This is a genomic window from Nocardioides cavernae, from assembly GCF_016907475.1.
Classification (GTDB): Bacteria; Actinomycetota; Actinomycetes; order Propionibacteriales; family Nocardioidaceae; genus Nocardioides; species Nocardioides cavernae.
In genome coordinates this window covers 3,863,669-3,921,339 of record NZ_JAFBCA010000001.1, presented here as the reverse complement: position 1 = coordinate 3,921,339, position 57,671 = coordinate 3,863,669, and the positions used below count along the sequence as shown (strand labels likewise).

Sequence of the window (57,671 nt, the reverse complement as noted above, 5' to 3'; positions counted from 1 at the left end):
TCCTCTATGTGCTCGTCACGAAGTTCGTCGTCCCGATGTTCGAGAAGACGTTCGCCGAGCGCACGGCGGCCATCGAGGGTGGGCTCAGCGCGGCCGAGACCAAGCAGGCCGAGGCCGACGCCAAGCTCGCCGAGCTCGAGAAGCAGCTCGCCGACGCCCGGCACGAGGCCGCACGCATCCGTGAGGAAGCGCGCGAGCAGGGTGCCGCGATCATCGCCGAGATGCGGGAGCAGGCTCAGTCCGAGTCCACCCGGATCGTCGAGCACGGCAAGACGCAGATCGAGGCCGAGCGCCAGCAGGCGGTCACCTCGCTCCGCGCCGAGGTCGGCGCCCTCGCGACCGGCCTGGCCGGACGCATCGTCGGCGAGAGCCTCGACGACGAGGCTCGCCAGAGCCGCGTGGTCGACCGGTTCCTCGCCGAGCTCGAGGCGCAGAACGGCACCACCTCGGGGAGCGTCAACTGATGATGCGAGGAGCGTCTGCCGACGCCTACGCCGCAGCCGCCGAGGCCCTCCCGGGCTCCGGCGACCTCGGCAAGGTGGCTCAGGACCTGTTCGGAGTCTCGGACCTGGTCCGCTCCGAGCCGGGCCTGCGGCGCGTCGCCACGGACGCGTCGGTCCCCGGCGAGGCCAAGGCGGAGCTGCTCCGCGGCGTCCTCACGGGGAAGGTCTCGACCGAGGCCCTCGACGTGGTGAGCGTGGCGGTCTCCCAGCGCTGGAGCGCCGGGCGCGACCTGCCCGACGCCCTGGAGCAGCTGGGCGTCGTGGCAGCGGTTCGCTCGACCGGCAGCGACGTCGCCCGCCTCGAGGACGAGATCTTCGCGGTGGGTCGGCTCGTGCAGGCAAACCCGGAGCTGCGCGACGCGCTCTCCGACCCCGCTCGCAGCCGCGACGACAAGTCGAGCCTGATCAGCGGCCTGCTGGGCGACAAGGTCCTTCCCGCGACCATCGCGCTCGTGCAGCAGTCGCTCTCGGGCAGCCACCGGACGGTCACGGTGGCCCTCGCCAGCTACCAGAAGGTGGCCGCCGAGGTCCGTGGGCAGGGCGTGGCGACGGTGCGCGTCGCGCAGCCGCTCGCCCAGGCCGAGCGTGACCGGCTGGCCGCGGCCCTCGCACGCACCTATGGTCGCGAGGTGCACCTCAACGTCATCGTGGACCCCGACGTCATCGGTGGCATCCGTGTGGAGATCGGCGACGACGTCATCGACGGCACCGTCTCCACCCGCCTCGACGAGGCCGGGCGCAAGCTCGCCGGCTGACCCGTGACCGACATCCAAGAACTTTTCGAGCAGACCCAGAGAACAGGTGAGATGAAATGACGGAGCTGTCCATCCGTCCGGACGAGATCCGCGACGCTCTTCAGCGCTTCGTGTCGGACTACAAGCCCGAGTCGGCCAGCAAGGAAGAGGTCGGCACCGTGGCCGAGGCCGCGGACGGCATCGCCCGTGTCAGCGGCCTGCCCTCCGTGATGGCCAACGAGCTGCTCGAGTTCGAGGACGGCACGCTCGGCATCGCGCTGAACCTCGACACCCGCGAGGTCGGTGTCGTGGTCCTGGGTGACTTCGACAAGATCGAGGAGGGCCAGGTCGTGCGTCGCACGGGCGAGATCCTCTCGGTCCCCGTCGGCGACGGCTACCTCGGCCGCGTGGTCGACCCGCTCGGCACCGCGATCGACGGTCTGGGCGAGATCACCCCGCTCGAGAGCCGTCGCGCGCTGGAGCTGCAGGCTCCGGGCGTCATGGTGCGCAAGTCGGTGCACGAGCCCCTCGCGACCGGCATCAAGGCGATCGACGCCCTGACGCCCATCGGCCGCGGTCAGCGTCAGCTGATCATCGGTGACCGCTCGACCGGCAAGACCACGATCGCCATCGACACGATCATCAACCAGAAGGCCAACTGGGAGTCCGGTGACCCGGACAAGCAGGTGCGCTGCATCTACGTCGCGATCGGTCAGAAGGGCTCGACCATCGCCGCCGTGCGTGGCGCCCTCGAGGAGGCCGGCGCGCTCGAGTACACCACCATCGTGGCCTCGCCCGCGTCCGACTCCGCGGGCTTCAAGTACCTCGCCCCCTACACCGGCTCGGCCATCGGCCAGCACTGGATGTACGAGGGCAAGCACGTCCTGATCGTGTTCGACGACCTGACCAAGCAGGCCGAGGCCTACCGCGCCGTGTCGCTGCTGCTGCGTCGCCCGCCGGGCCGCGAGGCCTACCCCGGCGACGTCTTCTACCTGCACAGCCGGCTCCTCGAGCGGTGCGCGAAGCTGTCCGACGAGATGGGCAAGGGCTCGATGACCGGTCTGCCGATCATCGAGACCAAGGCCAACGACGTCTCGGCGTTCATCCCGACCAACGTCATCTCCATCACCGACGGCCAGATCTTCCTGCAGTCCGACCTGTTCGCGGCCAACCAGCGCCCGGCGATCGACGTGGGCGTCTCGGTCTCGCGCGTGGGTGGCTCGGCCATGACGAAGGCCATGAAGTCCGTCACCGGCTCGCTGAAGGTCGACCTGGCGCAGTTCCGCGCCATGGAGGCGTTCGCGATGTTCGCCTCCGACCTCGACGCGGCCTCGCGCCAGCAGCTCGACCGCGGCCAGCGCCTGATGGCGCTGCTCAAGCAGCCGCAGTACTCGCCGTACCCGGTCGAGGAGATGACGGTCTCGCTGTGGACGGGCACGTCGGGTCGCCTCGACAAGGTCCCGACCGACGACGTGCTGCGCTTCGAGAACGAGTTCCTCGACTACCTGCGTCGCAGCCACGAGGGCATCCTCGCCGGCATCCGCGAGAGCCTGAAGTTCGAGGACTCCACCGAGGACCAGCTCGCCTCGGCCTACGACTCCTTCCTCGACCAGTTCGAGACTTCCGACGGCCAGAGCATCAAGGCCGGTAAGGAAGAGCACGTCGCCCTCGAGGACGAGGACGTCGAGCAGGAGCAGATCGTCAAGCAGAAGCGGGGCTGACGCAATGGCTCTCTCCGTACGCGAGTACCGCGCGCGGATCAAGTCGACGGAGTCGATGAAGAAGATCACGCGTGCCATGGAGCTCATCGCCGCGTCCCGGATCATCAAGGCGCAGCAGCGGGCCCAGGCGGCAGCGCCCTACGCCCGCGAGCTGACCCGTGCCGTGTCGGCCGTGGCGACGTACTCCAACGTCGACCACGCGCTGACCCTCGAGCCGGAGGACCCGAAGAAGGCTGCGGTCCTCATCGTCACCTCCGACCGCGGGCTCGCCGGCGCCTACTCCTCCAGCGTCATCAAGGAGGCTGAGCGTCTCATCGAGAAGCTCAAGGGCGAGGGCAAGGACGTCGACGTCTACACCAGTGGTCGCAAGGGCGAGGCCTACTTCAAGTTCCGCCAGCGCGCGGTCGCGCAGGCGTGGACGGGCTTCTCCGACCAGCCGACCTACGACGTCGCGGCCGAGATCGGCGCCACGCTGATCGAGGCCTTCCTCGCCGACGCCGACGACAGCGACACCGACGTCCGGGCCGTCGACGAGGTCCACGTGGTCTACACGCGGTTCCGCTCGATGCTCAGCCAGGAGCCGACCGCCGTACGCCTGCTGCCGCTGGAGGTCGTCGAGGGCACCGAGGCGCCCGACAAGGCCGACCTGCTGCCGCTCTACGAGTTCGAGCCGTCCCCCTCGGAGGTGCTCGACTCGCTGCTGCCGCGCTACGTCCAGAGCCGGATCTTCTTCGCCCTGCTGCAGGCTGCTGCTTCCGAGCTCGCCGCCCGACAGAAGGCCATGAAGGCCGCGACGGACAACGCCGACGAGCTCATCAAGAAGTACAAGCGCATCGCCAACCAGGCCCGCCAGGCTGGCATTACCCAAGAGATCAGCGAGATCGTCGGTGGCGTCAACGCCCTTGCCGACGCACAAGCCGGGAGTGAGTGAACATGACTGCCACTGTTGAAGAGACGACCACCGAGAGCAAGGGCGGCGCCGTCGGCCGCATTGCCCGGGTCATCGGCCCCGTCGTGGACATCGAGTTCCCGACCGACTCGATGCCCCCCATCTACAACGCCCTCACCTGCGAGTTCGAGCTGAGCGGCGAGACCAAGTCGATCATCCTCGAGGTCGCCCAGCACATCGGTGACGGCATGGTCCGCGCCATCTCCATGAAGCCGACCGACGGCCTCGTGCGAGGCGGCCAGGTCACCGACACCGGCGAGTCGATCACCGTCCCCGTGGGCGACGCGACGCTCGGCAAGGTGTTCAACACCACCGGTGACGTGCTCAACCTCGAGGAGGGCGAGACCTTCGAGCCCGCCGAGCGGTGGGGCATCCACCGCAAGGCGCCCGCCTTCGACCAGCTGGAGTCCAAGACCCAGATGTTCGAGACCGGCATCAAGGTCATCGACCTGCTCACCCCCTACGTGCAGGGCGGCAAGATCGGCCTGTTCGGTGGTGCCGGCGTCGGCAAGACCGTGCTCATCCAGGAGATGATCGCGCGTGTCGCCAAGGACCACGGTGGTGTGTCGGTGTTCGCCGGTGTCGGTGAGCGCACCCGCGAGGGCAACGACCTCATCGTCGAGATGGAGGAGGCCGGCGTCCTCGGCCAGACCGCCCTCGTCTTCGGCCAGATGGACGAGCCGCCGGGCACGCGCCTGCGCGTCGCTCTGTCGGCCCTGACGATGGCGGAGTACTTCCGCGACGTGCAGAAGCAGGACGTGCTGCTCTTCATCGACAACATCTTCCGCTTCACCCAGGCCGGGTCCGAGGTCTCCACGCTGCTCGGTCGCATGCCGTCCGCCGTGGGCTACCAGCCCAACCTGGCCGACGAGATGGGTCAGCTGCAGGAGCGCATCACCTCGACGCGTGGCCACTCGATCACCTCGCTGCAGGCGATCTACGTCCCCGCCGACGACTACACCGACCCGGCGCCGGCCACGACGTTCGCGCACCTCGACGCGACCACCGAGCTCTCCCGTGAGATCGCCTCGCTCGGCATCTACCCGGCCGTGGACCCGCTGACCTCGACCTCGCGCATCCTGGACCCGCAGTACATCGGCGAGGACCACTACCGCTGCGCGGTGCGGGTCAAGCAGATCCTGCAGCGCAACAAGGAGCTCCAGGACATCATCGCGATCCTCGGTGTCGACGAGCTCTCCGAGGAGGACAAGATCATCGTCTCCCGGGCCCGCCGCATCCAGCGCTTCCTGTCGCAGAACACCTACGTCGCCAAGCAGTTCACCGGCATCGAGGGTTCGACCGTCCCGGTGGCCGACACCATCGAGGCGTTCAACAAGATCGCCGACGGCGAGTACGACCACGTGGCCGAGCAGGCCTTCTTCATGTGCGGCGGTCTGGACGACGTCGAGCAGAAGTGGGCCGAGATCCAGAAGAGCCTCTGATGGCCGAGTCCACCGACAAGGTCCTCCAGGTCGAGCTGGTCGCCGCCGACCGGCTCGTCTGGTCGGGACAGGCCACCATGGTCATCGCCCGCACCACCGAGGGCGACGTGGGCATCCTGCCCAACCACGCGCCGCTGCTGTCCTCGATCATCGAGGGCGTCGTGGACGTGCAGACCGCCGAGGGCGAGACCTGGATCGCGGCTGTCGACGCCGGCTTCCTGTCGGTGGCCGACAACCGCGTCTCGATCCTGGCCGAGCGGGCCGAGATGTCGCACGAGATCGACCTGGAGAAGGCGCGCGAGGAGCTCGAGCGCTGCAAGCAGGCCGGCGAGAACGACGACGAGGCGCAGGAGAAGCTGCGTCGCGCCGAAGCACGCATCCGCGCCGTGGAGCGGGCCTCCTGACGAGGCTCGAAACCCGACCGCTAGGGTGAGCGCACGAACCGTCAGGTTCGTGCGCTCACTGCGTTCGGAGGGTGTGGATGCCGGTCTGGGAATGGGCGCTCGACATCGTCGGGCTCTGCCTGCTCCTCGCCCTGCTCTACGGCATCGCACTCATCGTCCGGCGCCGCCTCCTCGCGCGTCACGGCGGCACGTTCGAGCTGAGCTACCGTGCGCGCACCGAGCACCCGGGGCGCGGCTGGCTGCTGGGCATCGGCCGCTACTCCGGCCAGTCGCTGGAATGGTTCCGGATCTTCTCGCTGTCGCCGCGTCCGAAGCGGGTGTGGGCCCGTGACCTTCTGGACTACGCCGGTCGCCGTGCGCCGGCGGGCGCGGAGGAGATGTCGCTCTACGACGGCCACGTCGTGGCGGCCTGCCACTACGACCACGAGCCGCTGGAGATCGCGATGAGCGAGGCCTCCCTCACCGGCTTCCAGTCCTGGCTGGAGTCCGGTCCGCCCGGCACCGACTGGAACCGCCGCTAGTCACACCGTCGGCGCCGTCCCCGTCGAGCCGCCCACCCGCATCCGGACCGGCAGCAGCACGTCCTCGGTGACCTCGCCGGCGATGCGCGAGAGCACGGCCCGCGCGGTCGCCCGTCCCTTCTCGGCCAGCGGCTGCACGACGGTCGTCAGCTCGACGTCGAGCCACGGCGTCGCGACCCCGTCGAACCCGGCGACGCTGACGTCGTGGGGGACTGCCATGCCGCGCCGTCGCGCCTCGAGCACCACCCCCGCGGCCTGGACGTCGCTCTGGCAGACCACGGCCGTCGCCTGGCCGCCCCGGTCCCACCACGCGCCGACCGCGAGCTGCGCAGCCTCGAGGTCGCTCGCGCACGGCCCGATCACCTCCGCGTCCGGGTAGACGTCCCGCAGCCCGGCCTCGCGCTCGCGCTGGGGGTGCGAGGGGTCGAGGGTGAGGGTCGCGACCCGGCGGTGTCCCAGGTCGTGGAGGTGCCGGGCGACCTCGGCAGCACCGCGACGGTGCTCGACGTCGACGTAGGTCGCCCCCGTCCACGCCGGGCCCTCGACGACGACCAGCGGCACGCCGCGGGCCACCAGGTCGTCGTACGGGCCCCAGGTCTCGCACCCGCAGATGTCGTAGATGACCGCGTCGAGGGGGAGTCCTGCGTGCTCGTCGCCGTCCGGCATCAGCAGCAGACCGAGCCCCGCAGCGTCGAGGACCTCCGAGACGGCATCGAGCATCGGCAGCGCTGCCGGGTCGCGGAAAGCGGTGCTGAGCCGACCCACGGCGACGCCCACCACGCCACTGCGACCGCGGCGCAGGTTGCGGGCCAGCGGGTTGGGGCCGGCGTAGCCCAGGGCGCCGGCAGCGGCCAGCACCCGGTCGCGCGTCTCCCCGGAGACCGGCTTGTTGCCCGAGAAGGCGAGCGAGGCGGTGGAGAGCGACACGCCCGCGGCGGCAGCCACGTCGGCCATGGTGGGGGTTCGGGTTGGACCGGACACGTCTCGGACGATAGCATCGAATCGATTCGATCGAAACGTTTCGCCGTGTACCCGAGGAGCAGCACCGTGCCCACCCTGACCGCCGCACGCAACGCCGTGGGGCTGACGTTCTTCCTCAACGGGCTGGTGTTCGCCAGCTGGGTCTCCCGCATCCCCGAGGTGCGCGCCAGCTTCGACCTCACCAACGGGCAGCTCGGCCTCGTGCTGCTCGCCATCGCGCTGGGATCGGTGCTGGCACTGCCGACGACCGGCGCCGCCATCAACGCCATGGGCACCGTGCGCATCGTCCGGATCGGTGCCGGCGCGGCGACCCTCGGGATGGTGGCCGCTGCGATCGGCCTGGGTGACGCGCTGCCGCTGACGGTCGCGGGACTCTTCGTCTACGGGCTCGGCATCGGCGTCTGGGACGTGGCGATGAACGTCGAGGGCGCCGAGGTCGAGCGCGGCCTGCGACGCACGATCATGCCGCGCTTCCACGCCGGCTTCAGCGGGGGCACGGTGGTCGGCGCCCTGCTCGGGGTGCTGCTGATCGAGCTCGGCGTGCCGGCCCTGGTCCACCTCGTGGGGATCGTCCTGATCGCCATCGTGCTGGTGTGGCGCACGTCCCCGTCGTTCCTGCCCGTGCCGGAGCGGCACGAGGAGAGCGCCACCTCGGCCGCGCGCGCCTGGCTCGAGCCGCGGACCCTCCTGATCGGCGTCATGGTGCTGGCGCTGGCGATGACCGAGGGCACGGCCAACGACTGGCTGGCCGTCGCGTTGGTCGACGGTCACGACGTCTCCCACGCCGTGGGCGTGGCCGGCTTCGCCGTCTTCGTGCTGGCGATGACCGCGGGCCGCTTCGCCGGGACCGGCCTGATCGACCGGTTCGGCCGCGTGGCCGTGCTGTGGGGCACGATGGCACTCGCCGGCGCCGGCGTCCTGCTGATCGTCCTCGCCGAGCAGCCGGCGCTCGTCGTGGTCGGCATCGTGCTCTGGGGGGTGGGCGCCTCGCTCGGCTTCCCGGTCGGCATGAGCGCCGCCGCCGACGACCCGGTCCGCGCCGCGTCGAGGGTCAGCGTCGTGTCGACCATCGGCTACGCGGCGTTCCTCGCCGGCCCGCCGCTCCTCGGCTTTGTCGGCGACGAGGTGGGCACGCTCAAGGCGCTGCTGGTCGTCGCCGTGCTCCTCATGCCCGCGGCGCTGGTCGTGCCGGCGGCCCGCGAGCAGCGCGGGGTCCGGTCCGGCCAGCCGGTCGGCTAGGGCGTGAGGGACACGCCCTGGGCCCGACCGGCCTGGCGTCGGCGCTTGTCGACGTACATCGCGGCGTCTGCCTCGGCCTCGGTCTGGGTGATGGTCCCCGCGCGCTCCAGCGTGGCGGCGCCGATGCCGGCCGACAGCCCCGCCGCGGCCAGCTCGGAGCGGATCCGGTCGGCGTAGACGGCCACCTGCGACGCCGTCGTCTGGGGGCACAGGACACCGAACTCGTCACCGCCGAGCCTCGCCACCAGGTCGGTCTGGCGGGAGGACCCGCGCACGACCCCGGCGGCCCGGCGGAGCATGGCGTCGCCGGCGGCGTGACCGTCCCGGTCGTTGACCTGCTTGAGGCCGTCGAGGTCGATCATCACGATGCTCGCGTGGTCGCCGAGGCGGTGGTGGCGCGTCTGCTCGGTCTGGCAGGCGCGCTGCCACGAGCGCCGGTTGCGCAGCCCTGTCAGCGGATCGGTCTCCGACTCCTGGAGCGTGAGCTCGAGGCGACGCGCCAGGGACACGGCGCGGCCGTCGAGGTTGCGGACGACGCTGAGCAGGTGGCCGAGCAGCTCCAGCTGCGGTCCGAGCTCGGTGAAGGAGTCGGGGCGCGCCTCGGGGTCGATGCCGCAGATCGTGCCGAACAGCGTCTCGTCGTGGTTGTAGACCGGGATGCCGACGTAGCTCGCGACCGACAGGGCGCGCGCCGCACGGTTGGATGCGTAGGCCGGGACCCGCGAGATGTCCGGGGCGACGCCCGGAGCCCCGTTGACCCACATCTCGTGACAGAGGGAGTCCTCCCAGGCGGGCCCGTCGCCTGCGCCCAGCCCGAAGTCGTTGTCGGGCGTGACCTCGAGGTAGACCTGCCGGCCGTCGATCACGCGCGACACGGTCCAGAACTCCATCGGCACCTGGGCCTGCAGGTAGTCGAGGACCAGCCGCGAGGCGTCCTCGAAGCTGGTCATCGTGGCGAGCGCGGGCGGTGGCGCAAGGGCAGTGCTCTGCGTGGGCACGTCTCTCCTCGAACGTGTCGGTGGAAGGTCCGGATCATTGTCGCCGCAACGCGGTGAGCGCGCAGGCGATGCCACGGAAAGGTCAGCGTTCGCCGCCCGGCACCCACAGGACGTCGCCGTTCTCGCGGTTGGCGTGGCGGGCGAGGATGAAGAGCAGGTCCGAGAGGCGGTTGAGGTAGGTGATCGCGAGGACGTTCATGGTGTCCTCGTGCTCGGCCCACGCTGCCCACCCGGCCCGCTCGGCACGGCGTACGACGGTGCGCGCGACGTGGAGGTGGGCGGCCGCGGTCGTCCCGCCGTTGAGGATGAACGACCGCAGCGTCGGCAGCGCCTCGTTGTAGTGGTCGCACCAGGCCTCGAGCCGGTCGACGTAGTCCTGCTCGATCCGCAGCGGCGGGTACGCCGGGTCCGCGACGACCGGGGTGCAGAAGTCGGCACCGACGTCGAACAGGTCGTTCTGCACGCGGGTGAGGACCGTGACGACGTCGTCCTCGAGACCGCCGTGGGCGAGGGCGACGCCGATGTGGGCGTTGCCCTCGTCGACGCAGGCGTACGCCTCGAGGCGCAGGTCGGTCTTCGAGGTCTCGCTCATGTCGCCGAGCCGGGTGCGGCCGGCATCGCCGGTGCGGGTGTAGATGCGCGTCAGGTTGACCATGGCTCGAGCCTAGTCGCGGGGACGCGCCGAAAAGGTGAGGCATCGACGCAACCGAACGGGGTACAACTACGTCAGGAACAGTGACAGCGGTCACGGTCGGGCGTCGGGGGACGTCGGTGAGGAGCACACCGGATGGACATCGTCTCGGACATCGTCGCGGACGGGCACGTGATCGTGCTGCACGGGGACTTCGACGTGCGCAGCACGTGGGAGGTCCGCAACGCCATCTACGAGTGCATCGACGTCCACGACGACGACGTCGTCATCGACATGACCGACGTCTCCACGATCGACGCGACCGCCCTGCGCCTGCTCGCGGTGGCCACCCGCCACGCGTGGCTCGCCGGCCACCACCTGACCGTCCGCAACCCCGGCCCGGCCGTGCGCCGGATGGCGCACCTGACCCGGCTCGCCCATGCCATCGAGGTCGAGCGGGTGGCCGCGACCGCCTGAGCGTCGCTGCAGGTCGCCGCGGCTGAGGCATCCGTCACACGTCCGACCCGGTGACTGGCGGGTAACCGGCGTCCTACCCTGTCGAGCATGACCGAGACTGGTGTGCCGGACCGCCCCGCCAAGGACCGGCCCTGGGTGATGCGCACCTACGCCGGCCACTCCACGGCCGAGGCGTCCAACGCGCTCTACCGCACCAACCTGGCCAAGGGCCAGACCGGCCTCAGCGTCGCCTTCGACCTGCCGACGCAGACCGGCTACGACCCGGACAGCCCGCTGAGTCGCGGCGAGGTCGGCAAGGTCGGCGTACCGGTCCCGCACCTGGGCGAGATGCGCAAGCTCTTCCACGACATCCCGCTGACCGGGATGAACACCTCGATGACCATCAACGCGACGGCCATGTGGCTGCTCGCGATGTACCAGGTCGTGGCGGAGGAGCAGAACCCCGACCTCTCGCCCCACGAGGTCGCCCACCAGCTCGCCGGCACGACCCAGAACGACATCATCAAGGAGTACCTCTCCCGCGGGACGTACGTCTTCGGGCCCGAGGCCTCCCTGCGGCTGATCGCCGACATGATCGCCTACACGGTCCACGAGATCCCCACGTGGAACCCGATCAACATCTGCAGCTACCACCTGCAGGAGGCCGGCGCGACGCCCGTGCAGGAGCTCGCGTACGCAATGTGCACCGCGATCGCCGTGCTCGACCAGGTGAAGGGGTCCGGCCAGGTCTCCGACGACGACTTCGAGAAGGTCGTCGGCCGGATCTCGTTCTTCGTCAACGCGGGCGTCCGGTTCGTCGAGGAGACCTGCAAGATGCGGGCCTTCGTGCAGCTGTGGGACGAGATCACCCGAGAGCGCTACGGCGTGCAGGACCCGAAGATGCGCCGCTTCCGCTACGGCGTGCAGGTCAACTCGCTCGGCCTCACCGAAGCCCAGCCGGAGAACAACGTCCAGCGCATCGTGCTGGAGATGCTCGGGGTGACGCTGTCCAAGGACGCCCGCGCCCGGGCCGTGCAGCTGCCCGCCTGGAACGAGGCGCTCGGCCTGCCGAGGCCGTGGGACCAGCAGTGGTCGCTGCGCTTCCAGCAGGTGCTCGCGTTCGAGTCCGACCTGCTCGAGTACGACGACATCTTCGCCGGCAGCCACGTGATCGAGGTCAAGGTGGCCGAGCTGGTCGAGGGTGCCAAGGCCGAGATCGACCGCGTGCAGGCGATGGGCGGGGCGATCGCCGCCGTGGAGTCCGGCTACATGAAGCAGAACCTCGTCTCGGCGCACGCCGCCCGCCGGGCTCGCATCGAGTCCGGCGACGAGGTCATCGTCGGCGTCAACAGGTTCGAGACCACCGAGCCGTCCCCGCTGACCGCCGACCTCGACTCGGCCATCCAGGCCGCCGACCCCGAGGCCGAGCGAGCCGCCCTGGCCAGCCTCGAGGCGTGGAAGGCCCAGCGCGACGAGACCGAGGTCGCCGCGGCGCTAGCGGCGCTCGCCGAGGCCGCCAAGACCGACGCCAACCTGATGAAGCCGACCCTCGTCGCGGCCCGGGCGGGTGCGACGACGGGGGAGTGGGCCGGCACGCTGCGCGAGGTGTTCGGCGAGTTCCGGGCTCCCACCGGCGTCAGCGGCGCCGTCGGTGTCGCCGAGGCCGGCGCCGAGCTGACCGCCGTCCGTGACCGGGTGCGGGCGACCGCCGATGAGCTGGGCGGCCGGCTGCGGGTGCTGGTCGGCAAGCCGGGGCTCGACGGTCACTCCAACGGCGCCGAGCAGGTCGCCGTGCGTGCGCGCGACGCGGGGTTCGAGGTGATCTACCAGGGGATCCGGCTCACGCCCGACCAGATCGTCGCGGCGGCCGTGGCCGAGGACGTGCACCTCGTCGGGCTCTCGATCCTCTCCGGCTCCCACATGGAGCTGGTGCCCGACGTGCTCGACGGGCTCGCGGCCGCGGGGCTCGGCGACCTCCCGGTCATCGTGGGCGGCATCATCCCGGCCTCCGACGCCCGGGCACTGATCGAGCGCGGGGTGGCGGCGGTCTACACCCCCAAGGACTTCGGCCTGACCGGGATCATGGGTGGCTTCGTGGACGTGATCCGCGCGGCCCACGGGTTGGACGACGATAGGTAAGGCTGCCCTTACCCTCTGCTACCCTCCCGGCGTGGGCAAGCAGGACAAGAAGCACAAGAAGGCACGGGCCAAGGTCGAGACCTCGGTCCAGCTGACGATGCGCAAGCTCCCCAAGACCGAGTGCTGCGTGTCGAAGAAGCGCTGCCAGCGCTGCCCCCTGCGCATGCTCAAGGAGGGCACCCTGCCCGTCGGCTACACCGTCCACAAGCGCAAGCTGGTGCGACTCGATGGCAAGAAGGTCACCAAGAAGAAGCTTGCCAAGGCAGCCTGACCCGAGCCTGACCCGTCCCCCCAGACAGAGGAGCCCACGTGCCCGCGACCCGCTTCGCCGCGCAGCTCAACGCCCAGATCGGCAACGAGCTCGCCGCCCACAACCAGTACCTCGCCTGCGCCATCTACTACGACGCGCTGACCATGCCCCGCATGGCGGCGTTCTTCTACGGGCAGGCGCTCGAGGAGCGCGGGCACGCCATGATGATGGTCCAGTACCTCGTCGACACCGATGCCGAGGTCGTCATCCCGGCCGTCGACGCGCCGACCTCCACCTTCGCCGACCTCGTCGCACCGGTCGAGCTGGCGCTGGCCCAGGAGCGCACGGTCACCGACCAGATCAACGGCCTGCTGCGCATCGCGCGCGAGGAGGGCGACTTCGCCTCCGAGCAGTTCATGCAGTGGTTCATCAAGGAGCAGGTCGAGGAGGTCGCGACCATGAGCGACCTGCTGGCGGTCGCGACGCGCAACCGCGACGACATCGAGGACATCGAGGAGTACGTCGCCCGTGAGCACGGCGGCGAGGGGGACGACCCGACCGCGCCGCGTCAGGCCGGCGCCGGGGGCTGACAGACTGCCGCCATGGGGCGTGTGATCGTCGTCGGGGCCGGGGTCGTCGGACTCACCTGTGCGGTGCGGCTGCTCGAGGCCGGGCACCGCGTGGACGTCGTCGCGCGCGACCTCCCGCTCGAGACGACGTCGGTGGTCGCAGCCGCGCTGTGGTCGCCGTACGTCAACGAGCAGGAGCACGTGCTGCGCTGGTCGCGCCGCGCGTACGACGTCTACGCCGGGCTGGCGGCCGACCACGACACGGGCGTGGTGCTGAGTGAGGGCACGGAGGTGTTCCGCGAGGAGTCGCCGCCGCCCTGGTGGTACGAGGCGCTGCCCACCGGCGCCGGCCCGGACCGCGAGACCCGGTTGCCGCCCGGCTTCGCCGCGGGCTGGACGATGACCTGCCCGGTCATCGAGATGTCGGTCTACCTGCGCTGGCTCGTCGCACGTGTGGAGGACCTGGGCGGGACGGTCACCCGGATGAACCTCTCCAGCCTGCCCACCGACAGCGGTGCGCTCGTGGTCAACGCCAGCGGCATCGGGGCCAAGCACCTCGCCTCGGACCCGACCGTCGGACCGGTGCGCGGCCAGGTCATGCTCGTCGAGCAGGTCGGGCTCGAGCGGTGGGTGCTCGACAGCGACGCGCCGACCTACGTCATCCCGCGCAGCCGCGACGTCGTGGTGGGAGGCACCCACGAGACGGGGGAGTGGAGCCGGACCGTGGAGTCGGCCACCGCCGCGTCCATCCTGGAGCGCGCGACCGCGCTGGTCCCGGAGATCGCCGGTGCCCGGGTCCTCCGGCACAAGGTGGGGCTGCGCCCGGCGCGCCCGACGGTCCGGCTCGAGCGCGTCGGCGACGTGGTGCACTGCTACGGCCACGGCGGGTGTGGGGTCACCGTCAGCTGGGGCTGCGCCGACGACGTGGTTGGCTTGGTCGATGGGTGACCTTCAATGTTCCGCGCGGGTCTTCGTCGCGCGTCACGGTGCGGCCGACTACGAGAGCGAGCTCCTCAGTGACGCGGGCGGCTGGTTGAGCCCGCTCGGCCGCCGGCAGTCGCACGACCTGGCCGACCACGTGCACCGTGAGCGGGTCGCCCGGGTGTGGACCAGCGACCTCTCGCGTGCCGTCCAGACCGGGGAGATCGTCGCCGCCCGGACCGGCGTCGACGTCACCGTCCGCACCGGCCTGCGTGAGTTCGGCGTCGGCGACGCCGCCGGTACGACGGGTGACCCCGACCCCTTCGCGCCCACGTTCGCCGCGTGGCTCGGCGGCGACCTGTCCGCCCGGATCCCCGGGGGCGAGAGCGGGCTGGAGGTGGTGGCCCGCTACGAGGCCGTCCTCGAGGAGGTCGCCGACGCGCACCGGGGCGAGTCGGTGCTGGTGGTCAGCCACGGTGGGGTGATGTCCATGGTGCTTCCCCGGCTGGCCCGCAACCTCGCGCCCGACCACACCCGCGACCTCCCGCTGCCCAACTGCGGCGTGGTCGCGCTCGAGGCCGACGCCGACGGCTGGGTGGCCCGCTCGTGGGCGGGCCGGCCGCTCGCCTGACCCGGCGGCGTGCGCGCGGCAGCCGGCCAGCGTAGGCAGTTCGGCGGGCTCCACGCCGCAGTCACGCTTGCCTGACCCGACCGGCCTTCGAACTGCCTACGTTGTGCCTCGCTCCCGAGGATGCACCGTGAAGGCAGTTCAGGCGCGCGTCCGCCGATCCCACGCTCGACCGACGCCTCGGGGCCACGAACTGCCTGCATGGTGTCCGCCTCCGCGCGTACGGGGTCGGCTTTCGGATGTTCGACGAAGGTCAGCGCGTCACGCCGACGGCCCACAGCAGCACCGCGAGGGCGAGCATCGCGGCCAGCGCCAGCGCCATGCGTACGGCCATCCCCTTCATCCACATCGACATGAGCGTCTCGCTGCGGCCACGACGGTCGAGCGGCGTCACCTCGAGGACGGCCCCGCGGTCGATCGGCCCGTAGACGTGGGGATAGGTGTCGTCCCCGACGGGCTCGACCCGCACCTCCGCGTCCGTCAGCCGCGTCGGATCGATGGTGAGCAGCACGAGGTGCTCGCCGGCGCCGCGGTAGTAGCGGTCGAACACGCCCTGCACCTGGTCGCGCCGGCTGGCGTGGATGAACCCCTCCTCATCGAGGCTGCGCCCGATGGTCGAGGTGGTGTAGGTCCCGCTCTCCAGCGTCCGCCGCCAGTCCGCGGCCGTGGCGATGTGGAAGATGCGGTCAGGCGGGCTCGGTGTCACCGTGCGAGGGTAGCGACGTGACTGACCCGGGAGCGTCCAGCGGGCCGCACGCGGTCTGGACTCCGCCGCCCACACGCCCGGGGTGAGAGCGTGGAAGATCCGAGTCATCTGGTGACTCGGATCCTCCACGATGTCAGCGCGACGTCCGGACATCCGGCAGGTCGCGGGCTGCGCGGGGCTAGAAGAGCCGGTGCTCGGCGTCGTCCATCCCGCGGAGGGCGTCGTAGTCGACGAGGGCGCAGGCGATGCCGCGGTCGGTGGCGAGCACACGGGCCTGGGGCTTGATCTCCTGGGCGGCGTAGATGCCGCGCACGGGTCCCTTGCTGGTGAGCATCGGGTCGCGGTTGAGGAGCTCGAGGTAGCGCGTGAGCTGCTCGACGCCGTCGATCTCGCCACGCCGCTTGATCTCGACGGCGACGGACAGGCCCTCGGCGTCGCGGCACATGAGGTCGACGGGACCGATGGCGGTCATGAACTCGCGGCGGACCAGGGTGAGGCCGTCGGCGAGAGTGGCGGGATGCTCGGCGAGCAGCTCCTGGAGGTGCTTCTCCACGCCGTCCTTCTGCAGGCCCGGGTCGACGCCGAGGTCGTGCGAGGAGTCGTGCAGCACCTCCTCGAGGAGGATCCGCAGGGTGTCGTCGGACTTGGTCGCGGTCACCAGCCACTCGGCCTGACCGTCCTCGGAGACGCCCTCGCGGACGGTGCACGGGGGCGACATCCAGTTGAGCGGCTTGTAGGAGCCGCCGTCGGAGTGGATCAGCACCGACCCGTCCGACTTGAGCATCAGGACGCGGGTGGCGAGCGGGAGGTGGGCCGAGAGACGTCCGGCGTAGTCCACCTGGCAGCGTGCGACGACGATCCTCACGACGGGCGAATCTACAGTGACCCCGTGACCGACCACGCAGTGCGCCCCGCACGGGCGCGCGACCTGCCCCTGCTCGCCGCGATCGAGGACGCCGGCCTGCCGATGTTCGAGGCGGTGCTCGGCGACCTGACCGGTGACGCGCTCGCATCGCCGGCGACCAGTGGCCGCGAGCGGGCCGCCGGGCCGGGGTTCATCCTCGTCGCCGGTGACCCCGCGGTCGGCTTCGCCCACGTGCGCGACCTCGAGTCGCACGCCCACCTCGACCAGATCTCCGTGCACCCCGACCACGGCCGGCGCGGCCTCGGCACGGCGCTGCTGGAGGCGGCGGCGGAGCGGGCCGCGCTCAAGGGGCACGGGTCGCTCACCCTGACGACCTACGCCGACCTGCCCTGGAACGCACCCTTCTACGCCCGCCACGGCTTCGTCGAGGTCGCCGCCGACGAGCCGATGACCGGAACCCAGGTCGCGATCTCGGACAACGAGGAGCGGCTCGGACTCGGTCGTCACGGCCGACGCATCTGGATGCGTCGCGTCCTGCGCTCGCACCGCACCGCAGGCGAGCTCGCGGCGTTCCTCCCGAGGATCGACGCCTCGCCCCAGGACGTCGGCGTCCTCCGCGCCGTCGTACGCCGCCCGGCACCGGGGGCGCGCGAGGTGCTGGACGTCGGCCACCTCGACGTCCGCGAGGGCCTGGTCGGCGACACGTGGGCCGAGCGGGGGAGTCGTCGCATGCCGGACGGCTCGCCCCACCCCGACATGCAGCTCAACCTGATGAACCACCGCCTCGTCGAGCTCCTCGCCCAGGACCCGGACCGGGAGCAGCTGGCCGGCGACCAGATGTTCGTCGACCTCGACCTCTCCCACGACAACCTGCCCGCCTGGAGCGAGCTCCACATCGGTGGGCCCGACGGCGCTGTCATCGTGGTCACCGACCAGCCGCACAACGGGTGCGGCAAGTTCATCGCCCGCTTCGGCAAGGACGCCCTGGCCTTCGTCAACGGACCCGAGGGCAAGCCGCGCCGGCTGCGTGGGCTGTGCGCCAAGGTGGTGCGCCCAGGCCCGGTCCGACCGGGCGACGAGGTGCGCGTCGTACGCCCACCGGGCCGACCAGGAGAGTGACGGTTGCCACACTCTGCTCGGCTGAACGGCGTGGGAGCATGCGTCCATGACTGACACGGCTACAGCTACGTTCACCTCCGTCGGCGTCATCGGCCTCGGCACCATGGGCGCCGGCATCGCCGAGGTGTTCGCGCGCAACGGCTACTCGGTCATCGGGGTCGAGGTCAGCGACGCGGCCGTCCAGCGCGGACGCGAGCACCTCGAGCACTCCACGGGTCGGGCGGTCAAGCGCGAGAAGATGACGCAGGAGGCCGCCGACGAGCTCCTCGGCCGCATCACGCTGACGACGGAGATGGAGGACCTCGCCGACGCCGACCTGGTGGTCGAGGCCGTCGTCGAGTCGCTCGAGGTCAAGAAGTCGATCTTCCGGAGGCTGGACGGCATCGTCCGTCCTGACGCCGTCCTGGCGACCAACACGTCCTCGCTGAGCGTCACCGAGATCTCCACAGCCAACTCGAGCCCCGGCCGGGTGGTGGGCGTCCACTTCTTCAACCCGGCGCCCGTGCAGAACCTCGTCGAGATCATCCGCACGGTCGTCACCGAGCCCGACGTCCTCGCCGACGTGGTGACGCTGCTCCGCGACCTGGGCAAGAACCCGGTCGTCTGCGGCGACAAGGCCGGCTTCATCGCCAACACGCTCCTCTTCGGCTACCTCAACCACGCGGTCGCGATGTACGAGGGCAAGTACGCCTCGCGCGAGGACATCGATGCCGCCATGCGCTTCGGCTGCGGCTACCCGATGGGCCCGCTGGCGCTCCTCGACCTGATCGGTCTCGACACCGCCTACGAGATCCTCGACACGATGTACAAGCAGGGCCGCGACCGGCTGCACGCACCAGCGCCGATCCTCAAGCAGTACGTCACCGCGGGCCTGCTCGGCCGCAAGTCCGGACGCGGCTTCTACACCTACGAGGCGCCCGACAGCCCGGTGGTGGTCGACGACGCGCACACCCCGAGCGCCGACGACAAGCCGCAACTGGGGCACGACATCCGGCTGGTCGGCGTCGTCGGCACCGGGACGATGGCCTCCGGCATCGTCGAGGTCTTCGCCAAGGCCGGCTACGACGTGCTCTTCACCGGTCGCGGCCAGGACAAGGTCGACGGTGTCGTCACCGCCATCACGAAGAACTTCGACAAGCAGATCCAGCGCGGCCGTGCCACCGAGGAGCAGAAGACCGACGTGCTCGGCCGGGTGCGCGGCACCACGTCGCTCGACGACCTCAAGGACGTCGACCTCGTCGTCGAGGCGATCGCCGAGGACCTCGCCATCAAGACGACGCTCTTCGAGAACCTCGACGAGATCTGCAAGCCCGGCGCCATCCTGGCGACGACCACCTCCTCGCTGCCGATCATCTCGATGGCGAAGGTGACCAAGCGTCCGCAGGACGTCATCGGCATGCACTTCTTCAACCCTGCCGCGGTCATGAAGCTCGTCGAGGTCGTGTCCACCGTCGCCACCGACGAGGCAGTGACCGAGACCGTCCTCGCGCTGTGCGAGAAGGTCGGCAAGGTGGCGGTGCGGTGCGGCGACCGCTCGGGCTTCATCGTCAACGCGCTGCTCTTCCCCTACCTCAACGACGCGGTGAAGATGCTCGAGGCGCACTACGCCACCGCCGACGACATCGACACGGCCATGAAGCAGGGCTGCGCGCTCCCGATGGGTCCGTTCGAGCTGCTCGACGTGGTGGGCAACGACGTGTCGCTGGCGATCCAGCGCGAGCTCTACCTCGAGTTCCGCGAGCCCGGCTTCGCGCCGGCCCCGCTCCTCGAGCACCTCGTCACGGCCGGCTACCTCGGCCGCAAGACCGGTCGCGGCTTCCGCGACTACAGCGCGCGATAGGCGTCAACGCGCCGACCTGGTGCCTCGGTCCGCGCTGGTCAATCAAGGCAGAACTCGTTGCCCTCCGGGTCGGTCATCACGATGTGCCCCGCCGTCATCGGCGGCGCGGGTTCGTGCCGCTCCACCCGTGTCGCACCGAGGCCGACGAGGCGATCGCTCTCGGCCTCCAGCGCCGCCATCCGCTCGTCGCCGTCGAGCCCGGGCGCGGCCCTGAGGTCGAGGTGGACGCGGTTCTTCGCCGTCTTGCCCTCGGGCACCTGCTGGAAGAACAACCGGGGCCCGTCGCCGTCGGGGTCCTGCGCCGCGGACGCGGAGTTCCACTGCGACTCCGGGACGCCGACCTCACGGAGGAAGTCGTGCCAGGCGTCGAAGGGGTCCTGGCCCGGCGCGAGCTCACGTCCGGGTGGCGGCGGGTTGACGTAGCCCATCGCGTCGGCCCAGAAGCGGGAGAGGGCCTCGGGGTCGTGGGCGTCGAAGGTCACCTGGATGGTTCGGCTCATGCTGGTCATCCTGCCGCGCGCCACCGACATCGGCCATCGTCGCTCGAGCCCGGCAGCGCCTCCGGGCCGCGAGCGGTCAGCGGTTGTCGACGACGAGCGCCGCGAGGCGGGCGCGCGTGTTGATGTCGAGCTTGCGGTAGATGTGGGTGAGGTGCGCGTCGACGGTGCGCGGGGAGACGTAGAGCTCCTCGGCGATCTGGCGGCTCGTCAGTCCGTGCGCCACCCGCTCGGCGACCTGGCGCTCCGCGGCCGTGAGCGCGTCGAGCACCGACGGTCGGGCGGAGGCGGTCCGGTTGAAGACTGCCGTGACGAGCGCGACCGCATCGGCGGACAGGTCGTCACCGTCGAGCCACTCCTCGGGTGCCCGCGCGGCCGGCAGCACGTCGTAGTCGGCGGAGTAGCCCCAGCGCGCCGCCTTGCGCGGCGTGCGGAGCGCGAAGGCTGCCGCGGCCAGCGACCGCGCCTCGGAGAGGTCGCGCGCCCGCGCCACCCCGGCGAGGCCGTCGAGCACGTCGGCGGCGCGCAGCGGCAGGCGCATGGTGCTGCAGTGGTCGAGGGCGGTGAGGTAGGTCGTCGTGGCCTGGTCGAGATCTCCGAGATCCACCAGCGCGCGGCCGAGGAGTAGGCGGGCGTCGACCCCGTCACGGCCCAGGCGCGCGGAGTCGGCCAGTGCCACCACGTCGGCGGCGAGTCCTGCGGCCCGCTTGGCGTCGCCCTTGGCCAGCAGGTCGCGCCCGTCCTGGGCGAGGACGGGGAGACGAACGGCCCAGGGCAGCGTCTCCCGTACGACGTCGGTGGGCACCCACGTCGGGTCGAGGTTGCGCAGGAGCGTCTCGGCGAGCAGCCCGACCCGGTCCTCCGCGAGCTCGCGTGCCTCGACGACGACGGCCCGGGTGCCGGCGACGGCCTCGGCGATGCGGCCCTGCTCGAGGGCGATCCGGGCCAGGACGGTGCGCAGCGACAGGTCGATCCAGCGCTCGTCCCCGGTGATGCGGGCGGGCATCGCGGCGACGGCAGCCTCCGTGGCCTCGGCGAAACGGCCCTGCGAGGCGTAGAGGTCGGCCAGCGTGCGGGTGGCCTGGCGGGTGATCGAGCCGTCGGGGTCGAGGTCGATCGCGCGCCGGGCCTCGGCCTCGGCGCTGGCCAGGTCGCCGGCGTCGAGGTGCATCTCGGCCCGGATGGACGCGGTCTTGGAGAGCTGCTCCTCGGGGATGGGCGCGGAGGAGGCGTGCTCGTCGGAGCGCGCGAGGAGCCAGAGCCCCTCGTAGGTCCCGCGCATCTCGGAGGCGGCGATTCCGGCCCGTCGGGCGATCTGGGCCCCCATGGCGGGCGGTCCGTCCCCGCTGGCCAGGGCGCCCTCGAGGATCTCGACGGCCTCGCGGGCGCGCATGGAGGTGTAGAGGGAGGAGAAGATGCGGTTGGCCACCGAGTAGCCGTCCGCGCGCGTCTCGGGCTCTGCGCAGGCCGTCAGGACTGCGTGGCGCATGGCGGGCAGGTCACCGAGCCACTCGGCGTCGGCCGCGCCGTAGTTGTCGTGGGCCGGCGCGTGGGTCTCGGCCCAGGCGAGCAGCCCGGCCCGGACCGCTGCCACGTCGTCGGGGCGGGCCAGGGCGCGCGCCCGGCCGCGGATCGGCGACAGCATGTCGAAGTGGCCTCGTGCGTCGACCTCGAGCAGGCTGCGGCGCACCAGGTTGCCGGCGAGCTCGGCGGTCTCCGGGACGGACGCGTCCAGCACGTGCGCCAGCACCCCGAGGCCGACGTGGAAGTCGAGCAGCCCGATGCGGCGCAGGGCGGCGGCACTGGCCTCGTCGAGGAGGTCGTGGGCCGAGTCCACCGCCTGGTCGAGGCTGACCGCGGACATCGCGTTGCTGAGCCCGACGAGCGCGGACTGCACGGCGACCTGCTCGATCAGCAGCGGCAGTCCACCGGTAGCGCGCAGCAGGCGACGTACCTCGTGCGCCTGCTCCGTCAGGTCGACCTGCTGTCCACCGGCGGCGCGGATGCGGCGGAGGAACAGCTCGACGGCAGGGCCCTCGAGAGGGGCGAGCTGGCCGGGCACCGGCAGCGGTCCGACGCGGACGACGGACTCGGCCGGCTGGCCGGCGGTCGTCAGCGCCGTCACCACCACGCGTGCGTCGCTGGTCGCTTCGAGCACCGCCTGGAGGACCGGACCGGCCTCCGTCGTGTCGAGGTCGAGGCCGTCGAGGACGAGCAGGCACTCACGCCCGTCGACCGCGCGGCCGAGGGCACCCGTCAGCGAGTCGCCCGGTGCCGTCTCCGACTCGAGGCTCTCCAGTGCCGCGACGAGCACGTCGTCGATCGTGCGGAGGTTGCGGGCGTCGACCCACGAGGCGGCCGCGGTCGCGGCTGCAGCGACGTGGCGCACGAGCAGCGTCTTGCCGCTGCCGGGCGGGCCCACGACGGTGACCCACCGCGACTCCTGCAACGCCTCGTGCAGCGCTCGCTGCACGTCCTCACGACCGAGACAGGGGGACAGCACGACACGAACCTATCGCTCCTACGCACCTGAGTTACGTAGGACTACGGATGCCGGGACAGGACGGTCCGCGGGAGTCTTCTCGTACGCCGAGGGCATCGAGGCCGCGCGAGGGGATGGCCCCGCTGCCCACCGGCCGCTTGTCGGAGCAGGTCGCACATCGTCGGGGGTCGATGGGCGGCCTGCTCTTGCAGGGTTCCGAGCCGGCACGACCTTGCCGCCGATGCGTACTCTGGGGCCATGGAACTCGTGCTCCTTCTGCTCGTGATCGGCGGGCTCGTGGCGGTCGCCGTCACTGCCGGCAAGACGGGCAAGAGGCGTGAGCTGGCGCGCGCCGAGTCCGAGGTCGCCCCGGTGAAGAAGCTCGCCGAGGAGGACGTGACCGCCCTCGGTGTGGAGCTGCAGGACCTCGACATCGAGCTGGCCGGACACCCGCTCGACGCGGGCGCGAACGCCGACTACCAGCGCGCCCTCGACTCCTACGAGTCGGCCAAGGTCGCCGCCGCGGCGCTCAACAAGCCCGAAGAGGTCAAGCACGTCACCGAGATCCTCGAGGACGGCCGCTACGCGATGGCGTGCGTGCGCGCCAGGGTCGCGGGGGAGCCGCTGCCGCAGCGCCGCCCGCCGTGCTTCTTCGACCCGCGCCACGGCATGTCCGTCGCCGACGTCCCGTGGACCCCGCCGGGCGGCGCGCAGCGCGAGGTCCCGGCGTGCGCGCTCGACGCCGAGCGCGTGCGTGCCGGCGCCGAGCCCGACATCCGCAAGGTCATGGTCGGCTCGCGCCGCGTGCCCTACTGGCAGGGCGGCCGGGCCTACCAGCCCTACGCGCAGGGCTACTTCGGTGCCTTCTCGCCGATGGACTGGATGTTCATGGGCATGCTCTTCGGTGGCGGGTTCGACGGTCTCGGCGAGGGCATCGGGGCGATCGGCGAGGGCATCGGCGACATGTTCGGTGGCATCGGTGACGGCATCGGCGGCATGTTCGACGGGTTCGACGGCTTCGACTTCTGAGCCCGGGAGGGCGGCTCGACGGGTCGGTGGCCGCCACCTGACCCGGCTGCGGGAGGATGGCCGGGTGAGCCTGCACCGCACCGAGCTCGGTGACTCCGGTCCCCGCGTCGTCTTCTGCCACGGACTCTTCGGCCAGGGCAAGAACTGGACGCAGGCCGCCAAGGCCCTCAGTGCCGACCACCGGGTGCTCCTCCTCGACATGCCCAACCACGGCCGCTCGCCCTGGACCGAGACCTTCGACTTCCTCGAGCTGGCCGACCTGGTCGCCGCCGAGATCGGCGACGAGCCGGTCGCGCTCGTCGGGCACTCCATGGGCGGCAAGATCGCGATGTGCCTCGCCCTTCGGCACCCGGAGCTGGTCGAGCGGCTGGCCGTGGTCGACATCGCCCCCGTGGTGTACGACAGCGGGCGGGAGTTCGTCGGCTACATCGAGACGATGCGGGCTCTCGACCTCGAGGCGCTGGAGAGCCGCGGGCAGGCGGAGGCGGCCCTGGAGGAGGCGGTGCCCAACCGCGTGGTGCGCAGCTTCCTGCTGCAGAACCTCAGGCGCACCGACGACGGCTGGCACTGGCAGATGAACCTCGACCTGCTCGGGGAGCACATGGCCGAGCTGGTCGGCTGGCCGGGCGAGCGCCTGGGTGACGCGTCGTACGACGGCCCGGTGCTGTGGGTCGGGGGCGCCCGCTCCGACTACATCTCCGACGACCACGCCGGTGAGATGGACCGCCGGTTCCCGCGCAACCGGCGGGTGCTCGTCAAGGGGGCCGGTCACTGGGTCCACTCCGAGCAGCCGGACGTGTTCCTCGAGGTGCTCAGGCGCTTCCTGCCCTGAGGACAGCCGTCCTCAGGTCCGCTGGCGCGCCCGGTAGGCCGCGACGGCCTCCCGGTTGCCGCACGTGGTGGAGCAGTAGCGCCGCGAGCGGTTGCGCGACAGGTCGAGCACGACGTCGTCGCAGTCGTCGGCCGCGCACGTGTCGAGGCGCGACATCTCGTCGGCGCGGATGACGTCGACCATCGCCATCGCCGTCTCCACCACGACCCGCTCGTCGAGCGGGCGATCGGGGTCGACGGCGTGGAGGTGCCAGTCCCAGTGGTCGTGGCGCTGCAGCTGGGGGAGGGCCTTGGCGCGGGCGAGCATGTCGTTGACGATGCCCGCCGCCTCGTCGCGCTCGGCCAGCAGCAGGGACCTCAGTGCGGGACGCAACCGGCGTACGGACTCCAGCTCGTCGGGTGTCGCGTCGTGCCGACCCGTGTAGGGCCACGAGGCGAGGAACGCCGACAGGTCGTCGACCGAGCCGAGGGGTGCCCCCGGCTCGTCGGTGGAGTTGACCAGCGCGACGGCTGCCTGCAGCGACGCGTCCGTGTCATCCGTGAAAAGCATGTTGACACATTACAGGAGTCGCGCATAACGTCATGACCGTGACGGCTTTGACTCATGACAGCGCACGGTCGCGGACCACCACCGGCCTGGCCCTGGCGGTCGCGTCGGCCGCGTCCTTCGGACTGTCCGGCGTGCTGGCCCGCGGGCTCCTCGACACGGGCTGGAGCGCCGGGGCGACGGTGGCGCTGCGCATCGCGATCGCGGCCGCAGTGCTGGTCGTCCCGGGGATCCTCGCGGTGCGCGGGCGCTGGCACCTGCTGCGCGCCAACGCCGGGCTGATCACGGTCTACGGCATCGCGGCCGTCGCCGGCGCCCAGCTCTGCTACTTCTACGCCGTCACCTACATGCAGGTCAGCGTCGCGCTGCTGCTGGAGTACACCGCCCCGGTCGCCGTCGTCGTGTGGCTGTGGCTGCGCCACGGCCACCGCCCCTCGGGCACGACGCTGCTGGGCGCTGCCATCGCCGCCGGTGGCCTGGTGCTCGTGCTCGACGTCGTCTCGGGCGCGGAGCTCAGCGTCGTCGGCGTCCTGTGGGCCCTCGGCGCCATGGTCGGGGCCGCGACCTACTTCATCATCTCCGCCGACGAGGACAACGGGCTCCCGGGCATCACGCTCGCCGCCGGCGGCCTCCTGGTCGGCGGGGCCGTGCTGCTCCTCGCGGGCCTCAGCGGCGTGCTGCCGTTCCACGCCTCGACCGCCGACGCGGTCTACGACGGGCGGTCCGTCGCGTGGTGGATCCCGGTCGTCGCGCTCGGCCTGGTGACCGCCGCCTTCTCCTACGTGACCGGGATCGCCGCCGGACGCCGGCTCGGCAGCCGGTTGGCGTCCTTCGTCGCGCTCGGCGAGGTCCTCGCCGCGGTCATCTGGGCGTGGCTGCTGCTCGGCGAGCTGCCCCGCCCCGTCCAGCTGGCCGGCGGCCTGCTGGTGCTCGCCGGCGTCGTCGTGGTCAAGCTGGGCGAGTCCCGAGCGCCGCTCATGGTCGAGCCGCTGCCGGAGCCCGAGCGCGACCCGGAGCGCGACCTCAGCGGGCGTCCTGCCGCGTGAGGACGACCTCGCGGTGGAGCAGCAGCAGGGCCGCGGCGACTGGAACGGCCAGCAGGGCGCCGACGATGCCCATGAGCGATCCGCCCACGAGTGCGGCCACCACCGTCACCGAACCCGGGATGTCGACGGACTTCTTCATGATCCGCGGGTAGATGAGGTAGGACTCCACCTGCTGGTAGGCGACGTAGTAGATCAGCGCCACCAGCGCGACCGTCGGGGAGACCGTCAGCGCCAGGAGCGTCATGAGCGCTCCTGACACGAAGGCGCCGACGACCGGGATGAGGGAGAAGAGCCCGACGACGAACGCGAGCGCGAAGGCGTAGTCACCCAGCCCGACGATGAACGAGAAGATCAGCGTGCTCAGGCCCGCGCACAGCGCGACGAGGAACGCACCGGCCACGTAGGCGCCGGTGGAGCGGATGATCTTGTCGCCCAGCTCGCTGACCCGGGGCCGCTTCGATGCGGGCGCGAGGGAGTAGCCGGCGTGCTTGATGCTGGGGAGCGAGGCGAGGAAGTAGATCATCAGCACGATCACGATCAGGCTGTTGGCCACGGCGGAGAGCACCTTGAGCCCGACGCCGAGCGCGCCGCCGAAGACCCTCTCGCCGAAGTCGCCGTTCTGGATGTAGTCGCGCGCCTTGGCGATGACGTCGTACTTGGCGTCGAGCTGCTGCACCTGGGCGTTCGACTCCAGGTCGTCGAGCCAGCCGGGAGCGTTGCGCGTGATGGCCGCGATCTGCTCGCTGATCACCGGCGCGATCGCCACGACGAACAGCGCGAGGACACTGATCACCACGACGAGCACCAGCAGCACCGACAGCCCGCGCCGCAGGCCGCGGCGCATGAAGAACTCCACGGTTGGGTTGAGGCCGATGGCGAGGAACATCGACATCACGAGCAGGACCAGGACCGAGGAGATGCTGAGCAGCTGCTCGGTCAGGAAGATCGCGATCAGCGCGCCGAGGGCACCGAAGAAGCCGATGTTGAAGGGTGAGTGCCGCAACAGCACCGGTGCCGGCGCGGCCTTGGTCGGCACGTAGGGGGCAGGCGCGTCCTCGTCGACCACGAGGTCGGTCGCGTCGTCGATGTGCTCGGCGATGACCTCGGCCGACTGTGCCGAGTCCTGAGCCGACTGCTCTGCCGCGTCGGCGGCGGCCTCGGCCCGATCGGCGTCGTCGGAGACCTGGTCGGCGACCTCCCCGAGCGCTTCGGGGAGCTCGGCCGGGTCGTCAGCGGCCTCGCGCAGCGCGACGGTCGCGTCCGATCCGGACGGTCGCTCCTCCGAGCTGCCGGGGCCGGAGGTGACGAGATCCCGGAGCCGGACGCGCCAGCTCAGGACTCGTCCTCGCCGAAGCCCGCGACCACGTCGCGCAGGGCACCCAGCTGGGCGGTGATGGCGTCACGGCGCTTGGCGGCGCGGTCGACCTCGGCCTGGATGTTGGCCAGCTCGCGCTCGGCCTCGGCGACCCGGGTCGCCCCGATCGAGTCGGCCTGGGTGCGGGCCGAGGCGACGATCTGCTCGGCCTCGCGACGGGCCCGTGTGAGCAGGCCCTCCGACTCCGACTGGGCCTGCTGGCGGTGGGTGTTTGCCTGGGCCGTCGCCTCACGCGCGCGCTGCTCGGCAGCGTTGGCCCGTGCCTCGGCCTCGGCCACGAGCCGCTGGGTCTCGGAGGTGGCGTTGCTGTGGTGCTCGGTCGCCTCGCGGGCGAGCCGCTCCTTCTCGACGGCCAGCGTGCGGCGGGCCTCCTGGACCTCGCGGTCCGCTGCGGCGCGCGCCTGCTCCGCCTCACGGGTGGCGGTCACGCGCATCTCGTTGGTCTCCTGCTGCGCGGCGAGCCGGACCTGGTCGGACTCGCGGCGCGCGGAGGCGAGCAGGTCCTCGGCCTCGGCCTTGGCGAGGCTGCGCTCGGTCTCGGCGTCGGCGGTCAGCCGCGAGCGCATCTCGTCGAGCTCCTTGAGCTGCACCATGCGCATGTCGTCGGCCTCGCGAGCAGCGTCGGCGCGGATGCTGTAGGCGTCGCGCTCCGCCTGGGTGCGGATCTCGTCGCCCTCGCGGCGGGCGGCGGTGCGTACGTCTGCCGCCTCGTCCTCGGCCATCTTGAGCATGGAGGTGGCGCGACCGCCGAGCCCGGCGTAGGTCGGGTTGGTGTTCTCGGAGACCTCCTGGCGCAGCCGGTCGAGCTCGGACTCGAGCTCGATGACCCGCTCCTCGCTGCTGGCGAGGCTGGTCGCCAGGCCGGACTTCTCGCTGTGGAGCTGGTGGACCCGCTGGTCGACCGCTGCCTTGTCGTAGCCGCCGCGGCGCACCACGGGGAGGGGAGTGGCCGATTGGGCGGGCACCGCGGGGCGCGGTGCGGCCGGGGGGACCACCGGTGAGCGGCGGGTCGCCTCGGCGTCGGGAGCAGCGGGCGGGGGCGTCGGCCGGGCCGGCGTCTGGGCAGCCGGCTGGGGAGAAGTCCGGGCAGGCGCCTGGGCAGGCTCCTGCGGGGTCGGCTTCGCCGCAGCGCTCGGCTGGGGAGCCTTCTTCGCGGCAGTCTTCTTCGCCGCGGCCGAAGGTTCGTCCTTCGGGGTGACCGGCAGCACCTGGGTCTCCTCGCCGGCGGTCTCACGCCCGGTCGAACCGCCGGGAGCGGCCTTGTCGTCGGCGGACTCCGGCTCGTCGAAGATGGACAGGCCCTGGTCGGAAGCCATGCTGAGGCACCCTCTCTCACTCGTACGGACTGCGTCGGTGCCAGTCTCTCCGATGCCCTCCAAAAGACACACCCCGGCTCGCGGGCGACTTCGTGCGAGTCGCGCGAACCGGGGTGTGAAAGGTCTCAGGTCCGAGACCTCAGGCGGGATCAGACGCCGCGGAACCTGTTGATCGCGGTCTCGTGCTCGGCCCGCATCTCCTGGTTCAGCACGCCCAGCCCCTCCTCAGGGGCGAGGCAGAGGACGCCGACCTTGCCCTGGTGGGCGTTCTGGTGGACGTCGAGGGACGCCTGGCCGACCTCGTCGAGGGTGTAGGTCCTCGAGAGGGTCGGGTGGATCTTGCCCTTGGCGATGAGGCGGTTGGCCTCCCACGACTCGCGGTAGTTCGCGAAGTGGCTGGAGATGATGCGCTTGAGGTTCATCCACAGGTAGCGGTTGTCGTACTCGTGCATGTAGCCCGAGGTCGAGGCGCAGGTGGTGATCGTCCCGCCCTTGCGGGTGACGAAGACCGACGCGCCGAACGTCTCGCGGCCGGGGTGCTCGAACACGATGTCGATGTCCTCGCCGCCGGTGAGCTCGCGGATCTTCGCGCCGAAGCGCTTCCACTCCTTCGGGTCCTGCTGGGTGTTCTCGTCGTTCCAGAACTTGTAGCCCTCCTCGGAGCGGTTGATGATCAGCTCCGCGCCCATGCTGCGGGCGATGGCGGCCTTCTCCTCGTTGGAGACCACGCACACCGGGGTGGCGCCGCCGTTGAGGGCGTACTGCGTCGCGAAGCCGCCGAGGCCGCCGGAGGCGCCCCAGATGAGGACGTTGTCGCCCTGCTTCATGTCGCCGCCGTTCTTACTGACGAGCTGGCGGTACGCCGTGCAGTTGACGAGGCCGGGGGAGGCGGCCTCCTCCCAGGTCAGGTGCTCGGGCTTGGGCATGAGCTGGTTGGCCTTGACCATCGCGACGTCCGCGAGGCCACCGAAGTTGGTCTCGAAGCCCCAGATCCGCTGCTCGGTGTCGAGCATCGTGTCGTTGTGGCCGTCGGGGCCCTCGAGCTCGACGGACAGGCAGTGCGCCACGACGCGGTCGCCGGGCTTCCACTTCGTGACGCCCGGCCCGGTCTTGAGCACGACGCCGGCTAGGTCGGAGCCGACCACGTGGTACGGCAGGTCGTGGCGCTTGGTCAGCTCGCTGTTGCGGCCGTAGCGCTCGAGGAAGCCGAAGGTCGAGACCGGCTCGAAGATCGAGGTCCACACGGTGTTGTAGTTGATGGCGCTCGCCATCACCGCCACGAACGCCTCCCCGGGCCCGAGCTCGGGCAGCGGCACGTCCTCGACGTGGAGGGACTTGCGGGGGTCCTTCTCCTTGGCGGTGAGGCCCTCGAACATGTCCACCTCCTCCTTCTTCACGAAGGCGGCGCGGTAGGACTCCGGGAGCTCGAGGCTCGCGAAGTCCTCCGAGGTGGCGTTGCCGGACTGGATGGCGTCGAGGATGTTCTGCACGGGTGTCTCCTGGTGAGGCATCGGGTGAGGCATCGGTGGCACGATTGGCGGTCAAGATACCGGCGAGTAACCTCGAGCGGTCGGAGGTGTGACGTACGTCGCTGCGACGCAGGCGTCAGTGCGGGTGGGCGGCGGGCTCGACGAGCTCGACCAGCACGCCGCCGGCGTCCTTGGGGTGGATGAAGTTGACGCGGCTGTCGGAGGTGCCGCGCCGGGGGGCGTCGTACAGCAGGCGCAGGCCGCGCCCGCGCAGCACGTCGGCCACGTGCTCCACGTCGTCGACACGGAAGGCGAGCTGCTGGATCCCCTGGCCGTTGCGCTCGAGGAACTTGGCGATCGTCGACTCGGGGGAGAGCGGCGCCAGCAGCTGGATGCACGAGCCGGAGTCGCCCACCCCGACCATCGCCTCGCGGACGCCCTGCTCCTCGTTGACCTCCTCGTGGAGGACCTCCATGCCGTAGGCATCGCGGTAGAAGGTCATCGCCTCGTCGAGGTCGGGCACGGCGATGCCGACGTGGTCGATGGCGGTGAAGAGGTGGCGGACGTCGCTCAGCTCGGGGGTCATGGGCTCATGCTGTACGACGCCGGGCCCGGGGGCGAGGGGGTGTGACGGTCGCCACTCCCGGAACCGAGCGTCCCTCCCGGGACTATCCCAGCGTCGCGGTCCTGTCGTAGCGGCCGAGCACGGCCGCCGCGTCGATGTCACCGACGAAGCCGAGCGGGCTGGCGCACGGGCCGCCGTAGTCGCCCACGTAGAAGTCGTCGCCCGTCGGCATCCCGTAGTAGATGCTCACCGGGGCGGCCACGGGTGCGCCCACCAGGGCCCCGTCGACGTACAGCCGCAGCTCCTGGCCGTCGAACGCCCCCCGCACCGTGTGCCACGCACCGTCCCAGAGACCGGGGCCGGCGTCGGCCGAGAGGTGGAACTGGGTCCCGTCCGAGACGTAGAACCGCAGACCACCCTGCTCGCCCGTGTAGAGGCCGTAGGACGCGGTCTCGCACTGGAAGGCGCCTTTGGACATCACGTAACGGTAGGCCCCGGGGTCGGTGCTGCGCACCCTGGCCAGGACGGTCACCCCGTCCGGCTCGAGCGACGGGGCGTCAGGCATCCGGACGCTCTGCGAGCCCGAGAAGCGGAGGGCGGCGCGCTTGAGGAAGAGCAGCTTCGGCAGGGCGACCCACGTGGGGTCGTTGGCGTCGACGCCGGGGGTCGTCCCCAGCATGCCGCGGTTGCCGTTGGAGGAGAGGTCGTTGGCGACCTGGCCGGAGCCCTCGTCGAGGAGCCAGAACCCCCCGATGCCTCCGGTCCGGGCGCTTGCCGGCGGAGCGGCGAGCGCCACGGCGAGGGTCGCGGTCGTGGCCAGGGCGGCGACGGAGGTGAGGCTGCGGCGGAACCGGTGCATCGGGCACTCCTCGGGATGGGGGTGGGCGCGATTCCCGAGGACCGCTGTCGGCGCAAGCCCACCACGTCCGTCCACCCCCAGGGGTGAGGGAACGTACGGCCTCCCACAATTTGGTGACGGGGAGTCGGACCCCGTCGATGGTGTGACGAGCGCCTCACACGGGGCACTGGGGGCACCCTCCCGGCGGGGGTGCCGCGGTGGGTAGTGTCCGAAGGAGCACGACCCCCGAACTCGACCCGATCGCTGGAGGCACCCGTCATGTCTGGATCCGTCATCGTTGCCGGGGCTCGCACCCCGATCGGCCGCCTGCTCGGCGGGCTCAAGGACCAGTCGGCTGCCGAGCTCGGCGGCGTTGCGATCAAGGGCGCCCTGGAGAAGGCCGGCGTCCGCGGCGAGCAGGTCGACTACGTGATCATGGGCCAGGTCATCCAGGCCGGCACCGGCCAGATCACCGCCCGCCAGGCCGCGGTCAAGGGTGGCATCCCGATGAACGTCCCGTCGATCACGATCAACAAGGTGTGCCTCTCCGGCATCAACGCCATCGCGATGGCCGACCAGCTGATCCGCGCCGGCGAGCACGAGATCGTCGTCGCCGGCGGCATGGAGTCGATGACGCAGGCCCCGCACCTGCTGCCGAAGAGCCGCGAGGGCTTCAAGTACGGCGACACCGCGCTGGTCGACTCCATGGCCTACGACGCCCTCTACGACCAGTTCACCCACCAGGCGATGATCAACCTGACCGACGGCTGCAACGCCGCGGGCGCCAACCTCACCCGCGAGGAGCAGGACGCGTTCGCTGCCCAGTCGCACCAGCGCGCCGCACTGGCGTGGAAGAACGGGCTCTTCGACGACGAGGTCGTCCCGGTCACCATCTCGACCCGCAAGGGCGACATCACCGTCGCCGAGGACGAGGGCATCCGCGGCGACACCACCGTGGAGTCGCTCTCCGGGCTGCGCCCGGTGGCCAAGGACGGCAGCATCACCGCCGGCTCCGCCTCCCAGATCTCCGACGGCGCCTGCGCGGTCGTCGTGATGAGCAAGGCGAAGGCCGAGGAGCTCGGCCTGACCTGGCTCGCCGAGATCGGCGCGTCCGGCCAGGTCGCAGGCCCCGACTCCTCCCTGCAGCTGCAGCCCGCCAACGCGATCGCCAAGGCCGCGGAGAAGGAGGGCATCGCCGTCTCCGACATCGACCTCTTCGAGCTCAACGAGGCCTTCGCCGCCGTGGGCATCGAGTCGGCCCGCCAGCTCGGTGTCTCCCAGGACCGGGTCAACGTCAACGGCGGTGCCATCGCCGTCGGCCACCCGGTCGGCATGTCCGGCGCCCGCATCGTGCTGACCCTCGCGCTCGAGCTCCAGCGCCGCGGTGGCGGCGTCGGCGCCGCAGCGCTCTGCGGTGGTGGCGGCCAGGGCGACGCCCTGATCGTCCGCGTGCCCTCTGCGTGAGGAGCGAGTGACGCGCGGCGTGACGAGGCGGGGAGCCCACGCGGTCCCCGACCTGGTCGCGCGCGCTCGCGAGGGTGACCCCGCCGCGGTGGCGCGGCTCATCACACTGGTGGAGGACGCCTCGCCGCTCCTGCGCGAGGTGATGTCGGCCCTCGGCCCCGACGCCGGCAGGGCACACGTCCTGGGCATCACCGGCGCCCCGGGCGTCGGCAAGTCCACCTCCACCAACGCCCTCGTCGCCGGGATGAGGCGCGCCGGCAAGCGCGTCGGCGTCCTGGCCATCGACCCCTCCTCGCCCTTCTCGGGTGGGGCGCTCCTCGGCGACCGGGTGCGCATGGGCGACCACGCGCTCGACCGCGACGTCTACATCCGCTCGATGGGTGCTCGCGGTCACCTCGGAGGCCTGGCGTGGTCGACCCCGCAGGCGGTCCGGGTCCTCGACGCCGCCGGATGCGACGTCGTGGTCTTGGAGACCGTGGGCGTCGGCCAGAGCGAGGTCGAGGTGGCGGGCCTCGCCGACACCACGCTCGTGCTGCTTGCACCGGGCATGGGTGACGGCATCCAGGCCGCGAAGGCGGGGATCCTGGAGATCGGGGACGTGTACGCCGTCAACAAGGCCGACCGTGAGGGCGCCGACCGCACGCGGCGCGAGCTCCGCACCATGCTCACGATGGCCGAGCGCCGCGACGGCGCCTGGCGGCCGCCGGTGCTCCAGACGGTCGCCAGCACGGGGCAGGGCATCGACGAGCTGCTCGCAGAGCTCGACCGGCACGCCGCCTGGCTGCGGGAGTCGGGCGAGCTCGCCCGGCGTCGTACGGTCCGGGCCCGGCGCGAGGTGGAGGCGATCGCCCTCGCGGCGCTGCGCGAGCGGTGGGGGCGCGCCGACGCGGGCGCCGACCTCGACGCGCTCGCCGAGCGCGTGGTGACGGGTGAGGTGGACCCCTACGCCGCGGCCGACGAGCTGCTGGCCGACGGGCGGTCGTTCGGCTAGGCCGTCGTCGACAACGCCTGGTGGATGTCCTCGGCGAGCCGGCGGGTCCAGGCCTCCAGCACCTGCACGCTCACGCCCTGGGCGGTCACGGTGAGGAGGTGGCGCTCGCTCCCGGGCGACGGCACCGACGCGATCACGGTGTGACGCAGGCCGAGCGTGAGCTCCACCGTGTCGACGGCCCGGTCCGGGTCCGGCCCGCCCGGGATGCGGGCCGCCAAGGCCGCCCTGCTCTGACGCGCCACCCGGGCGACGTCGGCCTGTGCCAGGCCGTGGACGGCCAGCGCCTCGCCGTCCGCCGTCGCGAGCAGCGCTGACGACGGACCGTCGATGGCCCCCAGGACCTCGACGAGAGAGGCCCAGAGTCCTCCGACGGGCGAGTCCGGCCCCGGCGACTGCTCGAGGAGCGGCTCACGGCCCCGCCGGGAGGCACGTCCGGCCCAGGAGCCGCCCCGCGCGAGCGGGTGCGGGGTGACCAGTTCTGCGGTCAAGGGGGGACGTCCTTCCGAGTGAACGAGGGAGCGGCCGACCCGAGGTGGCAACGGGTCCTGTAGGTCCCGTGTGGCTTCCGTGTGGGTGAAATGTAACCGGGGCGCACGGCTTCGCGGGGCGATTCCGAGATGTTGCCCCGAGCTCGGTGGTGCCCGAGCAGGTCAGCCGTCAGCTGATGCGGAGGGTCTGCCCGGTGATGCGGGCAGCAGCGCTGCTCGCGAGGAACAGCGTGGCATCGGTCACGGCGTCACCGATCCGGGGCTGGCTGCGGACGATGGTGTCGCCGGCGACCCGGCTGCCGCCGACCGGCGCGGCGCTCGGTGCGTACTGGCGGGGGAGCACCGCGCGTCCCTCCTGGAGCACGGAGTTCACGCGCACGCCCAGTCGGGCCCAGTTGCGCCCGGCGCGCGCGGTCGACTCGGCCAGCTGGCGCTGGGCCGCCTCCGGGGTGCTGGCCAGCTGCAGCCAGCTGGTCACGGCGCCGGTGTTGACGACGCAGCCGCCGCCGAGGGCGGGGCTCTGGCCGAGCTTGAGCCGGAGCCGGGTCGTCAGGAAGGTGGGACCGAGCAGCCCGGACCGGGCGGCCTCGGTGATGAAGGCCTGCTCGTCTGGCGGCAGGCCGTAAGGGAGGTTGCAGGACGCCGCCAGCACGAGGACGTCGATGTGGTCGATGGTGCCGACGAGGTGGTCGATCGAGTCCTGCCGCGCGAGGTTGACCGACTCGTAGTCGAACGCCGAGAGGTCGCTGTCGTAGAGCGCGCGCAGCATCATCGTGCCCGTGACCGTCACCGACGCGCCGGAGGCGGAGAAGGCCGAGGCGATGCGGTGTCCCTCGCCCCGCGTGCCGCCGACCACCAGCACCTGGTAGCCGTTGAAGTCGTACGACCCCGCTGTCGTCATCGCGACGTGTCCTCCCCTCGAGACCCCGGCATGTTCTACCACGCAGTAGCTGTCGGGCGACAGGCCTGGGTGGGGCTCACTCGACGCGTACGTCGTCGTCCTGGCGCTCCTCGAGCAGGCCCAGCCGGGCGGTGCGGACGGCGGCGAACGTCCACAGCTTGTTGAGCACGAACGACAGGGGGGTCACCACCGTGATCACGATGAGCTGCGACCAGTAGAGCCGGTTGCGGAGCCCGGAGGAGTCGTCGAAGACGTCGCGGGGCAGGCTGATGGCGGAGTCGGGGTGCATGAGCAGCGTCAGCAGGGCCAGGCCGATGACCTGACCCACCAGGCCCACCGCGAGGAAGGGCCAGTACTCGCGCCACCAGGGCGCGGCGAGGTTGCTCTTGAACGTCCACGTGCGGTTGAGCTGGAAGTTCGTGAGGTTGGCGACCAGGAAGGCGATCGTCGAGTAGACGTGGTACCAGCGCAGGTTGAACCCGGACGAGCCGAGGGCCACGACGGCGTCGTCGAAGTGGGGACCGTAGCGGCGCAGCACCACCAGGGTCAGCATGTTGACCACCACGCCCGAGGCGCCCACGACGCCGAACCGGACGAGGAGGCCGACGTTGCGCCGGTGCCGCGTCACGAGCGCGGCTCCCCGGGATCCCATGTCGCGAGCCTAGCCGCGAGCGACGGGGAGCTCGCGGCTCCGGCGGGGGAGGTCGGGTGGCCCCGCGACGCAGGCACGAGGTCGCGACGGGTCGTGTCGAGACCGCGAGGCTGCCGACCCCCGCGCCCGTTCGAGGCCCACCTCCTTAGGATTGACCCATGACGCAGCAGCCGTTCAGCCGCCCAGGTGCCATCGACCTCTCCGGGCTCGGCCGGCCGCCGGCGCCGCAGCAGGCGGCCCCGGCCGCCGGAGCCGCCGCCGGGTCCGGGTCCGCCGGAGGGGCGTACTCCGTCGCGATCACCCAGGAGAACTTCCAGCAGGTGCTGCAGGAGTCGATGACGGCGCCCGTCGTCATCGTGTTCCACTCCGCGGCCCAGGCGCCGGGCAGTGAGCAGTACGCCGCCGACGTGGCCGCCGAGGCCGAGCGGCTGGAGGGCCGGCTGCTGGCCGCGCTGGTCGACGTCGACGCCCACCCCGAGATCGCCCAGGCCATGCAGATCCCGCAGGTGCCGCTGACGATGGTGGTCCTCGACGGTCGTCCGGTCAGCCAGCCGATCCCCGGGGCGTTGTCGCCCGAGGAGCTCTCCACGCTGTTCAGCCAGCTGGGTCAGCAGCTCACCGCCCAGGGCATCACCGGCCGGCACCAGCCCCGGGCCGGCGGCGCGCCGGCGGCCGAGGGGGAGGAGGAGGTCGTCGACCCGCGCTACGCCCCGGCCGAGGACGCGCTCGCCGCAGGCGACATCGACGCCGCGGTCGCGGAGTACCAGAAGCTGCTGGACGCCAACCCGGCCGACGCGGAGGCCGCCGGCGGTCTCGCGATCGCGAAGGTCATGCAGCGCACGCAGGGCGTCGACCTCAACACTGCCCGGGCCGCGGCGGCGGACAACCCCGACGACGTCGACGCGCAGACCCTGGTCGCCGACCTCGACATGCTCGGCGGGCACGTCGAGGACGCGTTCACCCGGCTGGTCAACCTGGTCGCCCGCACCTCCGACAAGGACCGGGAGAAGGCGCGTGACCACCTCCTCGGCCTCTTCGCGGCGGTCGGCAACGACGACCCGCGCGTGCTGGCGGGTCGTCGCAACCTGGCCTCAGCGCTCTTCTGAGTCCCGCTTCCCGAGGACCGAGCGTCCGGCCTCGAGCCGGGCGACCGGCACGCGGAAGGGCGAGCACGAGACGTAGTTGAGGCCCACCTGGTCGAAGAAGTGGACCGACAGCGGGTCGCCGCCGTGCTCGCCGCACACCCCGACCTTGAGGTCGGACTTGGTCTTGCGGCCCTTCTTCGTCCCCATCTCGACCATGCCGCCGACGCCGAGCTGGTCGAGCGACTCGAAGGGCGAGACGTCGAAGATCCCGTGCTCGAAGTAGCGCGAGAAGAAGGACGCCTCGACGTCGTCGCGGGAGAAGCCCCACGCCATCTGGGTCAGGTCGTTGGTGCCGAAGGAGAAGAAGTCGGCGGACTTGGCGATGCGGTTGGCCAGGAAGGCCGCACGCGGCAGCTCGATCATCGTGCCGATGGCGATGTCGAGCTTGACCCCGCGCTCCTCCTCGACCTCGGCGATCTGCTGGTCGATCTCGGACCGGACGATCTCGAGCTCCCGCACGCTCGCCACCAGCGGCACCATGATCTCCGGCCGGGGCGTGCCGTGCGCGGCCATCCGGTCGGCGGCGGCCTCGGCGATCGAGCGCGCCTGCATCCGGAACAGGCCGGGGATCTGGATCCCCAGGCGCACGCCGCGGAGGCCCAGCATCGGGTTCTGCTCGTGGAGCCGGCGGACGTGCGTGAGCAGTCGCTTCGCGTGCTCGTCGACCTCGCCGCGCTCCTCGGCGAGGGCGACCTCGACGCTGAGCTCGGTGAGGTCGGGCAGGAACTCGTGCAGCGGTGGGTCGAGCAGCCGGATCGTCACGGGCAGGCCGTCCATGGCCTCGAGGATCTCGGTGAAGTCCTGCCGCTGCAGCGGGAGGAGCTCGTCGAGTGCGGCCTCCACGCCTGTCTCGTCCTCGGCGACGATGAGCTTCTCCACCAGCTCGCGACGCTCCCCGAGGAACATGTGCTCGGTGCGGCACAGCCCGATGCCCTGGGCGCCGAAGCGGCGGGCCCGGGCGGCGTCGTCTGGGGTGTCGGCGTTGCTGCGGACCCGCAGCCGGCGAGCGCCGTCGGCGTGGGCCATGATCCGGGCGACCGCCTGGGCGAGGTCGTCGTCCAGCTTCTCGCCCTCGAAGTGGCGCACCACCACCGAGTCGGCGACCGGCACGGCGCCGGCGAACACCTCGCCGGTCGTGCCGTCGATGGAGATGACGTCGCCCTCGCGGATCGTCTCGCCGTCGCGGACGCGGAACTGCCTGGCCTTGGTGTCGACGTCGAGCGACTCGGCGCCGCACACGCACGTACGCCCCATGCCGCGCGCCACGACCGCTGCGTGGGAGGTCTTCCCGCCGCGGCTGGTGAGGATTCCGCGGGCCGCCACCATCCCGCGCAGGTCGTCGGGGTTGGTCTCCTTGCGGACGAGGATGACGTCCTCGCCGCGGTCGGCCCACTCCACGGCGGTGTCGGAGTCGAACACGGCCTTGCCGACGGCGGCGCCCGGGGAGGCGTTCATGCCCTTGGCGAGGAGCGTGCGGTCGGCGGACTCGTCGAAGCGCGGGAACATCAGCTGGGCCAGCTGGTCGCCGGTCACGCGCAGCACGGCCTCGTCCATCTGGATCATGCCCTCGTCGACCATGTGGACGGCGATGCGGAACGCCGCCTCGGGGGTCCGCTTGCCGACGCGCGTCTGCAGCATCCAGAGCTTGCCGCGCTCGACGGTGAACTCGATGTCACACATGTCGCGGTAGTGGCGCTCGAGCCGCGTCATGATCCGCATCAGGTCGTCGTGGGACGTCCGGTCGATCTCCGCCATGTCGGCCAGGGACACGGTGTTGCGGATGCCGGCGACGACGTCCTCGCCCTGGGCGTTCTGGAGGTAGTCGCCGTACTCGCCCTGCGTCCCGCTGGCGGGGTCGCGGGTGAAGGCGACGCCGGAGCCGGAGTCCATGCCGAAGTTGCCGAAGACCATGGCCTGCACGTTGACCGCGGTGCCGAGGTCCTCGGGGATCCGCTCCTGGCGGCGGTAGAGCCGCGCACGGTCGGTGTTCCACGAGTCGAAGACGGCGCGGATCGCGAGGTCCATCTGCTCGCGCGGGTCCTGCGGGAAGTCGCGGCCGGTCTCGGTCCTGATGATGTCCTTGAAGGTCTCCACCAGCCCGCGCAGGTCGTCGGCGTCGAGGTCGAGGTCGTTCTCCGTGCCCTTGGCCTTCTTCACCTCGTCGAGCGCCTCGGAGAAGAGCTCGGAGTGGACGTGCAGCACCGTGCCGCCGAACATCTGGAGGAGCCGGCGGTAGGAGTCCTGGGCGAACCGCTCGGACTCGCTGCGGGCCGCCAGGCCGCCGACCGAGGTGTCGTTGAGCCCGACGTTGAGGACCGTCTCCATCATCCCCGGCATGGAGAACTTCGCGCCCGAGCGCACGGACACCAGGAGCGGGTCGTCGGAGTCGCCGAGCTTCTTGCCCATCGCCTCCTCGAGCGCCGCGAGGTGCTCGGTGACCTCCTCGGCCAGCCCCTCGGGCTCGCCACCCTCGGCGAGGTAGGCGCGGCACGTCTCGGTGGAGATCGTGAAGCCCGGCGGGACCGGCAGGCCGAGGTTGGTCATCTCGGCCAGGTTGGCGCCCTTGCCGCCCAGGAGGTCCTTCTTGTCCTTGCTGCCCTCTGCGAAGTCGTACACCCAGGTCATGAAGGCATCCTGCCTCAGCGACCGGACTCCGTATACGGCTGATCGCCCGCGACCGCTGCCCGCACCCTCCGGGAGGTGAAGTCGGCGGCCAGGTCGTCGACCTCCTCCAGCGTGCAGAAGCGCGCGTCGCGGATCTCGCGCTCCTGCATGACCACGCGCGCGAGCACTTCGGGGCCGTGGGTGCCCCCGTCGAAGACCAGGCACACCGCGTCGTCCCAGCCGCCCCACGCAGGCAGCCAGTCGGTGAGCACCAGATCGCCGGGCTCGATCGAGAGGCCGAGCTCCTCCTCGACCTCGCGCTGCACCGCGAGCCGCGGTGACTCGCCGACCTCGACCACGCCGCCGGGCAGGTCCCAGTCGCGCTTGTAGGTCAGCTGGCACAGCAGCACGCGTCCCTCGGGGTCGCGCACGAGCATCTGCGAGATCGCCCGCTTGCGGGGGAGGAAGGAGTTGAGGAGTGACCGGAAGCTCTCCGGGTCGGACAGGGGAGGGTCCGTCGCGAGGCGGGCGAAGACGGCGTAGGACGTGGCGTCCGCGCGGTCGCCCATGCCGGGCGCGATGCGCTGCACGCCCTCGAGCCGCATGCCGGCGCGGGTCGCGACCCGGCGGCTGCGGTCGTTGCGGGGATCGATCCGGGCCTCGACGCGTTGCAGGCCCCACCCGCCCTGGTCGGGATCCGAGAAGGCCCAGTCCACCAGGACGCGTACGGCCCTGGCGGCATGGCCGTGGCCACGGTGGCCGGCGTACAGGGCCCACCGCAGGCTCGCCCCGGCGCCGCCCTCGCGGGTCAGGTCGACGCTCCCCACCAGGTGGCCGTCGTGCTCGACCACGAAGGACGCCTGCTCGCCCGCGCGGAAGCGCTGACGCCAGCCGGCGATCGCTGCGGAGTGGGTCTGTTCGGTGACGTCGGCCGGGTCCCAGCCGAGCCAGAGGCCCATCTCGTCGTCGTGACCGGCCACGGCCTCGGCGACGTCGTCGTCGCGCCATGCCCGCAGCGTCACGGTCCCGTCAGTCAGCGTCGGCTGTTCGTCAGGCACCCGGCCACCCTAGCGACGAGACCACAAGCACCATGAAGGCAGTTGGGGCGGTGCCGGGCTGCCGCCATGCTCACACCGGGCCGGTGTCCCGCGAAGTGCCTGCGTGGTGTCGCGTGGAGGCCTGGCTAGCGGACGACGTCGAAGCGGGCCATCATCCCGTGGTCCTCGTGGTCGAGCATGTGGCAGTGGATCATGAAGGGGCCGGTGTAGTCGGTGAAGCGGGCAGCGACCTCGACCTCCTCGCCGGGCTCGAGCCGCCAGGTGTCCTCCAGGCCCCGCTCCCACGGGGGCGGGCGCTTGCCGTCGCGCCGGAGGGTGCGCCACTGCTCGGCGTGGATGTGGACGTAGTGCGTGACGTCGCTGGTGTTGCGGAAGCGCCACCGCTCGACGGTGTCGAGGCGGGCGCGGTGGTCGACCCGGCTGGGGTCGAAGGCGCGGCCGTTGATCGTCCAGGCGCTGCCGTGGTGCGAGGACTCCTCGAGCCCGAACGTCCACGTCTGCGACACCTTCGCCGGGACGGGGGAGACCAGCTTCGGCGACGGCAGTCGCGACGGCAGCCGCGAGGCGTCCCGGGCCGGTGCGCCCACCCGGAACTCCATCACCGCGGTCTCGCGCGCGTCGTCCCCGGAGGTCCCGTTCGCGGCCGGCACCGACCCGAGCACGAGGCGCTGGCCCGTGGCGCCGCTGAAGTCCACGATCACGTCGGCGCGCTGGGCAGGCCCCAACAGCACGCCTGACCGCACGACGGCCCGGGGGAGCAGGCCGCTGCCGGTGCCGATCTGCAGGAACGGCCGGCCGTCGGAGAGCGTGAAGTTGTAGCTCGAGAACGGCGAGGAGTTCAGCAACCGCAGGCGGTAGCGGGTCGCCGACACGTCGAGGTACGGCGCGTAGCGGCCGTTGACCAGGACCTTGTCGCCGACCGTCGCGTCGTCCGGCGGTGCGTGGGCCCCCGTCCACGACATCTCGCCGTGGTGGCCCACCATCTCCGGGCCGTCGGCGAACGGGTCGGTCAGCTGGTTGCCGCTGGTGAAGGACCGTTCCGAGACCATCAGCGGCACGTCGCGGCGGCCCGTCGGCAGGCGCAACCCGCGGCTGGGCGGGTCGGTGACGATGAACATGCCCTGCAGGCCGCGCCAGTTGTTGCGGGCGGTGCGGTCCATCCGGTGGTCGTGGTACCAGAAGAACGAGCCGGGCTCGGGACGTCCGTCGACCACCAGCGGGTAGTCGTAGGTCCGCTCGCTGCCGCGCGCGATCAGGTGCGTCGTCGGCTGGCCGTCGTCCGCCGAGGCGTGGTGGTCGCCGTGCAGGTGCGTCGACATGGACCCGGCACCGTGGGGGAGCCGGTTGACGATGGTCACCTCGGTGCCGCGCCCGCCCCGACGCCTGATGGTGGGGCCGGGATAGCTGCCGTCGTAGGTCCACATCGACGTGCGCGGCCCGTCCGGGAGGGTCCGTACGTCCGCGCGGCGCATGACCAGCCTGATGTCCGCGCCGCGGCGGGTGCTGGGGACCACGAGCGGTTGCTCGAAGCGTGTGTCGACGGGCTCGACGCCGCCGGCGACGCCCTCGACGTTGATGACCCCGCGCATGCTGGGGTGGAACTTGCAGTAGAAGGCCCACGCACCGGCCGACAGCGCCTCGACACCGGGGACGGTCGCGGACGTGCCCGCGGCGACGCGTACGTCGAACAGGGGCGTCCCGTCGGCGGCGCGGGCCACCGACGTGACGGTGTGGTCCAGGGAGTCGAGGTTGACCACGGTGACGGTGCCCCCGCCGCCGACGGTCACCTCGGGCGGGGCGAAGCCGGTCCGGGCGCCGCCCGCCTCGATGACGATCGTGGCGTTGCGCACCGGCTCGGCGGAGGCCGTGGGCCCGTCCGGCCCCGGCCCCGCGTCGATGGCCACGAGCGCGAGCGCGCAGGCCACGACGACCACCAGCCAGGCCGTCGGCCTGCGACGCAGGATCCCCGTCATCGTCCAGAGTGTGCATCAGCGGCCGGGTGCCGGCATCCCCACAGATCGGTGGTCTGGACCTCGCCCGGACGTCACCGAAATCGGTGATGACGGGCCCGCGGGTGCGTGCCACTACTGGAAAGTGGTGCCGACGGCGCCGCACTTTCGAGAAGGGTAGGACCCACCATGCACGTGCCCACCGGAATGCGAAGGGTGGTGGCGGTCGTCTGCGCCACAGCGCTCGCAAGCTCGCCCGTCCTCCTTGCACCACCAACCGCCGGTGCCGCCGGTGCCGCCACGACCAGTGCGCGAGCGGCCACGCCGCACCTCACTGCGCTGCTGACCAAGAAGACGATCGTGGTGAGGGGGGCCGACGACCTCAAGGCCGGCCGTGCCCACCTCGAGGTCAGGGGCCGCGGGATCGTCGAGTTCGCGACGTTCAAGGCCGGCTACGACGTCGCTGACTTCACCGCCGACGTCAACAAGTTCGGCGCCAAGAACGACGTCAAGGCACTGAAGCGCGCCCTCAAGAACACCACGATCATCGGTGGCCTGTCCGGCGGCGGCACCGGCACCATCGTGTTCCCGAAGCCCGGCGCGTACACCCCGTTCTCCATCGGTGACCGTGGCGTGGTGACCGGCAAGACGCTCGTCGTGGACGGCCCCAAGCGCTCGTCCAAGACGCCGAAGACCGACGGCTCGATCATCGGGAAGAACGGCCCCTCGTGGGGAGGGGCCTCGCAGCTGCCCGCGAAGGGACGGTTCGAGTTCAAGAACAAGGCCGACCAGCCACACTTCGTGGCGCTGCAGCAGGTGGCACCCGGCACCACGACCGACCAGGTGCTGGAGGCCCTGCAGAGCGAGGAGGGAGACGGTCCGCCCCCGCCCTGGATTCTGCCGGCCGGCATGGAGACCGGGACGCTCAGCCCCGGCCGCAGCATGACGGTGGACTACGACCTGCCCGCAGGCCAGTACGTCGTCATGTGCTTCTTCCCCGACCCGAAGATGGACGGCATGCCGCACGCCCTGATGGGCATGCTGAGGATGATCAACCTGACCTGATCAGGCGGGTCCGTCCTCCTTGCGGAACCACACCGTCGCCAGGGGCGGCACCACGATGTCAGCGTGGGCAGGCTGACCGTGGTGCTCGCCCTCGGTGGCGGTGATGGCACCGAGGTTGCCCACGCCCGACCCGTGGTAGGACTCCGCGTCCGTGTTGAGGACCTCCGTCCAGCGTCCTGCCGACGGCAGGCCGAGGCGGTAGCCCTCGTGCGGGTTGCCGGCGAAGTTGGCCACGCACACCAGGTCCGGCTCGCCGGGGGAGCGGCGTACGAACGAGAAGGTGTTGGCGCCCGCGTCGTTGGCGTCGATCCACTGGAAGCCCGACGGCTCGTTGTCACGCCCCCACAGCGCGCCGCTCGCCTTGTACGCGGTGTTCATGTCGCGCACCATCGCGTGGACACCGGCGTGCTCGGGGTGCTCGAGGAGCCACCAGTCGAGCTCGCGACTCTCGGCCCACTCGGACTCCTGGCCGAACTCGCAGCCCATGAAGAGCAGCTGCTTGCCGGGGTGGGCCCACATGTAGGCGAGGTAGGCGCGCAGGTTGGCCAGCTGCTGCCAGCGGTCGCCGGGCATCTTGCGCAGCAGCGAGCCCTTGCCGTGCACGACCTCGTCGTGGCTGATCGGCAGGACGTAGTTCTCCGCGAAGGCGTAGACGAGCGAGAAGGTCATCTGGCCGTGGTGGTGGCTGCGGTAGAGCGGGTCCTTGGAGACGTAGTTGAGCGAGTCGTGCATCCAGCCCATGTTCCACTTGAACCCGAAGCCGAGACCGCCGTCGCTCGTGGGCCCGGTGACGCCCGGCCAGGCGGTCGACTCCTCGGCGATCGTGACGATGCCGGGCACCCGCTTGTAGACGGTGGCGTTCATCTCCTGGAGGAACTGCACCGCCTCGAGGTTCTCCCGGCCGCCGTCCTTGTTCGGCGACCACTCGCCGTGCTCGCGGGCGTAGTCGAGGTAGATCATCGAGGCGACACCGTCCACGCGCAGGCCGTCGGCGTGGTACTCCTCGAGCCAGTAGACCGCGTTGGCGTAGAGGAAGTTGCGCACCTCGTTGCGGCCGAAGTTGAAGATGTGGGACCCCCACTCCTTGTGCCAGCCGCGCTGCGGGTTGGGGTCCTCGTAGAGCGGGGTGCCGTCGAAGCGGGCCAGGGCCCACTCGTCGGTGGCGAAGTGCCCGGGGACCCAGTCGAGGATCACGCCGACACCGGCCTGGTGGAGCCGGTCGATCAGCCGCTTCAGCCCGTCGGGGTCGCCGAATCGCGAGTCGGGGGCGAAGTAGGAGGTGACGTGGTAGCCCCACGACCCGCCGAACGGGTGCTGCATCACCGGCATCAGCTCGACGTGGGTGAAGCCGAGGTCGGAGACGTAGGGGACCAGCGCGTCGGCGATCTCGTCCCACGTGTAGAGCTCGCCCGAGTAGTGCTTGCGCCACGAGGCGAGGTGCACCTCGTAGGTCGACATCGCCTCGTCGACGGGCTGGCTCGTGCGACGCTTCTCCAGCCACGCCTCGTCGTTCCACCGGTGCTGCGACTGCCACACTTTCGAGGCCGAGCTCGGCGGCTTCTCGGCGTACTGGGCCAGGGGGTCGGCGCGGTCGACCCACTGGCCGTCGGCGCCGCGGATGCGGAACTTGTACTGCGACCCGACGCCGGCGCTCGGGACGTGGGCGTGCCAGACGCCGGACCCGTCCAGGCGCGTCATCGGGTGTGCCGAGCCGTCCCACCCGGCCCACTCGCCGGCGACCTGGACCTCCATGGCGTTGGGGGCCCAGACGCGGAACGACGTGCCGTCCTCGCTGGCGTGCGCGCCGAGCACCCGCCAGAGCTCCTCGTGCCTTCCCTCACCGATCAGGTGCAGGTCGAGCTCGCCGGGAGCGTGGGTGTCCCGCGGGCCGGCCGCGGGGGCCGCCTCGGGGATGCTCTCGGGGGTGCTCGTGGGGTTGCTCGTGGGCTTGGTCATGACGTCTCCTCCAACGCTGCGAGAGGGATGGCGAGCCATCCCGGACGATTGCGTGCTTCGTAGACCGCCTCGTAGACGACCTTGTCCGCGAGGTAGGCATCGAGCAGTACCCCGTTTGCGCCGTCGAGCTCCTCGCCGCGCTTGTCTGTGTAGGCGGCGAGGAAGGCGGCGCGGTTGCGTGCTGCCCACTCGGACGCCCGGTAGTCCCGCTGCTCGGCCTCGCCACCGGCGTCGGCGCCACCGGTCATGGCGACCACGCGCGGGGCGTAGTCGAACGAGCGGATCATGCCCGCCACGTCGCGCCACACCGAGTCGGGCTTGAGCCGCTCGGCGAGCGGCTTGGCCGGCTCGCCCTCGAAGTCGACGATCTTCCAGCCCTTGACGGTGCGCAGGGTCTGGCCCAGGTGCAGGTCGCCGTGGACCTGCTGCACGTCGACGGCGTCCAGCTCGCGCAACCGGGCGAACGTCTCGCGCAGCCCGCTCTCGTGGGCCGCCAGGTCGGGTACGACGTCGAGCGCGGCGACGAGCCGGCTCTCCATCGCCCCGGCCAGCTCGCCCAGGGCGTCGGCCTCGCGCCGCTCGACCGGGAAGTGCTCGGCCAGGTCGGCGTGCACCTCGGCCAGCGCGATGCCGAGCCGCGCGGCCTCGCCCGCGAAGTCACCGCCGACCTCGTCGGCGTGCAGGTCGGCCTCGGCGAACAGGTTGCGCACGCTGGCCAGGGCCAGGTCCCAGCCGTCGCTCGCCGTGCGGAGGAACTGCTGGAGCATCGCGAGCTGGATGGTCGTGTTGGTGGCGTCGTCGACGAGGTCGAGCCACCCGTAGAGCGCGGCGACGTGCGTCGACCCGGCCTCGGTGAGGACCTGGTGGATCGCGATGTCGGGGTTCACCCCCGGAGTCACCTTGCGGAAGACCTTCATCAGCGCGTCCTCGCCGAACGCGACCGACGAGTTCGACTGCTCGCCGGAGAAGAGCGTCGAGTGAGCCTCGATGTCGAGGTCGTGGCCCGGCAGCCGGTGGAACATGAGGTCGCCGCGCACGTCGGACGGCGGCCTCGGCTCGACGCCGTGCCGGGCGAACGCCGCCAGCCACAGCGCCATCGCCTGGCGGTCGTGCAGCGCGTCGTAGACGAAGGAGGGGCCGAGCTCGTCGTCCTCCCACTCGCCGATGAGCGCGTGCGCGATCCGGTCCTGCGGCTCCGTGTAGAAGGCGAGCGGCAGCTGGTAGAGGTCGCTCGACCCGTCGGCGTAGGTCACCTCGGCTAGCTCGATGGTGACGTGCAGCCAGTCGGGTGCGTCGGGCAGCCGCCCGACCCGGCGTACGTCGCCGAGCTCCCAGTCGCGTCCCTTGCCGCCGAACCAGCGGGCCTCGTCGATCCAGGCCTTGATCTCGGTGCTGCTCACGGCTCCACCCCCGTGCTGTTCGAGTCCGTCAACCGCAGCCACAGGAAGCCGTAGCCACCCAGGGTGAGCAGGTAGGGCAGCTCGCCGACGGCCGGGAACGGCACGCCGCCCAGCAGCTCGACGGGGACCATGCCCTCCCACTGCCGCAGGTCGAGCTCGACCGGCTGCGGGAAGCGGGACAGGTTGTTGACGCAGAGGATCACGTCGCGGTCGTCGTCTCCGCGGTGCTCGCGGATGTAGGACAGGACGCTCGGGTTCGAGCCGCCGAGGTCGACGAAGTCGCCGAGCCCGAAGGCCGGGTGGCGACGCCGCGCGTGGACCAGGCGACGCGTCCAGTGGAGCAACGAGGAGGTGTTCTCCAGCTGCGCCTCGACGTTGACCGACTGGTAGCCGTAGACCGGGTCCTGGATCGCCGGCAGGTGGAGCTTGCCGGGCGTGGCGGCGGAGAACCCCGCGTTGCGGTCGGGCGTCCACTGCATCGGCGTACGCACGCCGTCGCGGTCACCGAGCCAGATGTTGTCGCCCATCCCGATCTCGTCGCCGTAGTAGAGGACGGGCGAGCCGGGCAGCGACAGCAGGAGCGCCGTGAAGAGCTCCATGCGGTTGACGTCGTTGTCGAGGAGCGGCGCGAGCCGGCGGCGGATGCCGATGTTGGCCTTCATCCGCGGGTCGTGGGCGTACTCCGACCACATGTAGTCGCGGTCCTCGTCGGTCACCATCTCGAGGGTGAGCTCGTCGTGGTTGCGCAGGAAGATGCCCCACTGGCAGCCGTCGGGGATCGACGGGGTCTGCTCGAGGATCTCCGAGATCGGGAAGCGCGACTCGCGGCGCACCGCCATGAAGATGCGCGGCATGACGGGGAAGTGGAAGGCCATGTGGCACTCGGTGCCGATCCACCGGCCGTCCTCGGTCTCCTCGGGGCCGAAGTACTCCACGACGTCGGCCGGCCACTGGTTGGCCTCGCAGAGCAGCACGCGCCCGGGGTAGTTCTCGTCGACGAAGCGACGGCACTTCTTGAGGAAGTCGTGCGTCTCGGGGAGGTTCTCGCCGTTGGTGCCGGGACGCTCGTAGAGGTACGGCACCGCGTCGAGCCGGAACCCGTCGAGGCCCATGTCGAGCCAGAAGGCCATCGCCTCCAGCATCGCGTCGTGGACCTTGGGGTTGTCGAAGTTGAGGTCGGGCTGGTGGTGGAAGAACCGGTGCCAGAAGTACTGCTGGCGCACCGGGTCCCACGTCCAGTTCGACGGCTCTGTGTCGACGAAGATGACGCGGGCGTCCTGGTAGAGCTCGTCGGTGTCGGACCACACGTAGAAGTCGCCGTACGGCCCCTCGGGGTCGCTGCGGCTGGCCTGGAACCACGGGTGGGCGTCGCTCGTGTGGTTCATGACGAAGTCGATGATCACGCGGATGCCGCGCTGGTGGCAGGCGTCGAGGAACTCGTGGAAGTCCTCGACCGTGCCGCACTCGGGGAGGATGTTGTTGTAGTCCGCGACGTCGTAGCCGCCGTCGCGCAGGGGCGAGGTGAAGAACGGCGGGACCCACAGGCAGTCCACGCCCAGCCACTCGAGGTAGTCGAGCTTCTCGATCAGGCCCTTGAAGTCGCCGGTCCCGTCGCCGTTGGAGTCGCGGAACGACCGGACCAGCACCTCGTAGAAGACCGCGGTGCGGAACCAGTCAGGCTCCGCGTTGAGCACGGCGGTCGCGCGGGTCGCGTCCGTCGGCATCTGGGACGAGGTGGGATGGTCGGTCAACGGGTCCTCCTGACGACGATCACGTGGGCAGGTTCGTAGCCGGGGTCGAGCCTGACGTAGTTGTGCGCGGTCCAGCTCCAGTCCTCCCCAGTGATCTCGTCGTGGGCGACGAAGGAGTCGTGCCACTCCAGGCCGAGTGCCGGCATCTCGAGGTGGATCATCGTCTCGCGCGTGCCGTGCGGGTCGAGGTTGATGACGCTGATGACCACGTCGTCGCCGTGCCTCTTCGAGAAGACCAGCACGTGGTCGTCGTCGCTGGAGTGGATCGTCACGTTGCGCAGCAGCTGGAGCGCCGGGTGGTGGCGGCGGATCTCGTTGAGCCGCGTCAGGTAGGGCGCGAGCGTGGTGCCCTCGGCGTCGCGCTTCTCCCAGTCGCGGATGCGGATCTGGAACTTCTCCGAGTCGAGGTACTCCTCCGACCCGGGCTTCACCGCGACGTGCTCGAACAGCTCGTAGCCGGCGTAGACGCCCCAGCTGGGCGACCCGGTGGCGGCAAGGGCGGCGCGCACCTTGAACGCCGCCGGTCCGCCGTACTGCAGGTAGGCGTGGAGGATGTCGGGGGTGTTGACGAAGAAGTTCGGCCGCATCAGGTGGTCGGACTCGCTCGAGACCTCGAGGAGGTACTCCTCGATCTCGCGCTTGCCGGTGCGCCAGGTGAAGTAGGTGTAGCTCTGGTGGTAGCCGACCGCGCCGAGGCCGTGCATCATCGCCGGCCTGGTGAAGGCCTCGGACAGGAAGAGCACGTCGGGGTCCGTACGGCGTACCTCCGCCAGCAGCCACTCCCAGAAGGCGAGCGGCTTGGTGTGGGGGTTGTCGACGCGGAAGATCCGCACCCCGTGCGACATCCAGAGCTTCACGACCCGCAGCACCTCGCGGCAGATGCCGGCCGGGTCGTTGTCGAAGTTCATCGGGTAGATGTCCTGGTACTTCTTCGGCGGGTTCTCGGCGTACGCGATCGTCCCGTCCGCGCGCGTGGTGAAGAACTGCGGGTGCGTGGTCACCCACGGGTGGTCGGGCGCCGCCTGGAGCGCGAGGTCGAGGGCCACCTCGATGTCGAGTTCACGAGCACGCGCCACGAAGGCGTCGAAGTCCTCGAACGTCCCGAGCTCGGGGTGGATCGCGTCGTGGCCGCCGTCCTTGCTGCCGATCGCCCACGGCGAGCCGGTGTCGTCGGGGCCCGGGGTCAGGGTGTTGTTCGGGCCCTTGCGGTTGACCTCGCCGATCGGGTGGATGGGCGGCAGGTAGAGGACGTCGAAGCCCATCTCCGCGACCCGGTCGAGGCGCTTGGTCGCCGTCCGGAACGTGCCGCTGGTGATCGTGCCGGTCTTCTCGTCGCGCGTCGCGCCCTCCGAGCGCGGGAAGAACTCGTACCAGCTGCCGAAGAGCGCGCGGGTGCGGTCGGCGCGGAACCGGAACGGCCCCGTGACGGTGAGCAGCTCGCGCAGCGGGTGGGCGAGGAGGACGGCCTCGAGCTCGGGGTCCTGGAGGGCGGCGAGGCGCGCGCCGACGGGACGCTCGGTGTCGGTCGCAGCCGCGATCGCGCCCGAGACGACAGCGGCGGACGGCTTGTCGAGCGCCTCCTTGCCCGTCCCGGCGGCCACCCGCTCCAGCAGGAGCCGCGCCTCGGTGAACATGAGCTCCACGTCGACACCGGCCGGGACCTTGATGCCCGCGTCGTGCTCCCAGGTCGCGACCGGGTCGGACCAGGAGTGGATCTCGAAGGTCCACTCGCCCTCGACGTCGGGCGTCACGTGGGCCACGTAGCGGTTGGGCGCCTCACCGTCGGGCCGCATCCGTAGGGGGTCGCGGGTCCGGCCGCGTGGATCGGTGGCGACCACCTCGGCGGCGAGCTGGTCGTGGCCCTCGCGGAAGACCGAAGCGCGTACGGGCAGCGGCTCCCCGACGGTGGCCTTGGCCGACTGGCGACCCAGGTCGACCACGGGAGAGACATCCATCACGGGTATCCGTCCAACCATGGCCCCACACTTGCGAACCCGAACCCCGCACGCAAGCCGACCGCGGTCGGGGCCACCCCTTGGGACGTCCCGACCGCGGTCGATGCCGACCGGTGTCGCGCGGTCAGCGCACCGCCGCCACGGTGATGGTGCGCAGCCGCGTACTCGACGGCGCGAAGGTGGTGGCGTCGGCGGGCAAGAAGCGCGCGCGCACGCTGGTGCGTCGATGGCGCAGGGCTTGCTTCGGCACGCGCACGCGCGCGGTGCCGTCCTCGGTGGAGACGACCTTCCACGTCCGGCCGGCGAGCCGGACCACGAACCTCCCGGTCTCCCGGTCGGAGGCGGAGCGAACGGTCAGGAACAGGACCGGGGCGGGCTTGCGCCGGGTCTGGAACGCTCGCTTCACGACCATCCTGGTGCGGGTCGCGACAGCGCCGGCGGCGGTGGCGGCCGTCGTGCCGGCCGTCGTGCCGGCCGTCGTGCCGGTGGTGGCGTCAGCCCCCGGGGTGGTGCCGGTGGTACCGCCGGTGTCGGGTGTCGTGCCCGTGGGCTGGTCGGGCAGTGTCGCGTCCTCACCGAAGACCTGGAGCTCGGAGGCGTGCACGATCGTGCCGCGGTCCGAGCCCGTCTTGCAGTCCGTCAGCACGGTCGTGCTTGCGGTCTGCTGACCCGCGTACGCCTCCTGGCCGGTGCACTGGTTCTCGAGGGTGACCAGTCGTACGGCGGCTGCCGCGGTGTCGGGCACGTCGAACTCGCGCATCGTGAGGGTCGGCGCGACCGGCCGGGGGAGCGTGCTCGGGAAGGCATCGGCGGCCGAGGTGTAGAACCGCGTCCAGGTGGCATCGGCCGACCCGCAGTCGGCGGTGCACGACTCCAGGGCGAACTGGCGCAGCGCGGTGAACCGCGAGCCCGAGTCGGGGTCGTCCTGGGCGAGCGGGATGTCGCTGGCGGACGCCGGGGCAGGGGTGAGGTGTGCGCTCACCTGGACCCGACGCACGGTGCTGACGTCACCGGCGAGGTCGACCGACACCGAGGGGTGGGACTCGTCGACCTGCGCCTCGGACACGCCACCCCAGTTGGTCGCCTCGGTCCCGTCGATCAGCGCCTCGGGGTTGAGCGAGCCGTCGGTGGAGCCGATGACAGAGGCGCCCGCCGCAGAGCTCGCGAGGTTGACCACGTCACCGAGGGTCTCGGTGCGTGCGCCGCCGTCGGCCGGGACGGTCATCGTCCACCGGGTGAACCCGCGGTCCGGCGAGACGGCCAGCATGGCGTAGGTGCCCGGCGCGAACGACGCGCTCGCGCCGAGGTCGCTGGTCGGGTCGGTGTCGGCGACCGGCGTCACGCGGGCCTCGTAGTCGCCGACGTAGATCTTCGCCCGGCCGGTGGTGGCGAACGTGATCGTGCTGCCCGGGCCGCTCGGTGTCGTGAAGTCCGGCACGGGCTCGTGGTCGTCGGCGTCCGCGACCGACGCGTGCACGCCCATGCCGCGGCGGGCGAAGGCTGCCCACAGGACGTCGCGGTTCGCGCCGGCGAAACGCATCTGGTCGGCGGCGATCATGGCGTCGCGGGCGTCCAGCATCGAGGTCGCACCCTGCTGGAGCAGGAACGCGTCGAACATCAGCTGCACCCAGCGCCGGTTGCCCGGGCAGGTGTCCACGGGACGGGGGGTGGCGGTCGGCGTGGCCTGCGCGCACGCGAGCTGCAGGTCCGCGTCGTCGTACGGGAAGCGGGCGTCGTACGTCTCCACGAGGGCCTGGCGGACCTCCCACATGGTGCCGTTCCAGATCTCGCCGTCGGCGTGGACCTCGGGACCGGTGGAGTCGAAGCCGTAGTCGGAGAGGTTCAGCGGGTTGTCGTCGATGGCGTAGTCGCGGATGGCGGTCTCGGTGTTGCCGGTGGCGTAGGCGCCGACGGCCCAGACGTTCCCGCCGTTGCTGTAGCCGTGGGAGAACTGGTACTCGCCGGCGACCAGGTCACCCCAGGACTCGCCCATCGCGCCGCCCTGCTCCGAGGTGAGTCCCTCGTCGGGGCCGGCGACCATCCGGTTGCTGATCGCGTGGGTGTACTCGTGACCGACGATGCCCATGTCGAGGCCGCCGTCCGTGCAGGGTGCGTAGAAGGCGCCGGCGATCGGCTCGAAGAGGTACTGGTTCGTGATGCCGGGGGTGCCGTCCTGCAACGTGACCTGGTTGGCGTTGTCGCGGCCGAGGAAGCTCGGGCTGCCGCCGGTGATGGCGCCGGCCTGGGCGTTGCCGACCTCCTGGTCGCCACCGACCCCGCCGCGGCTGCCGTTGTCGAGCTGCAGGTTGTAGTTCTCCTCGGTGAACCCGAGGTAGTAGGAGTAGTCGTGCATCCGGTTGTGGGCGGCGAACAGGTTGCCCACCGAGGCATTGACGTCGTTGCCGCCGGGCACCAGCTGGGTGGCGTCGCAGCGACTGTTGTTCCATGCGTCGGTGAACTCGGTGGTGTACTCCCGGGTCGGGGAGACGGGCGCCTGCGCGAGGCCGCCGGGGGTCAGGGGGCTGGCCCAGGCCTCGTGCGTGTCGGCGTTGTTGCCGACGGTGGTGAAGGTCGACAGCGGGCCGATGGTGTCCCAGGGGCCGAACGCGGCCACGTTGCGCAGCGGGGTGGCGGGGGAGGTGCAGCCGGCGTCGGAGCTCCAGCAGCCGACGACCGAGTTGGACGGGACCTCGTCAGGACCGTCGAGGGTCGGGTTGGCGGTGAAGTAGCGCCACCTCGGGTTGGCCACGAGCTCACCGGTGCTGGGAGCACCGGTGTCGCTCGTGCTCACGGCGACGGCGTACTGGCCGAGGACCACCGAGCCGGGCTCGAACTCGCAGACCTGCACGGAGTAGGTCCCGGCGGGGATGCTCGCCGCGGAGTACGCCAGCACCTCGGGGTTGGTGGCCAGGTCCTGCGACGTGAGCAGCGTCGAGCCCTTGAAGAGCTTCAGGACGAAGTCGTCGGTGGGCGCGCCGGTGGCGATGGCGTTGATCTGCCTGGTCAGGTCGTCGGTGAGGTCGAACGGGTGCTGCGGACCGCAGCCCGTCGCGGCGTCGACCGATCCCTGGAAGACGTTGGTGTAGGCGAGGTTCTCGGTCTTGTTGTGCCGGGCGAGGACCTTGCCGGTGACGCCGTCGACGAGGCTGGTGAAGGCGAGCGAGGCGCCGCCGGCGACATTGACGACGTTGGCCTCGAGCACGGGCCGCACGGTGCCGTCGGCCATCGGTAGTGCACGCAACCGGACCTGCTGCTCCTGGGCGAAGCCGGGAACCGTGAGGCGGGTCCAGCCTCCGCCCACGGTGCGGACGATGTCGCCCACCCTGCCGGCAGGTACGCCGACCGAGAGCTCCTCGGCCGCCTTCAACCAGCCCTCGAGCGGTGTGAGCGTCGCCGCCGGCATGGCGCTCGTCGTGCGGGCCAGCGAGGACGAGACGTACGCGACCTCGCCGTCGGCCACGCCGACGGTCACCAGGCCACCGAGCGCCGGCGCCACGCCGCCGAAGTCCTGCCGGAACAGCACGGCGCGCGCGTCGGACCTCGCGAGGGCCTGGGAGCTGACGACCGTGAGGTCGTCGACGGCCGAGGCATCCATCCCGAAGGCGGCGGCGTGGTCGCGCAGCCAGGCTCGGGCGGCCGTGACCGGCGCGCCCGGAGCGGCACCGAGGCTGCTGTCGGCCGGGAGGATCGACGCCGGCGTCCCGAGGGCGTTCCAGCGAGCCGTCACGTCGCCGATCGCCGACACGGCCTCCCGCTGGAGCCCGGTCGGGAGTGCCGTGCCACGGGTGTCGACGTCGCGCGGACCTCCGACCGGGTCACCGGGCGTGCGGACATCGGACGGGGTCGGGCCCGGCGTGATCGTCCCGGTCGTGGCGGTCGCCGAGGAGGCGATCGTGGGGATGGTGCTCAGGGTGGAGATCGCGAGGAGCGTCGCGGCGGCGAGGGAGGCGCGGCCGAGGCGGGAGCGGGGGCGGGTCATGCCGTCACAACGTCGCCGTGGTCCCGCGGGTTATGCACGGGTGTGGGCAGGCGTGAGGAGGGGCCGCTCTTGGATCGTTCCAAGAAATGGCCTAGCGTGCTGGTCCGTGCGAGCGTTCAGACGATTCACCGTCCGTCCCGTCCTGCCCGAGCCCCTGGGGGCGCTGGCTGCCCTGGCCGGCAACCTGCGCTGGTCCTGGCACCCACCCACCCAGGACGTGTTCTCCTCGATCGACGCCGAGCTGTGGCGCCAGGTCAAGGGCGACCCGGTGCGCTTCCTCGGTGCCGTGGGCCGCGAACGGCTCGACGAGCTGGTCGAGGACGGCGACTTCCGCGCGCGCCTCTCCGCCGCGCACGGCGACCTGCAGCGCTACCTCACCGAGGACCGGTGGTACGCCCGCAAGGCCGGCGACGACGCCCCGCGCGCCATCGCGTACTTCTCGTCCGAGTTCGGCATCACGTCGGTGCTGCCGCAGTACTCCGGCGGCCTCGGCATCCTGGCCGGCGACCACCTCAAGGCGTCCTCCGACCTCGGCATCCCGTTGGTGGGGGTGGGCCTGTTCTACCGCCACGGCTACTTCAAGCAGGCGCTCGACCGCGACGGCTGGCAGCAGGAGAGCTACCCCGTCCTCGACCCCGACGAGCTGCCGCTGACCGTGCTCCGCGAGGCCGACGGCAGCCGAGCGACGGTGTCCATCGCCCTCCCCGATGGCCCCGACCTGGTGGCGCGGATCCTCGTCGCCCACGTCGGTCGCGTGCCCCTGCTGCTCCTCGACACCGACGTCGAGGAGAACAGCGCCCACTACCGCGACGTGACCGACCGGCTCTACGGCGGCAACTCCGAGCACCGGCTGCGCCAGGAGCTGCTCCTCGGGGTGGGCGGCGTACGCGCCCTGCGGGTGTGGTCGCGCATCACCGGCGCTCCGGCGCCGGAGGTCTTCCACGCCAACGAGGGCCACGCCGGGTTCCTCGGCATCGAGCGCATCCGTGAGCTCACCGTCGACGAGGCCGGGCCGCACGTGGACTTCGACACCGCGCTCGAGGTCACCCGCGCCGGCACCGTGTTCACCACGCACACGCCGGTGCCCGCGGGCATCGACCGGTTCCCGCGCGAGCTCGTCTCCCAGTACTTCGGCGGCAACTCGCCGACGCCGGGTGTCCCGGTCGACCGGATCCTCGCGCTCGGCGCCGAGGACTACGACGGTGGCGAGGCCGGCGTGTTCAACATGGCGGTGATGGGCTTCCGCCTCGCCCAGCGCGCCAACGGCGTCTCCGAGCTGCACGGGCACGTGTCGCGCGGCATGTTCAACGGCCTGTGGCCGGCGTTCGACGAGGCCGAGGTGCCGATCACGTCGATCACCAACGGTGTCCACGGCCCCACCTGGATCGCGCGCGAGGTCATCGAGCTCGCCGCGAGCCGCGGCGGCGACATCGACGGCGACGACACCGACGCCCTGTGGCCGCTCGTCGACCAGATCAGCGACCGCGAGATCTGGGACCTCAAGCGCACGCTGCGCACCCGCTTCGTCGACGACGCCCGCGACCGGATGCGCCGCTCGGCGACCAAGCGGGGCTACGCGGCCGCGGAGACCACGTGGATCGACAGCGCGCTCGACCCCGACGTGCTGACCATCGGCTTCGCGCGGCGCGTGCCGACGTACAAGCGCCTCACGCTGATGCTGCGCGACCCCGCCCGCCTCAAGAAGCTGCTGATCGACCCCGAGCGGCCCATCCAGCTGGTCATCGCCGGCAAGGCGCACCCGGCCGACGAGACCGGCAAGCGACTCATCCAGGAGATGGTGCGCTTCGCCGACGACCCGGAGGTCCGGCACCGCATCGCGTTCCTGCCCAACTACGACATCGCGATGGCGCAGCCGCTCTACCCCGGCTGCGACGTGTGGCTCAACAACCCGCTGCGTCCCTACGAGGCCTGCGGCACCTCGGGCATGAAGGCGGCGCTCAACGGTGGCCTGAACCTCTCGATCCTCGACGGTTGGTGGGACGAGTGGTACGACGGCAACAACGGCTGGGCGATCCCGTCGGCCGACGGGATCGAGGACCCCGACCGGCGTGACGACCTCGAGGCCAACGCGCTCTACGACCTGCTCGAGGGCGAGGTCGTGCCGCGTTTCTACGAGACCAACGACGAGGGCGTGCCCCCGCGCTGGCTGGAGATGGTCCGCCACACGCTGAAGTCGCTCGGCCCCAAGGTGCTCGCCACCCGCCAGGTCCGCGACTACGTCCGCGAGCTGTACGCCCCGGCCGCGCACACCGCGCGCACGCTCAACTCCGACTACGTCGGCGCTCGCACCCTGTCGGGCTGGAAGCACGACGTCCGCGCCGCGTGGCCCGGCGTCCGCGTCGAGCACGTCGACTCCGAGGGCGTGGGCGACCAGGCCGTCGTGGGCGCGACGCTCGCTGTCCGCGCCTGGGTGGCGCTCGGCTCGCTCTCGGCCGACGACGTCGAGGTGCAGGTCGTGCACGGGCGGATCGGCTCCGACGACGTCCTCACCGCGACGTCGGCGACGCCGATGCTGGTGGGGGAGTCGTACGACGGCAACCGCCACCGCTTCGACGCCGCCGTGCCGCTCGCGGTCTCCGGCCCGTTCGGCTACACGGTCCGCGTGGTCCCGCGCAACGAGTCGCTGGCCTCCGTCGCCGAGCTGGGGCTGGTCGCCGAGCCGGCCTGATCGTCAGGCGGCC

49 protein-coding genes (2 of these 49 running past the window's edge) are annotated in these 57,671 nt (G+C 71.3%); 24 read left to right on the top strand and 25 right to left on the bottom strand.

The window, feature by feature from the left end; translation table 11 throughout:
* The 7 genes from JOD65_RS18430 to JOD65_RS18400 form a co-directional block, all read left to right on the top strand.
* Positions 1–464, top strand: partial view of a F0F1 ATP synthase subunit B gene (locus tag JOD65_RS18430; RefSeq protein WP_191195137.1) — the 3' portion only. Its footprint begins 97 nt before the window's first position; 464 of the gene's 561 nt are visible here — the last part of the coding sequence; the start codon falls outside the window, past its left edge; the stop codon is at positions 462–464.
* Positions 464–1,258, top strand: coding sequence for a F0F1 ATP synthase subunit delta (locus JOD65_RS18425; RefSeq protein ID WP_224747177.1), 795 nt, complete (start codon positions 464–466; stop codon positions 1,256–1,258). The genes JOD65_RS18430 and JOD65_RS18425 overlap by 1 nt, the downstream gene beginning before the upstream one ends.
* A 56-nt stretch (positions 1,259–1,314) precedes the next feature.
* On the top strand, positions 1,315–2,958 hold the full coding sequence (atpA, locus tag JOD65_RS18420) for a F0F1 ATP synthase subunit alpha (RefSeq protein WP_191195138.1): 1,644 nt from the start codon (positions 1,315–1,317) through the stop codon (positions 2,956–2,958).
* Between the two features lie 4 nt (positions 2,959–2,962).
* A complete protein-coding gene (locus JOD65_RS18415) occupies positions 2,963–3,889 on the top strand; it encodes a F0F1 ATP synthase subunit gamma (RefSeq protein ID WP_191195139.1) in 927 nt (308 codons plus the stop codon).
* 2 nt (positions 3,890–3,891) lie between these two features.
* Positions 3,892–5,349, top strand: coding sequence for a F0F1 ATP synthase subunit beta (gene atpD / locus JOD65_RS18410; RefSeq protein WP_191195140.1), 1,458 nt, complete (start codon positions 3,892–3,894; stop codon positions 5,347–5,349).
* Positions 5,349–5,753, top strand: a complete 405-nt coding sequence (locus tag JOD65_RS18405; RefSeq protein ID WP_191195141.1) for a F0F1 ATP synthase subunit epsilon — start codon at positions 5,349–5,351, stop codon at positions 5,751–5,753. The genes atpD and JOD65_RS18405 overlap by 1 nt, the downstream gene beginning before the upstream one ends.
* A gap of 77 nt (positions 5,754–5,830) precedes the next feature.
* Positions 5,831–6,274 carry a DUF2550 domain-containing protein gene (locus JOD65_RS18400; protein ID WP_191195142.1) on the top strand — a complete coding sequence of 148 codons (444 nt, stop codon included), beginning with the start codon at positions 5,831–5,833 and terminating at the stop codon, positions 6,272–6,274.
* Here JOD65_RS18400 and JOD65_RS18395 read toward each other — a convergent pair whose 3' ends face one another.
* The gene (locus tag JOD65_RS18395; protein WP_204811271.1) at positions 6,275–7,219 is read right to left on the bottom strand and encodes a LacI family DNA-binding transcriptional regulator; all 945 of its coding nucleotides are present in this window, start codon (positions 7,217–7,219) and stop codon (positions 6,275–6,277) included.
* Between the two features lie 102 nt (positions 7,220–7,321).
* On the opposite strand from JOD65_RS18395, the gene JOD65_RS18390 reads away from it, so the two are divergent.
* On the top strand, positions 7,322–8,494 hold the full coding sequence (locus tag JOD65_RS18390) for an MFS transporter (RefSeq protein ID WP_191195143.1): 1,173 nt from the start codon (positions 7,322–7,324) through the stop codon (positions 8,492–8,494).
* On the opposite strand, the gene JOD65_RS18385 is transcribed toward JOD65_RS18390, so the two are convergent.
* Both JOD65_RS18385 and JOD65_RS18380 read right to left on the bottom strand, forming a co-directional pair.
* Entirely contained in the window at positions 8,491–9,492 is a 1,002-nt protein-coding gene (locus JOD65_RS18385) for a sensor domain-containing diguanylate cyclase (RefSeq protein ID WP_191195144.1), read from the bottom strand. The genes JOD65_RS18390 and JOD65_RS18385 overlap by 4 nt on opposite strands.
* Positions 9,493–9,574: 82 nt before the next feature.
* Positions 9,575–10,147, bottom strand: a complete 573-nt coding sequence (locus JOD65_RS18380; RefSeq protein ID WP_191195145.1) for a cob(I)yrinic acid a,c-diamide adenosyltransferase — start codon at positions 10,145–10,147, stop codon at positions 9,575–9,577.
* A gap of 132 nt (positions 10,148–10,279) precedes the next feature.
* Between JOD65_RS18380 and JOD65_RS18375 the strand changes: the two genes are divergently transcribed.
* From JOD65_RS18375 to JOD65_RS18350, 6 genes are all read left to right on the top strand, one after another.
* Complete coding sequence (locus tag JOD65_RS18375; RefSeq protein ID WP_191195146.1) at positions 10,280–10,600, top strand: STAS domain-containing protein; 321 nt, start codon at positions 10,280–10,282, stop codon at positions 10,598–10,600.
* Between the two features lie 87 nt (positions 10,601–10,687).
* Positions 10,688–12,718 (top strand): ethylmalonyl-CoA mutase, encoded by a 2,031-nt coding sequence (locus JOD65_RS18370; protein ID WP_191195147.1) that lies wholly within the window; start codon positions 10,688–10,690, stop codon positions 12,716–12,718.
* A 31-nt stretch (positions 12,719–12,749) separates the two neighbouring features.
* Entirely contained in the window at positions 12,750–12,989 is a 240-nt protein-coding gene (locus tag JOD65_RS18365; protein WP_191195533.1) for a hypothetical protein, read from the top strand.
* 38 nt (positions 12,990–13,027) lie between these two features.
* Entirely contained in the window at positions 13,028–13,558 is a 531-nt protein-coding gene (locus JOD65_RS18360) for a ferritin (protein WP_191195148.1), read from the top strand.
* A gap of 12 nt (positions 13,559–13,570) precedes the next feature.
* Positions 13,571–14,485, top strand: coding sequence for an FAD-dependent oxidoreductase (locus JOD65_RS18355; RefSeq protein ID WP_191195149.1), 915 nt, complete (start codon positions 13,571–13,573; stop codon positions 14,483–14,485).
* Positions 14,478–15,089, top strand: coding sequence for a histidine phosphatase family protein (locus tag JOD65_RS18350; protein WP_191195150.1), 612 nt, complete (start codon positions 14,478–14,480; stop codon positions 15,087–15,089). Before JOD65_RS18355 ends, JOD65_RS18350 begins: the two co-directional genes overlap by 8 nt.
* 250 nt (positions 15,090–15,339) lie before the next feature.
* On the opposite strand, the gene JOD65_RS18345 is transcribed toward JOD65_RS18350, so the two are convergent.
* On the bottom strand, positions 15,340–15,792 hold the full coding sequence (locus tag JOD65_RS18345) for a DUF952 domain-containing protein (RefSeq protein ID WP_204811269.1): 453 nt from the start codon (positions 15,790–15,792) through the stop codon (positions 15,340–15,342).
* Positions 15,793–15,970: 178 nt separating this feature from the next.
* The gene (gene nucS / locus JOD65_RS18340; protein ID WP_443678558.1) at positions 15,971–16,693 is read right to left on the bottom strand and encodes an endonuclease NucS; all 723 of its coding nucleotides are present in this window, start codon (positions 16,691–16,693) and stop codon (positions 15,971–15,973) included.
* Between nucS and JOD65_RS18335 the strand changes: the two genes are divergently transcribed.
* Together JOD65_RS18335 and JOD65_RS18330 are read left to right on the top strand one after the other, a co-directional pair.
* Positions 16,682–17,776 carry a GNAT family N-acetyltransferase gene (locus tag JOD65_RS18335; protein WP_204811267.1) on the top strand — a complete coding sequence of 365 codons (1,095 nt, stop codon included), beginning with the start codon at positions 16,682–16,684 and terminating at the stop codon, positions 17,774–17,776. The two genes, nucS and JOD65_RS18335, sit on opposite strands and share 12 nt — an antisense overlap.
* A gap of 46 nt (positions 17,777–17,822) precedes the next feature.
* Positions 17,823–19,616: a 3-hydroxyacyl-CoA dehydrogenase family protein gene (locus tag JOD65_RS18330; protein WP_191195153.1), complete on the top strand. Its 1,794-nt coding sequence runs from the start codon at positions 17,823–17,825 to the stop codon at positions 19,614–19,616.
* A 38-nt stretch (positions 19,617–19,654) separates the two neighbouring features.
* Here JOD65_RS18330 and JOD65_RS18325 read toward each other — a convergent pair whose 3' ends face one another.
* Both JOD65_RS18325 and JOD65_RS18320 read right to left on the bottom strand, forming a co-directional pair.
* On the bottom strand, positions 19,655–20,116 hold the full coding sequence (locus JOD65_RS18325; RefSeq protein ID WP_191195154.1) for a VOC family protein: 462 nt from the start codon (positions 20,114–20,116) through the stop codon (positions 19,655–19,657).
* A gap of 76 nt (positions 20,117–20,192) precedes the next feature.
* On the bottom strand, positions 20,193–22,616 hold the full coding sequence (locus JOD65_RS18320; protein ID WP_191195155.1) for a helix-turn-helix domain-containing protein: 2,424 nt from the start codon (positions 22,614–22,616) through the stop codon (positions 20,193–20,195).
* A 237-nt stretch (positions 22,617–22,853) separates the two neighbouring features.
* Here JOD65_RS18320 and JOD65_RS18315 point away from each other — a divergent pair, with 237 nt between their 5' ends.
* Positions 22,854–23,624 (top strand): hypothetical protein, encoded by a 771-nt coding sequence (locus JOD65_RS18315; protein WP_191195156.1) that lies wholly within the window; start codon positions 22,854–22,856, stop codon positions 23,622–23,624.
* Between the two features lie 64 nt (positions 23,625–23,688).
* Positions 23,689–24,456 (top strand): alpha/beta fold hydrolase, encoded by a 768-nt coding sequence (locus JOD65_RS18310; RefSeq protein WP_191195157.1) that lies wholly within the window; start codon positions 23,689–23,691, stop codon positions 24,454–24,456.
* 12 nt (positions 24,457–24,468) lie between these two features.
* Here the strand turns inward: JOD65_RS18310 and JOD65_RS18305 are convergent, their stop codons facing one another.
* On the bottom strand, positions 24,469–25,005 hold the full coding sequence (locus tag JOD65_RS18305; RefSeq protein WP_191195158.1) for a CGNR zinc finger domain-containing protein: 537 nt from the start codon (positions 25,003–25,005) through the stop codon (positions 24,469–24,471).
* A gap of 38 nt (positions 25,006–25,043) precedes the next feature.
* On the opposite strand from JOD65_RS18305, the gene JOD65_RS18300 reads away from it, so the two are divergent.
* Positions 25,044–26,048, top strand: a complete 1,005-nt coding sequence (locus JOD65_RS18300) for an EamA family transporter (protein WP_307821252.1) — start codon at positions 25,044–25,046, stop codon at positions 26,046–26,048.
* Here JOD65_RS18300 and JOD65_RS18295 read toward each other — a convergent pair.
* The 5 genes from JOD65_RS18295 to JOD65_RS18275 form a co-directional block, all read right to left on the bottom strand.
* Positions 26,026–27,114, bottom strand: coding sequence for an AI-2E family transporter (locus JOD65_RS18295; RefSeq protein WP_191195160.1), 1,089 nt, complete (start codon positions 27,112–27,114; stop codon positions 26,026–26,028). The genes JOD65_RS18300 and JOD65_RS18295 overlap by 23 nt on opposite strands.
* A gap of 266 nt (positions 27,115–27,380) precedes the next feature.
* Entirely contained in the window at positions 27,381–28,739 is a 1,359-nt protein-coding gene (locus JOD65_RS18290; protein WP_191195161.1) for a coiled-coil domain-containing protein, read from the bottom strand.
* A 149-nt stretch (positions 28,740–28,888) separates the two neighbouring features.
* Positions 28,889–30,229 (bottom strand): crotonyl-CoA carboxylase/reductase, encoded by a 1,341-nt coding sequence (ccrA, locus tag JOD65_RS18285; RefSeq protein WP_191195162.1) that lies wholly within the window; start codon positions 30,227–30,229, stop codon positions 28,889–28,891.
* A gap of 115 nt (positions 30,230–30,344) precedes the next feature.
* Positions 30,345–30,794, bottom strand: a complete 450-nt coding sequence (gene mce / locus JOD65_RS18280; protein WP_191195163.1) for a methylmalonyl-CoA epimerase — start codon at positions 30,792–30,794, stop codon at positions 30,345–30,347.
* Between the two features lie 82 nt (positions 30,795–30,876).
* Positions 30,877–31,632 carry a LamG domain-containing protein gene (locus JOD65_RS18275; RefSeq protein WP_191195164.1) on the bottom strand — a complete coding sequence of 252 codons (756 nt, stop codon included), beginning with the start codon at positions 31,630–31,632 and terminating at the stop codon, positions 30,877–30,879.
* 258 nt (positions 31,633–31,890) lie between these two features.
* Here JOD65_RS18275 and JOD65_RS18270 point away from each other — a divergent pair, with 258 nt between their 5' ends.
* Complete coding sequence (locus tag JOD65_RS18270) at positions 31,891–33,075, top strand: acetyl-CoA C-acetyltransferase (protein ID WP_191195165.1); 1,185 nt, start codon at positions 31,891–31,893, stop codon at positions 33,073–33,075.
* A 19-nt stretch (positions 33,076–33,094) separates the two neighbouring features.
* On the top strand, positions 33,095–34,066 hold the full coding sequence (gene meaB, locus JOD65_RS18265) for a methylmalonyl Co-A mutase-associated GTPase MeaB (protein ID WP_191195166.1): 972 nt from the start codon (positions 33,095–33,097) through the stop codon (positions 34,064–34,066).
* Here the strand turns inward: meaB and JOD65_RS18260 are convergent.
* The 3 genes from JOD65_RS18260 to JOD65_RS18250 all read right to left on the bottom strand — a co-directional run bounded on the left by JOD65_RS18260 (position 34,063) and on the right by JOD65_RS18250 (position 36,107).
* On the bottom strand, positions 34,063–34,554 hold the full coding sequence (locus tag JOD65_RS18260; protein WP_191195167.1) for a hypothetical protein: 492 nt from the start codon (positions 34,552–34,554) through the stop codon (positions 34,063–34,065). The genes meaB and JOD65_RS18260 overlap by 4 nt on opposite strands.
* Before the next feature lie 169 nt (positions 34,555–34,723).
* Complete coding sequence (locus JOD65_RS18255) at positions 34,724–35,455, bottom strand: SDR family NAD(P)-dependent oxidoreductase (protein WP_191195168.1); 732 nt, start codon at positions 35,453–35,455, stop codon at positions 34,724–34,726.
* A gap of 76 nt (positions 35,456–35,531) precedes the next feature.
* Positions 35,532–36,107 (bottom strand): GtrA family protein, encoded by a 576-nt coding sequence (locus JOD65_RS18250; RefSeq protein WP_191195169.1) that lies wholly within the window; start codon positions 36,105–36,107, stop codon positions 35,532–35,534.
* A 158-nt stretch (positions 36,108–36,265) separates the two neighbouring features.
* On the opposite strand from JOD65_RS18250, the gene JOD65_RS18245 reads away from it, so the two are divergent.
* On the top strand, positions 36,266–37,213 hold the full coding sequence (locus JOD65_RS18245) for a tetratricopeptide repeat protein (RefSeq protein ID WP_191195170.1): 948 nt from the start codon (positions 36,266–36,268) through the stop codon (positions 37,211–37,213).
* Here JOD65_RS18245 and ppdK read toward each other — a convergent pair.
* From ppdK to JOD65_RS18230, 3 genes are all read right to left on the bottom strand, one after another.
* Positions 37,199–39,877 carry a pyruvate, phosphate dikinase gene (gene ppdK, locus JOD65_RS18240; protein WP_191195171.1) on the bottom strand — a complete coding sequence of 893 codons (2,679 nt, stop codon included), beginning with the start codon at positions 39,875–39,877 and terminating at the stop codon, positions 37,199–37,201. The genes JOD65_RS18245 and ppdK overlap by 15 nt on opposite strands.
* 14 nt (positions 39,878–39,891) lie before the next feature.
* Positions 39,892–40,914, bottom strand: coding sequence for an NUDIX hydrolase (locus JOD65_RS18235; protein WP_191195172.1), 1,023 nt, complete (start codon positions 40,912–40,914; stop codon positions 39,892–39,894).
* Between the two features lie 125 nt (positions 40,915–41,039).
* Positions 41,040–42,887, bottom strand: a complete 1,848-nt coding sequence (locus JOD65_RS18230; RefSeq protein WP_191195173.1) for a multicopper oxidase domain-containing protein — start codon at positions 42,885–42,887, stop codon at positions 41,040–41,042.
* Between the two features lie 165 nt (positions 42,888–43,052).
* On the opposite strand from JOD65_RS18230, the gene JOD65_RS18225 reads away from it, so the two are divergent.
* Entirely contained in the window at positions 43,053–43,928 is an 876-nt protein-coding gene (locus JOD65_RS18225; protein ID WP_191195174.1) for a cupredoxin domain-containing protein, read from the top strand.
* On the opposite strand, the gene glgB is transcribed toward JOD65_RS18225, so the two are convergent.
* The 5 genes from glgB to JOD65_RS18200 form a co-directional block, all read right to left on the bottom strand.
* Positions 43,929–45,884, bottom strand: coding sequence for a 1,4-alpha-glucan branching protein GlgB (gene glgB, locus JOD65_RS18220; protein WP_224747178.1), 1,956 nt, complete (start codon positions 45,882–45,884; stop codon positions 43,929–43,931). It lies immediately after the preceding gene.
* The gene (locus JOD65_RS18215) at positions 45,881–47,284 is read right to left on the bottom strand and encodes a maltokinase N-terminal cap-like domain-containing protein (protein WP_191195176.1); all 1,404 of its coding nucleotides are present in this window, start codon (positions 47,282–47,284) and stop codon (positions 45,881–45,883) included. Before JOD65_RS18215 ends, glgB begins: the two co-directional genes overlap by 4 nt.
* On the bottom strand, positions 47,281–49,008 hold the full coding sequence (treS, locus tag JOD65_RS18210) for a maltose alpha-D-glucosyltransferase (protein WP_191195523.1): 1,728 nt from the start codon (positions 49,006–49,008) through the stop codon (positions 47,281–47,283). The genes JOD65_RS18215 and treS overlap by 4 nt, the downstream gene beginning before the upstream one ends.
* Positions 49,009–49,031: 23 nt before the next feature.
* Complete coding sequence (locus JOD65_RS18205; protein WP_191195177.1) at positions 49,032–51,011, bottom strand: alpha-1,4-glucan--maltose-1-phosphate maltosyltransferase; 1,980 nt, start codon at positions 51,009–51,011, stop codon at positions 49,032–49,034.
* Positions 51,012–51,114: 103 nt separating this feature from the next.
* Positions 51,115–54,969, bottom strand: a complete 3,855-nt coding sequence (locus JOD65_RS18200) for a M36 family metallopeptidase (protein ID WP_204811265.1) — start codon at positions 54,967–54,969, stop codon at positions 51,115–51,117.
* A 106-nt stretch (positions 54,970–55,075) separates the two neighbouring features.
* Between JOD65_RS18200 and glgP the strand changes: the two genes are divergently transcribed.
* Positions 55,076–57,658, top strand: coding sequence for an alpha-glucan family phosphorylase (gene glgP / locus JOD65_RS18195; protein ID WP_191195178.1), 2,583 nt, complete (start codon positions 55,076–55,078; stop codon positions 57,656–57,658).
* 3 nt (positions 57,659–57,661) lie between these two features.
* Here the strand turns inward: glgP and JOD65_RS18190 are convergent, their stop codons facing one another.
* Positions 57,662–57,671, bottom strand: partial view of a hypothetical protein gene (locus JOD65_RS18190; protein ID WP_191195179.1) — the final stretch only. Its footprint extends 140 nt past the window's final position; only the last 10 of its 150 coding nucleotides appear in the window; its start codon lies beyond the right edge, outside the window; the stop codon is at positions 57,662–57,664.

Coding starts and splice junctions, on each gene's coding strand:
- JOD65_RS18205 (WP_191195177.1), bottom strand. CDS start 51,011: ATGGTTGGACGGATACCCGTGATGGATGTCTCTCCCGTGGTCGACCTG.
- JOD65_RS18425 (WP_224747177.1), top strand. CDS start 464: ATGATGCGAGGAGCGTCTGCCGACGCCTACGCCGCAGCCGCCGAGGCC.
- JOD65_RS18275 (WP_191195164.1), bottom strand. CDS start 31,632: ATGCACCGGTTCCGCCGCAGCCTCACCTCCGTCGCCGCCCTGGCCACG.
- mce (WP_191195163.1), bottom strand. CDS start 30,794: ATGACCCCCGAGCTGAGCGACGTCCGCCACCTCTTCACCGCCATCGAC.
- ppdK (WP_191195171.1), bottom strand. CDS start 39,877: ATGACCTGGGTGTACGACTTCGCAGAGGGCAGCAAGGACAAGAAGGAC.
- JOD65_RS18225 (WP_191195174.1), top strand. CDS start 43,053: ATGCACGTGCCCACCGGAATGCGAAGGGTGGTGGCGGTCGTCTGCGCC.
- JOD65_RS18255 (WP_191195168.1), bottom strand. CDS start 35,455: ATGACGACAGCGGGGTCGTACGACTTCAACGGCTACCAGGTGCTGGTG.
- JOD65_RS18325 (WP_191195154.1), bottom strand. CDS start 20,116: ATGAGCCGAACCATCCAGGTGACCTTCGACGCCCACGACCCCGAGGCC.
- JOD65_RS18305 (WP_191195158.1), bottom strand. CDS start 25,005: ATGCTTTTCACGGATGACACGGACGCGTCGCTGCAGGCAGCCGTCGCG.
- JOD65_RS18370 (WP_191195147.1), top strand. CDS start 10,688: ATGACCGAGACTGGTGTGCCGGACCGCCCCGCCAAGGACCGGCCCTGG.
- JOD65_RS18405 (WP_191195141.1), top strand. CDS start 5,349: ATGGCCGAGTCCACCGACAAGGTCCTCCAGGTCGAGCTGGTCGCCGCC.
- JOD65_RS18315 (WP_191195156.1), top strand. CDS start 22,854: ATGGAACTCGTGCTCCTTCTGCTCGTGATCGGCGGGCTCGTGGCGGTC.
- JOD65_RS18380 (WP_191195145.1), bottom strand. CDS start 10,147: ATGGTCAACCTGACGCGCATCTACACCCGCACCGGCGATGCCGGCCGC.
- JOD65_RS18200 (WP_204811265.1), bottom strand. CDS start 54,969: ATGACCCGCCCCCGCTCCCGCCTCGGCCGCGCCTCCCTCGCCGCCGCG.
- glgB (WP_224747178.1), bottom strand. CDS start 45,884: ATGACCAAGCCCACGAGCAACCCCACGAGCACCCCCGAGAGCATCCCC.
- atpA (WP_191195138.1), top strand. CDS start 1,315: ATGACGGAGCTGTCCATCCGTCCGGACGAGATCCGCGACGCTCTTCAG.
- JOD65_RS18350 (WP_191195150.1), top strand. CDS start 14,478: ATGGGTGACCTTCAATGTTCCGCGCGGGTCTTCGTCGCGCGTCACGGT.
- JOD65_RS18400 (WP_191195142.1), top strand. CDS start 5,831: ATGCCGGTCTGGGAATGGGCGCTCGACATCGTCGGGCTCTGCCTGCTC.
- JOD65_RS18245 (WP_191195170.1), top strand. CDS start 36,266: ATGACGCAGCAGCCGTTCAGCCGCCCAGGTGCCATCGACCTCTCCGGG.
- JOD65_RS18290 (WP_191195161.1), bottom strand. CDS start 28,739: ATGGCTTCCGACCAGGGCCTGTCCATCTTCGACGAGCCGGAGTCCGCC.
- treS (WP_191195523.1), bottom strand. CDS start 49,008: ATGCCGACGGACGCGACCCGCGCGACCGCCGTGCTCAACGCGGAGCCT.
- JOD65_RS18230 (WP_191195173.1), bottom strand. CDS start 42,887: ATGACGGGGATCCTGCGTCGCAGGCCGACGGCCTGGCTGGTGGTCGTC.
- JOD65_RS18270 (WP_191195165.1), top strand. CDS start 31,891: ATGTCTGGATCCGTCATCGTTGCCGGGGCTCGCACCCCGATCGGCCGC.
- JOD65_RS18355 (WP_191195149.1), top strand. CDS start 13,571: ATGGGGCGTGTGATCGTCGTCGGGGCCGGGGTCGTCGGACTCACCTGT.
- JOD65_RS18330 (WP_191195153.1), top strand. CDS start 17,823: ATGACTGACACGGCTACAGCTACGTTCACCTCCGTCGGCGTCATCGGC.
- JOD65_RS18415 (WP_191195139.1), top strand. CDS start 2,963: ATGGCTCTCTCCGTACGCGAGTACCGCGCGCGGATCAAGTCGACGGAG.
- JOD65_RS18250 (WP_191195169.1), bottom strand. CDS start 36,107: ATGGGATCCCGGGGAGCCGCGCTCGTGACGCGGCACCGGCGCAACGTC.
- JOD65_RS18375 (WP_191195146.1), top strand. CDS start 10,280: ATGGACATCGTCTCGGACATCGTCGCGGACGGGCACGTGATCGTGCTG.
- atpD (WP_191195140.1), top strand. CDS start 3,892: ATGACTGCCACTGTTGAAGAGACGACCACCGAGAGCAAGGGCGGCGCC.